Source organism: Amycolatopsis sp. NPDC104775 (assembly GCF_055583325.1).
Map to the genome: position 1 here is coordinate 56,209 of NZ_JBVJOE010000011.1, position 53,934 is coordinate 110,142.

General features: G+C 70.7%; 59 protein-coding genes and 1 pseudogene (1 of these 60 only partly in view). 35 read left to right on the plus strand and 25 right to left on the minus strand.

Going from position 1 to position 53,934, the window contains the following annotated elements; translation table 11 throughout:
* Positions 1-437: 437 nt before the first annotated feature.
* Together ACZ63D_RS36100 and ACZ63D_RS36105 are read right to left on the minus strand one after the other, a co-directional pair.
* Positions 438-1,154: an LON peptidase substrate-binding domain-containing protein gene (locus ACZ63D_RS36100; RefSeq protein ID WP_465358817.1), complete on the minus strand. Its 717-nt coding sequence runs from the start codon at positions 1,152-1,154 to the stop codon at positions 438-440.
* Between the two features lie 42 nt (positions 1,155-1,196).
* Positions 1,197-1,850 (minus strand): NUDIX hydrolase, encoded by a 654-nt coding sequence (locus ACZ63D_RS36105; protein WP_255409883.1) that lies wholly within the window; start codon positions 1,848-1,850, stop codon positions 1,197-1,199.
* A 134-nt stretch (positions 1,851-1,984) separates the two neighbouring features.
* Here ACZ63D_RS36105 and nadA point away from each other — a divergent pair, with 134 nt between their 5' ends.
* The 4 genes from nadA (at position 1,985) to ACZ63D_RS36125 (ending at position 6,763) form a co-directional block, all read left to right on the plus strand.
* On the plus strand, positions 1,985-2,995 hold the full coding sequence (gene nadA / locus ACZ63D_RS36110; RefSeq protein ID WP_465358818.1) for a quinolinate synthase NadA: 1,011 nt from the start codon (positions 1,985-1,987) through the stop codon (positions 2,993-2,995).
* Positions 2,992-4,641, plus strand: coding sequence for an L-aspartate oxidase (locus tag ACZ63D_RS36115; RefSeq protein WP_465358819.1), 1,650 nt, complete (start codon positions 2,992-2,994; stop codon positions 4,639-4,641). The genes nadA and ACZ63D_RS36115 overlap by 4 nt, the downstream gene beginning before the upstream one ends.
* Complete coding sequence (nadC, locus tag ACZ63D_RS36120; protein WP_465358820.1) at positions 4,638-5,531, plus strand: carboxylating nicotinate-nucleotide diphosphorylase; 894 nt, start codon at positions 4,638-4,640, stop codon at positions 5,529-5,531. Before ACZ63D_RS36115 ends, nadC begins: the two co-directional genes overlap by 4 nt.
* Positions 5,532-5,593: 62 nt before the next feature.
* Positions 5,594-6,763, plus strand: a complete 1,170-nt coding sequence (locus tag ACZ63D_RS36125) for a S8 family serine peptidase (protein ID WP_465358821.1) — start codon at positions 5,594-5,596, stop codon at positions 6,761-6,763.
* A 135-nt stretch (positions 6,764-6,898) separates the two neighbouring features.
* On the opposite strand, the gene ACZ63D_RS36130 is transcribed toward ACZ63D_RS36125, so the two are convergent.
* The 6 genes from ACZ63D_RS36130 to ACZ63D_RS36155 form a co-directional block, all read right to left on the minus strand.
* Positions 6,899-7,288, minus strand: coding sequence for a hypothetical protein (locus ACZ63D_RS36130; protein WP_465358822.1), 390 nt, complete (start codon positions 7,286-7,288; stop codon positions 6,899-6,901).
* Positions 7,285-8,562 carry an alpha/beta hydrolase gene (locus ACZ63D_RS36135; RefSeq protein WP_465358823.1) on the minus strand — a complete coding sequence of 426 codons (1,278 nt, stop codon included), beginning with the start codon at positions 8,560-8,562 and terminating at the stop codon, positions 7,285-7,287. Before ACZ63D_RS36135 ends, ACZ63D_RS36130 begins: the two co-directional genes overlap by 4 nt.
* The gene (locus tag ACZ63D_RS36140; protein ID WP_465358824.1) at positions 8,559-9,896 is read right to left on the minus strand and encodes a WXG100 family type VII secretion target; all 1,338 of its coding nucleotides are present in this window, start codon (positions 9,894-9,896) and stop codon (positions 8,559-8,561) included. Before ACZ63D_RS36140 ends, ACZ63D_RS36135 begins: the two co-directional genes overlap by 4 nt.
* An 82-nt stretch (positions 9,897-9,978) precedes the next feature.
* On the minus strand, positions 9,979-10,362 hold the full coding sequence (locus tag ACZ63D_RS36145) for a hypothetical protein (RefSeq protein ID WP_465358825.1): 384 nt from the start codon (positions 10,360-10,362) through the stop codon (positions 9,979-9,981).
* A 97-nt stretch (positions 10,363-10,459) separates the two neighbouring features.
* Positions 10,460-10,759 carry a hypothetical protein gene (locus ACZ63D_RS36150; RefSeq protein ID WP_037809581.1) on the minus strand — a complete coding sequence of 100 codons (300 nt, stop codon included), beginning with the start codon at positions 10,757-10,759 and terminating at the stop codon, positions 10,460-10,462.
* 16 nt (positions 10,760-10,775) lie between these two features.
* Positions 10,776-11,117, minus strand: coding sequence for a WXG100 family type VII secretion target (locus tag ACZ63D_RS36155; RefSeq protein ID WP_009074870.1), 342 nt, complete (start codon positions 11,115-11,117; stop codon positions 10,776-10,778).
* Positions 11,118-11,330: 213 nt separating this feature from the next.
* On the opposite strand from ACZ63D_RS36155, the gene ACZ63D_RS36160 reads away from it, so the two are divergent.
* Positions 11,331-12,305, plus strand: a complete 975-nt coding sequence (locus ACZ63D_RS36160) for a hypothetical protein (protein ID WP_465358826.1) — start codon at positions 11,331-11,333, stop codon at positions 12,303-12,305.
* Between the two features lie 49 nt (positions 12,306-12,354).
* Positions 12,355-13,797, plus strand: a complete 1,443-nt coding sequence (locus ACZ63D_RS36165) for a class I adenylate-forming enzyme family protein (protein WP_465358827.1) — start codon at positions 12,355-12,357, stop codon at positions 13,795-13,797.
* 55 nt (positions 13,798-13,852) lie between these two features.
* Here the strand turns inward: ACZ63D_RS36165 and ACZ63D_RS36170 are convergent, their stop codons facing one another.
* Positions 13,853-14,557 (minus strand): S1 family peptidase, encoded by a 705-nt coding sequence (locus ACZ63D_RS36170; RefSeq protein ID WP_465358828.1) that lies wholly within the window; start codon positions 14,555-14,557, stop codon positions 13,853-13,855.
* Between the two features lie 361 nt (positions 14,558-14,918).
* On the opposite strand from ACZ63D_RS36170, the gene ACZ63D_RS36175 reads away from it, so the two are divergent.
* From ACZ63D_RS36175 to ACZ63D_RS36185, 3 genes are all read left to right on the plus strand, one after another.
* The gene (locus ACZ63D_RS36175; RefSeq protein WP_465358829.1) at positions 14,919-15,356 is read left to right on the plus strand and encodes a WapI family immunity protein; all 438 of its coding nucleotides are present in this window, start codon (positions 14,919-14,921) and stop codon (positions 15,354-15,356) included.
* Positions 15,357-15,371: 15 nt separating this feature from the next.
* The gene (locus ACZ63D_RS36180) at positions 15,372-15,755 is read left to right on the plus strand and encodes a hypothetical protein (protein WP_465358830.1); all 384 of its coding nucleotides are present in this window, start codon (positions 15,372-15,374) and stop codon (positions 15,753-15,755) included.
* A gap of 189 nt (positions 15,756-15,944) precedes the next feature.
* Complete coding sequence (locus ACZ63D_RS36185) at positions 15,945-16,526, plus strand: hypothetical protein (RefSeq protein WP_465358831.1); 582 nt, start codon at positions 15,945-15,947, stop codon at positions 16,524-16,526.
* An 89-nt stretch (positions 16,527-16,615) separates the two neighbouring features.
* On the opposite strand, the gene eccCa is transcribed toward ACZ63D_RS36185, so the two are convergent.
* Positions 16,616-20,560 carry a type VII secretion protein EccCa gene (eccCa, locus tag ACZ63D_RS36190; protein WP_465358832.1) on the minus strand — a complete coding sequence of 1,315 codons (3,945 nt, stop codon included), beginning with the start codon at positions 20,558-20,560 and terminating at the stop codon, positions 16,616-16,618.
* 135 nt (positions 20,561-20,695) lie between these two features.
* On the opposite strand from eccCa, the gene ACZ63D_RS36195 reads away from it, so the two are divergent.
* The 6 genes from ACZ63D_RS36195 to eccD are packed head-to-tail and all read left to right on the plus strand — an operon-like array spanning position 20,696 to position 26,100.
* Positions 20,696-21,475 (plus strand): WXG100 family type VII secretion target, encoded by a 780-nt coding sequence (locus ACZ63D_RS36195; RefSeq protein WP_465358833.1) that lies wholly within the window; start codon positions 20,696-20,698, stop codon positions 21,473-21,475.
* A gap of 27 nt (positions 21,476-21,502) precedes the next feature.
* A complete protein-coding gene (locus ACZ63D_RS36200) occupies positions 21,503-22,564 on the plus strand; it encodes a WXG100 family type VII secretion target (RefSeq protein ID WP_465358834.1) in 1,062 nt (353 codons plus the stop codon).
* A 3-nt stretch (positions 22,565-22,567) separates the two neighbouring features.
* Complete coding sequence (locus tag ACZ63D_RS36205; protein WP_465358835.1) at positions 22,568-23,914, plus strand: WXG100 family type VII secretion target; 1,347 nt, start codon at positions 22,568-22,570, stop codon at positions 23,912-23,914.
* Positions 23,915-23,919: 5 nt separating this feature from the next.
* Positions 23,920-24,411 carry a hypothetical protein gene (locus ACZ63D_RS36210; RefSeq protein WP_465358836.1) on the plus strand — a complete coding sequence of 164 codons (492 nt, stop codon included), beginning with the start codon at positions 23,920-23,922 and terminating at the stop codon, positions 24,409-24,411.
* Entirely contained in the window at positions 24,404-24,727 is a 324-nt protein-coding gene (locus ACZ63D_RS36215; protein WP_465358837.1) for a YbaB/EbfC family nucleoid-associated protein, read from the plus strand. The genes ACZ63D_RS36210 and ACZ63D_RS36215 overlap by 8 nt, the downstream gene beginning before the upstream one ends.
* Entirely contained in the window at positions 24,724-26,100 is a 1,377-nt protein-coding gene (eccD, locus tag ACZ63D_RS36220) for a type VII secretion integral membrane protein EccD (RefSeq protein ID WP_465358838.1), read from the plus strand. Before ACZ63D_RS36215 ends, eccD begins: the two co-directional genes overlap by 4 nt.
* Here eccD and ACZ63D_RS36225 read toward each other — a convergent pair.
* A complete protein-coding gene (locus ACZ63D_RS36225) occupies positions 26,090-27,037 on the minus strand; it encodes an Lrp/AsnC family transcriptional regulator (RefSeq protein ID WP_465358839.1) in 948 nt (315 codons plus the stop codon). The two genes, eccD and ACZ63D_RS36225, sit on opposite strands and share 11 nt — an antisense overlap.
* A 95-nt stretch (positions 27,038-27,132) precedes the next feature.
* Between ACZ63D_RS36225 and ACZ63D_RS36230 the strand changes: the two genes are divergently transcribed.
* Positions 27,133-28,443, plus strand: a complete 1,311-nt coding sequence (locus ACZ63D_RS36230) for an MFS transporter (protein ID WP_465358840.1) — start codon at positions 27,133-27,135, stop codon at positions 28,441-28,443.
* On the opposite strand, the gene ACZ63D_RS36235 is transcribed toward ACZ63D_RS36230, so the two are convergent.
* A complete protein-coding gene (locus ACZ63D_RS36235) occupies positions 28,388-29,341 on the minus strand; it encodes a helix-turn-helix domain-containing protein (protein WP_465358841.1) in 954 nt (317 codons plus the stop codon). The two genes, ACZ63D_RS36230 and ACZ63D_RS36235, sit on opposite strands and share 56 nt — an antisense overlap.
* Before the next feature lie 85 nt (positions 29,342-29,426).
* Here ACZ63D_RS36235 and ACZ63D_RS36240 point away from each other — a divergent pair, with 85 nt between their 5' ends.
* A complete protein-coding gene (locus tag ACZ63D_RS36240) occupies positions 29,427-30,020 on the plus strand; it encodes an NIPSNAP family protein (RefSeq protein WP_465358842.1) in 594 nt (197 codons plus the stop codon).
* Between the two features lie 556 nt (positions 30,021-30,576).
* Here the strand turns inward: ACZ63D_RS36240 and ACZ63D_RS36245 are convergent.
* A pseudogene (locus ACZ63D_RS36245) lies at positions 30,577-30,786 on the minus strand (MerR family transcriptional regulator); the annotation flags it as partial.
* On the opposite strand from ACZ63D_RS36245, the gene ACZ63D_RS36250 reads away from it, so the two are divergent.
* Positions 30,781-31,050, plus strand: coding sequence for a hypothetical protein (locus ACZ63D_RS36250; protein WP_465358843.1), 270 nt, complete (start codon positions 30,781-30,783; stop codon positions 31,048-31,050). The pseudogene ACZ63D_RS36245 and the gene ACZ63D_RS36250 sit on opposite strands and share 6 nt — an antisense overlap.
* 37 nt (positions 31,051-31,087) lie before the next feature.
* Here ACZ63D_RS36250 and ACZ63D_RS36255 read toward each other — a convergent pair whose 3' ends face one another.
* Complete coding sequence (locus tag ACZ63D_RS36255) at positions 31,088-32,170, minus strand: type VII secretion protein EccE (protein WP_465358844.1); 1,083 nt, start codon at positions 32,168-32,170, stop codon at positions 31,088-31,090.
* 151 nt (positions 32,171-32,321) lie between these two features.
* Here ACZ63D_RS36255 and eccB point away from each other — a divergent pair, with 151 nt between their 5' ends.
* From eccB to ACZ63D_RS36270, 3 genes are read left to right on the plus strand one after another with little or no spacing between them, the layout of a single operon-like run.
* Positions 32,322-33,728, plus strand: a complete 1,407-nt coding sequence (gene eccB / locus ACZ63D_RS36260) for a type VII secretion protein EccB (protein WP_465358845.1) — start codon at positions 32,322-32,324, stop codon at positions 33,726-33,728.
* A gap of 8 nt (positions 33,729-33,736) precedes the next feature.
* Entirely contained in the window at positions 33,737-34,432 is a 696-nt protein-coding gene (locus ACZ63D_RS36265) for a response regulator (RefSeq protein ID WP_465358846.1), read from the plus strand.
* Positions 34,429-35,082, plus strand: a complete 654-nt coding sequence (locus ACZ63D_RS36270) for a response regulator (RefSeq protein WP_009074915.1) — start codon at positions 34,429-34,431, stop codon at positions 35,080-35,082. Before ACZ63D_RS36265 ends, ACZ63D_RS36270 begins: the two co-directional genes overlap by 4 nt.
* Positions 35,083-35,276: 194 nt before the next feature.
* Here the strand turns inward: ACZ63D_RS36270 and ACZ63D_RS36275 are convergent, their stop codons facing one another.
* On the minus strand, positions 35,277-36,071 hold the full coding sequence (locus ACZ63D_RS36275; RefSeq protein ID WP_465358847.1) for a carbon-nitrogen hydrolase family protein: 795 nt from the start codon (positions 36,069-36,071) through the stop codon (positions 35,277-35,279).
* 84 nt (positions 36,072-36,155) lie between these two features.
* Here ACZ63D_RS36275 and hisD point away from each other — a divergent pair, with 84 nt between their 5' ends.
* From hisD to hisB, 3 genes are read left to right on the plus strand one after another with little or no spacing between them, the layout of a single operon-like run.
* The gene (gene hisD / locus ACZ63D_RS36280; RefSeq protein ID WP_465358848.1) at positions 36,156-37,481 is read left to right on the plus strand and encodes a histidinol dehydrogenase; all 1,326 of its coding nucleotides are present in this window, start codon (positions 36,156-36,158) and stop codon (positions 37,479-37,481) included.
* Entirely contained in the window at positions 37,478-38,587 is a 1,110-nt protein-coding gene (locus ACZ63D_RS36285) for a histidinol-phosphate transaminase (RefSeq protein ID WP_465358849.1), read from the plus strand. Before hisD ends, ACZ63D_RS36285 begins: the two co-directional genes overlap by 4 nt.
* The gene (hisB, locus tag ACZ63D_RS36290; RefSeq protein WP_037367102.1) at positions 38,584-39,183 is read left to right on the plus strand and encodes an imidazoleglycerol-phosphate dehydratase HisB; all 600 of its coding nucleotides are present in this window, start codon (positions 38,584-38,586) and stop codon (positions 39,181-39,183) included. Before ACZ63D_RS36285 ends, hisB begins: the two co-directional genes overlap by 4 nt.
* 90 nt (positions 39,184-39,273) lie before the next feature.
* Here the strand turns inward: hisB and ACZ63D_RS36295 are convergent, their stop codons facing one another.
* Positions 39,274-40,011 carry an MBL fold metallo-hydrolase gene (locus ACZ63D_RS36295; protein WP_465358850.1) on the minus strand — a complete coding sequence of 246 codons (738 nt, stop codon included), beginning with the start codon at positions 40,009-40,011 and terminating at the stop codon, positions 39,274-39,276.
* Between the two features lie 17 nt (positions 40,012-40,028).
* On the opposite strand from ACZ63D_RS36295, the gene ACZ63D_RS36300 reads away from it, so the two are divergent.
* A complete protein-coding gene (locus tag ACZ63D_RS36300; RefSeq protein ID WP_465358851.1) occupies positions 40,029-40,187 on the plus strand; it encodes a hypothetical protein in 159 nt (52 codons plus the stop codon).
* 592 nt (positions 40,188-40,779) lie between these two features.
* On the opposite strand, the gene ACZ63D_RS36305 is transcribed toward ACZ63D_RS36300, so the two are convergent.
* Positions 40,780-41,424 carry a GNAT family N-acetyltransferase gene (locus ACZ63D_RS36305; RefSeq protein ID WP_465358852.1) on the minus strand — a complete coding sequence of 215 codons (645 nt, stop codon included), beginning with the start codon at positions 41,422-41,424 and terminating at the stop codon, positions 40,780-40,782.
* Between the two features lie 32 nt (positions 41,425-41,456).
* Positions 41,457-43,640 (minus strand): MMPL family transporter, encoded by a 2,184-nt coding sequence (locus ACZ63D_RS36310; RefSeq protein WP_465358853.1) that lies wholly within the window; start codon positions 43,638-43,640, stop codon positions 41,457-41,459.
* Positions 43,641-43,834: 194 nt separating this feature from the next.
* Here ACZ63D_RS36310 and ACZ63D_RS36315 point away from each other — a divergent pair, with 194 nt between their 5' ends.
* Positions 43,835-44,413 (plus strand): TetR/AcrR family transcriptional regulator, encoded by a 579-nt coding sequence (locus tag ACZ63D_RS36315; RefSeq protein ID WP_465358854.1) that lies wholly within the window; start codon positions 43,835-43,837, stop codon positions 44,411-44,413.
* Between the two features lie 59 nt (positions 44,414-44,472).
* A complete protein-coding gene (locus ACZ63D_RS36320) occupies positions 44,473-45,288 on the plus strand; it encodes a class I SAM-dependent methyltransferase (RefSeq protein WP_465358855.1) in 816 nt (271 codons plus the stop codon).
* A 117-nt stretch (positions 45,289-45,405) separates the two neighbouring features.
* Here the strand turns inward: ACZ63D_RS36320 and ACZ63D_RS36325 are convergent, their stop codons facing one another.
* Together ACZ63D_RS36325 and soxR are read right to left on the minus strand one after the other, a co-directional pair.
* Positions 45,406-45,954, minus strand: coding sequence for an RNA 2'-phosphotransferase (locus ACZ63D_RS36325; RefSeq protein ID WP_465358856.1), 549 nt, complete (start codon positions 45,952-45,954; stop codon positions 45,406-45,408).
* Positions 45,955-46,000: 46 nt separating this feature from the next.
* Positions 46,001-46,462 (minus strand): redox-sensitive transcriptional activator SoxR, encoded by a 462-nt coding sequence (gene soxR / locus ACZ63D_RS36330; protein ID WP_037713059.1) that lies wholly within the window; start codon positions 46,460-46,462, stop codon positions 46,001-46,003.
* A gap of 54 nt (positions 46,463-46,516) precedes the next feature.
* Between soxR and ACZ63D_RS36335 the strand changes: the two genes are divergently transcribed.
* The gene (locus ACZ63D_RS36335; RefSeq protein ID WP_465358857.1) at positions 46,517-47,215 is read left to right on the plus strand and encodes a thiamine pyrophosphate-dependent enzyme; all 699 of its coding nucleotides are present in this window, start codon (positions 46,517-46,519) and stop codon (positions 47,213-47,215) included.
* Positions 47,215-48,105 carry a transketolase family protein gene (locus ACZ63D_RS36340; protein WP_465358858.1) on the plus strand — a complete coding sequence of 297 codons (891 nt, stop codon included), beginning with the start codon at positions 47,215-47,217 and terminating at the stop codon, positions 48,103-48,105. The genes ACZ63D_RS36335 and ACZ63D_RS36340 overlap by 1 nt, the downstream gene beginning before the upstream one ends.
* A 33-nt stretch (positions 48,106-48,138) precedes the next feature.
* Here ACZ63D_RS36340 and ACZ63D_RS36345 read toward each other — a convergent pair whose 3' ends face one another.
* Complete coding sequence (locus ACZ63D_RS36345; RefSeq protein WP_465358859.1) at positions 48,139-48,324, minus strand: hypothetical protein; 186 nt, start codon at positions 48,322-48,324, stop codon at positions 48,139-48,141.
* A 129-nt stretch (positions 48,325-48,453) separates the two neighbouring features.
* Between ACZ63D_RS36345 and hisH the strand changes: the two genes are divergently transcribed.
* The 4 genes from hisH (at position 48,454) to ACZ63D_RS36365 (ending at position 50,540) form a co-directional block, all read left to right on the plus strand.
* Positions 48,454-49,077: an imidazole glycerol phosphate synthase subunit HisH gene (gene hisH / locus ACZ63D_RS36350; RefSeq protein ID WP_465359011.1), complete on the plus strand. Its 624-nt coding sequence runs from the start codon at positions 48,454-48,456 to the stop codon at positions 49,075-49,077.
* A gap of 75 nt (positions 49,078-49,152) precedes the next feature.
* Positions 49,153-49,884 (plus strand): bifunctional 1-(5-phosphoribosyl)-5-((5-phosphoribosylamino)methylideneamino)imidazole-4-carboxamide isomerase/phosphoribosylanthranilate isomerase PriA, encoded by a 732-nt coding sequence (gene priA, locus ACZ63D_RS36355; RefSeq protein WP_465358860.1) that lies wholly within the window; start codon positions 49,153-49,155, stop codon positions 49,882-49,884.
* A gap of 36 nt (positions 49,885-49,920) precedes the next feature.
* Positions 49,921-50,091, plus strand: coding sequence for a hypothetical protein (locus ACZ63D_RS36360; RefSeq protein ID WP_465358861.1), 171 nt, complete (start codon positions 49,921-49,923; stop codon positions 50,089-50,091).
* An 86-nt stretch (positions 50,092-50,177) separates the two neighbouring features.
* Complete coding sequence (locus tag ACZ63D_RS36365; RefSeq protein WP_465358862.1) at positions 50,178-50,540, plus strand: DUF1330 domain-containing protein; 363 nt, start codon at positions 50,178-50,180, stop codon at positions 50,538-50,540.
* Here the strand turns inward: ACZ63D_RS36365 and ACZ63D_RS36370 are convergent.
* From ACZ63D_RS36370 to ACZ63D_RS36385, 4 genes are read right to left on the minus strand one after another with little or no spacing between them, the layout of a single operon-like run.
* A complete protein-coding gene (locus ACZ63D_RS36370) occupies positions 50,524-50,907 on the minus strand; it encodes a PPOX class F420-dependent oxidoreductase (protein WP_465358863.1) in 384 nt (127 codons plus the stop codon). The genes ACZ63D_RS36365 and ACZ63D_RS36370 overlap by 17 nt on opposite strands.
* A gap of 19 nt (positions 50,908-50,926) precedes the next feature.
* Positions 50,927-51,358, minus strand: coding sequence for a hypothetical protein (locus ACZ63D_RS36375; RefSeq protein ID WP_465358864.1), 432 nt, complete (start codon positions 51,356-51,358; stop codon positions 50,927-50,929).
* A gap of 16 nt (positions 51,359-51,374) precedes the next feature.
* Positions 51,375-52,349: a hypothetical protein gene (locus ACZ63D_RS36380; RefSeq protein ID WP_465358865.1), complete on the minus strand. Its 975-nt coding sequence runs from the start codon at positions 52,347-52,349 to the stop codon at positions 51,375-51,377.
* The gene (locus ACZ63D_RS36385; RefSeq protein WP_465358866.1) at positions 52,346-52,861 is read right to left on the minus strand and encodes a SigE family RNA polymerase sigma factor; all 516 of its coding nucleotides are present in this window, start codon (positions 52,859-52,861) and stop codon (positions 52,346-52,348) included. The genes ACZ63D_RS36380 and ACZ63D_RS36385 overlap by 4 nt, the downstream gene beginning before the upstream one ends.
* Positions 52,862-52,958: 97 nt before the next feature.
* Here ACZ63D_RS36385 and hisF point away from each other — a divergent pair, with 97 nt between their 5' ends.
* Together hisF and hisI are read left to right on the plus strand one after the other, a co-directional pair.
* A complete protein-coding gene (gene hisF / locus ACZ63D_RS36390) occupies positions 52,959-53,732 on the plus strand; it encodes an imidazole glycerol phosphate synthase subunit HisF (protein ID WP_465358867.1) in 774 nt (257 codons plus the stop codon).
* Positions 53,729-53,934 carry the 5' portion of a phosphoribosyl-AMP cyclohydrolase gene (gene hisI, locus ACZ63D_RS36395; RefSeq protein WP_465358868.1) on the plus strand. 154 nt of this gene lie beyond the right edge of the window, so only the first 206 of its 360 coding nucleotides appear in the window; the start codon lies at positions 53,729-53,731; its stop codon lies off the right edge, out of view. The genes hisF and hisI overlap by 4 nt, the downstream gene beginning before the upstream one ends.

Consider the following 53,934-nt stretch of genomic DNA (forward strand, 5'->3'; position numbering starts at 1 on the left):
CTCCCCACCCCCCCCCCCCCCCCCCCCCCCCCCCCCCCCCCCCCCCCCCCAACCCCCCCCCCCCCCCCCCCCCCCCCCCCCCCCCCCCCCGCGTTTTTGGCTTCGTATCGGGGTGCGGGGGAGTGTGGATGCCTTGGTGAGTTGGGTGCGTGGGCTGCGGTTTGGAGGGTGGGGCTAGCCGCCCCAACGTGGCATTGGGGGTGCGTACTGGCGGGTCGGGCGGGTCGTGAAGGGCTTTTTGAGGGGAGTTAAGTCCGGGGGGAGTTCTTTACGGCGCGTGGAAGTGGCCGCGTGGGGGTCGGCGCGTGGAAGTGCCGCGTGGAGGTGCCGCGCGGAGGTCGGCGCGTGGAGGTGCTGCGTGGGGGTCGTGAGGGGAACCCTGAGGGAATCAGGGGGTGTGAGGGTGGCCCTCACGGAGCGGTGCGGGCGGGAGAGGGCTAGTTCAGGTCCGCGGGTTTGGTGAAGGTGACCAGTTCGGTGGGGGGCAGTGGTACTGCGCCTAGGGTTTCCAGGAAACCGGCTTCTCTGGTGAGCAGGCGGCAGACGATGCGCAGGCGGCGCAGAGGGTGGGTTTCTTCCAGGAGCAGCTGGCGGTCTTCCAGTGGGAGAAGGCAGTCGGCGGCCAGTTGGTAGGCGAGTTCGCCCAGGTCGGCGTCGTCGTGGGGTGGGTGCCAGTCGTCTGCGTGCCAGGCTGCTTCGCAGTATCTCGCGTGGGCCGCTCGGGCTACTTCGGCTAGTTGGCGGGCTGTCGGCTCGGCGGCGGTGGGGACTGGGTCGTCGGGGAGCCAGTCGACTTCGGCCATCAGGTAGGGAGCGGACGATCGGTGCAGTTCGCGCAGGCGGAAGCGGCGGGCGGCGCGTGTGACTACGTCGTAGCGGCCGTCGGGGAGGCGTTTCGCTTCGCGGAGGATCGTGCTGCAGCCGACGCCATACAAATGGTTCAGACCACTGACCTCGCGGACCAGGGGGCTGCGCAGGGCGACCACGCCGAATTCGTGCTCGGGGACGGTGCCGGTGACCAGGTCCGCGGTCAGTTGCCGGTAGCGGGGTTCGAAGATGTGCAGCGGCAGGTGCGTACCGGGGAGCAGGACCGTTTGCAGCGGGAACAACGGCAGGGTCGCCGTTCCGCTGGGGCACTGCTCTGGCTCGGTCACGCGTCCACGGTACGGGCTGCGAGGCGCCGCCGCAGTTCGTGTTCAGCGCCGCGGCGGGGGCTTGAGGACGGCGAAAGGGTCGGTGATGTGCATGTCTTTCGCGGCGAAAGAAAACAGCGCCGCAGGTCGTCCGCCGGTCCGGCCGGGGGGTGCGGTGTGTCCGGTGGGGACCAGCAAGCCGCGTCGTTGGAGCACGCGTTGCAGGTTCGTCGCGGACACCTTGTAACCAAGGGCGGCGGAGTACAGGCCCCGGAGCGCGGAGATGGTGAATTCCTCGGGGGCCAGCGCGAAACCTAAGTTGGTGTAGCTCAACTTCGACCGCAGACGGTCGCGGGCGCGCAGCACGATCGCCTCGTGGTCGAAGGCGGTACGCGGCAGGGCGTTCACGTCGTGCCACTCGGTGTCTTCGGGAACCGCGGGGTCGACGTCGGACGGGACTAGGCCCAGGAAAGCGGTGGCTACGACCCGCGGGCCGGGGACGCGGTCGGGGGCGCTGAACACGGCGAGCTGCTCCACGTGTTTCAGCTGGCGGACGTCCACCTTCTCCGCGAGCTGCCGCCGGATGGAGGTCTCGACGTCCTCGTCGGGGCGCAGCCGGCCGCCGGGGAGCGACCAGCGGCCCAGGTGCGGATCGAGCGCTCGGCGCCACAAAAGCACTCGCAGTGTGTCCGAGCGCACTTGAAGGACTGCCGCCAGAACCTCGTGGGCGAGGGGGGCTCGGGTGTTAAGATGACTTCGCACGGTTTTCGATTGTAAGGCGAAAACCGAACGGAGCGGAACCGGGGTCGAACCGGTTCGCCAGGCTGGCGATTCTCGAGAGGGCCGAGGACATGACCACCACGCTTGACCAGGACCTGACCCCCTACGGCGGGGTCGAGGCGAACGCGGATTGGGCGGCCCGCGTGCGGGAGCTCGCCCGGAAGCGCGACGCGGTGCTGCTCGCGCACAACTACCAGGTCCCGGAGATCCAGGACATCGCGGACTTCACCGGCGACTCCCTTGCCCTCAGCCGCATCGCGGCCAGCAGCGACGCGTCCACGATCGTCTTCTGCGGCGTGCACTTCATGGCCGAGACGGCGAAGATCCTGGCTCCGGAGAAGACGGTGCTGATCCCGGACGCGCGGGCCGGTTGCTCGCTCGCCGATTCCATCACCGGCGCTCAGCTGCGCGAATGGAAGGCCGAGCACCCGGGCGCGGTGGTCGTCTCGTATGTGAACACCACGGCCGAGGTCAAGGCCGAGACGGACATCTGCTGCACGTCGTCGAACGCGGTCGACGTGGTCGCTTCCATCCCGGCTGACCAGGAAGTTCTCTTCCTGCCGGACCAGTTCCTCGGCGCGCACGTCAAGCGCGTGACCGGGCGCGAGAACATGCACGTCTGGGCGGGGGAGTGCCACGTGCACGCCGGAATCAACGGGGCCGAGCTGGCTTCGCGCGCCGAGGAGAACCCGGACGCCGACCTGTTCATCCACCCTGAATGCGGGTGCGCGACGTCGGCGCTTTACCTGGCCGGCGAGGGTGCGGTGGCCCCTGAGCGGGTCAAGATCCTTTCCACCGGCGACATGGTGCACGCGGCGCGCGACACCAAGGCGACCTCGGTGCTCGTGGCCACCGAAATCGGCATGATCCACCAGCTGCGCAAGGCCGCGCCGGAGATCGACTTCCGCGCGGTGAACGACCGGGCGTCGTGCCGGTACATGAAGATGATCACTCCGGCCGCGCTGCTGCGGAGCCTCACCGAGGGCGCGGACGAGGTCCACGTCGACCCGGAAACGGCTTCGCGGGCCCGCGCCTCGGTGCAGCGGATGATCGAAATCGGGCAGCCTGGCGGTGGAGAATGAGCGGCCTAGTTAACGCCGATGAGGCGAAAACCTCACCGGAAGCGCGCTGGGAAGCTCGAGCCGATCTGGTGGTGATCGGCAGTGGCGTGGCGGGGCTGTCGGCGGCGCTGCGGGCCCGCGAACTCGGGCTGCACGTGCTGGTGGTGACGAAGGCGGCGGTCTCCGACGGCAACACCCGGTGGGCCCAGGGCGGCGTGGCCGTGGTGCTCGACGGCGAGCGCGACGAGGGTGACACGGTCGAGAAGCACACCGCTGACACGCTCACCGCCGGAGCCGGGCTCTGCGACGAGGACGCCGTGCGGTCGATTGTCGGCGGCGGTCCGGCGGCGGTCACCGAGTTGCGGCAGAACGGCGCGGTGTTCGACCACGCCTCGGGCGCGCTGGCGCGGGCTCGCGAGGGCGGGCACAGCGCGTTCCGGGTGATCCACGCGGGTGGCGACGCGACCGGCGCGGAGGTCGAGCGCGCACTGGTCGCGCAGGCCGGCGAGCGGCGGATTCCGGTGCTGGAGCACCACATCGCGGTCGACGCGCTGCGCACGTCCGCGGGCGAGGTGGCCGGGGTGACGGTGCTCGACCGCAACGGCGTGCCGGGGATCGTGCGGGCGTCGGCGGTGGTGCTGGCCAGCGGTGGGTTCGGGCAGCTGTACCAAGCGACGTCCAATCCGGAGATCGCGACCGGTGACGGGCTGGCGCTCGCGTTGCGCGCGGGCGCGGCGGTAGCCGACATCGAGTTCGTGCAGTTCCATCCGACGGTGCTGTACACGCCGGGTGCGCGCGGACGGTGCCCGCTCGTCACGGAGGCGGTGCGTGGCGAGGGCGCGACGCTCGTGGACGGCGCTGGCGCGTCAGTGATGGCCGGGGTGCATCCGCTCGGCGATCTGGCTCCGCGTGACGTGGTGGCGGCGGCGATCACCCGGCGGCAGCTGTTGGCTCCCGGTGGCATCGACGATCACGTTTTCCTTGACGCCACTCGCATTCCTGGGTTCGCCAAGCGGTTCCCGACAGTGCACGCGGCGTGCGCGGTGCTCGGAATCGACCCGGCGAAGGACGTAATTCCGGTGACTCCCGCGGCGCATTTCGCGTGCGGTGGCGTGGTGGCCACTGTGGACGGACGCTCGACTGTTCGCGGGTTGTACGCGGCGGGCGAGGTGGCGCGGACCGGGTTGCACGGGGCGAACCGGTTGGCGTCCAACAGTTTGCTCGAAGGATTGGTCGTCGGGCAGCGGACCGCGGAGGCGGTCGCCGCGGATCTGGCTGCTGGGTTGCTGCCGGATCCCTCGCGCGGCCGGATTCCGGAAAGGACAGTCGCTCCGGCGGCGGAACGTGATGTGCTGCAACGGGTCATGAGCCGGTACGCGGCGATCGGCCGGGACGCGGACGGGCTCGCGGCGGCGGTCTCGGCGCTGGATTTATCCACAGTGGATAGTCCGCTGTGGACACACGCCGGAGTGGAGGACGCGGCGCTCACCGTGGTGGCGCAGGCGTTGCTCGCGGCGGCGGAACGGCGGACGGAATCGCGGGGATGTCACGTGCGGACGGACTTCCCGGAGCGCGACGAAGGATTGCGGCGGAGCCAGCTGATCCGGCTGAGCCCGTCGGGACAACCAGTGCTGGTCGAGGCGGCGTCGTTGGAAGGGGTGGCATGAGCGGGGAATTCTCCGAAGCGGTCGTGCGGGCGTTGGTGGTGGACGGGCTGGACGTCGCCGACGTGCGGCGGGTCGTCACCACCGCGCTGGAAGAGGATTTGCGGTACGGGCCGGACGCCACGACGGCGGCCACGGTCGCGGCGGACGCCCGCGCGGTGGCGGAGCTGACGCCGCGCGTCGCCGGTGTGGTGGCCGGGATTCCGGTGGCGCTGGCGGTTTTCGACGAGGTACTCGGCGCGGACTACGAGGTGGTCTCGATCCGCGAGGACGGCTCGCCCGCGGTCCCGGGGGAGCCGGTGCTCGTGCTGCGTGGTCCGGTGCGCGGGTTGCTGACCGCGGAGCGCACGGCGCTGAACCTGTTGTGCCTCCTGTCCGGAGTGGCGACGGCGACCGCGGCGTGGGTGTCCGCGATCGACGGAACCGGTGCGGCGGTACGGGATTCGCGCAAGACGACGCCGGGGCTGCGGCTGCTGCAGAAGTACGCGGTGCGGTGCGGCGGCGGCGTGAATCACCGGATGGGCCTCGGCGACGCGGTGCTGATCAAGGACAACCACGTGGTCGCGGCCGGTTCGGTCACGGCGGCGCTGGCGGCGGCGCGGGAACACGCGCCGCAGCTGCCGTGCGAGGTCGAGGTGGACGATCTGGCGCAGCTGGACGAGGCGCTGGCCGCGGGAGCGGACGAGGTCCTGCTGGACAACTTCACGCCAGAGGAATGCGTGAAGGCGGTCGCCCGGCGGGATGAAGTGTCGCCGAAGACGCGGCTGGAGTCGTCCGGCGGGCTGACGCTCGATCGCGCGCGGCCGTACGCCGAGTCCGGTGTGGACTACCTCTCGGTCGGCGGGCTCACGCATTCCTCGCCCGCTCTCGACCTCGGGATGGACCTGCGTTAACCCTGTCGCCGCGGCCCGCTCTCCACTAGAATCTCCTTGTCCGACAAGGGGAGGGGGCCGCGGTGCGGGGAATTGCCGCCGGAGCGGTGGCCGCGCTCGTGGCGCTCGGCCTGCCCGTCACGGCGACCTCGGCCGGGGCGGCGTCGTGCGCGAATCCGTCCGGCCCGTACACCGGGGCGGTGTCCTGGGGCCAGCGGCTGGTCAACCCGCCGCGGCTGTGGGCGCTGACCAGGGGCGAGGGCCAGACCGTCGCGGTGATCGGCACCGGCGTCGACAAGCAGAACGCGCAATTCGCGCCCGGGCAGGTGCTCGGCGGGGCGGGCACCGCGGATTCCGACTGCGACGGGCGCGGCACGATCGCCGCGGGCATCGTCGGAGCGCAGCCCGCGAACGAGACCACGTTCACCGGCGTCGCGCCCGGCGTGAAGCTGCTTCCCTTGCGCTACACCGAAAGCAACGGTTCGTCCTCGGACGGCGGCGGCGATCCCGGTGCGCTGGCGGGGGCGATCGACACGGCGCTCGACCGGGGCGCGGGAGTGATTCTCGTGGCGGTCCCGGCGGGTTCGGACAGCCCGGCGCTGGGCGCGGCGCTCGACCGCGCGAAGGCGCGCGGGGCCGTGGTGATTTCGGCCGCGGCGGCGACTCAGCAAGGCGCGCATACCTATCCGACCGCTTCGAAGGACGTGCTCGCGGTCGGCTCAACGGACGAATCCGGCGCTCCGGTGCAGACCGAAGCCGGGGATTACCTCGGAATCGCCGCTCCTGGCGCGAATCTGGTGAGCACGTCGGCCGGCGGCGGGGGCGCGATCGCGCACCGGTGGCCGATCACCGACCCGAGCCTGGCCGCGGCGTATGTCGCCGGAGCGGCCGCGCTCGTGCGTTCCGCACATCCGCGGATGAAGGGCGAAGAGGTGGTGAACCGGTTGCTGCTGACCGCTTCCCGCCCGCCGACCGGGGCGCACGATCCGCGCCGGGGTTGGGGAATGCTCGACGCTTACGCCGCGGTGTCGTCGACGTTGCCCGCCACCGCGCCCGGTCCGAGCGCGGCGGCGGTGCGGTCCGAGCTGCCCGCGGTGGTCCCGGCCGCGGCGCAGGTCCGGCCGACGTCCGACGTGGCGGCGGGAATCGTCGCGGTGGGCGGGGTCGCGGTGGCGGCCGCGGCGGGGATCGGAGTGGCGGCGTTCCGGCGGGGACGGCGGCGCGGGTGGCGGCCGTCGCGGTTCCGGGCGTGAGCGCGGGTGGAGGCTGGTGAGTGGCGCCCTGGAGAGGCTGGTCCGGTGGCGACTCCTCGCTTGCGGTCTCGTGAGTGCTCATGCCGGTTCTAACCGGCGCGAACACTCACGAGGTTGGCGGTCCGGGCGTGAGGGTCAGGCCTCGTCCGCGTCGTGGCCCGCGGTCACCATCCGGGTGGAGCCGATGATCGCCACCCCGCGTCCGTCGCGGGCGATGTGCACGCTGAAATCCGCGCCGTCCCGGGAAAATCGGGCGATCACTTCGCGGTAAGTGCTGCGGTCATACGATTCCCAGCCCGCCGCTTCCAGCGTCGGCCGGACCGCTTCGCCCAGCACCCGCAAAGCCGTCTGGCTGTCCTCCAGCCGGACGCCGTATTGCCAGCACATCACCTGCCCCGGCCGCGCGGGATCGCAGTCCAATTCACCGTCCACAGTGGGCAGTGCGCGTGAGCCGAACGCCGCGGCCACGCTGTCGATGACGTTCGTCAGCTCGGCGGCCAGATCCTTGAGTTCACGGGTGATCACGGCAGCACCGCCGGAACCGGCACGGGCGCCTCGGTGACGTGGCCGCCGGTCAGCACGCCGTAGATGTTCTCCCACGAATCCGAACCCGGCTTGAGCACGCCGCTGTGCGAGGACAAGCCCCATTGCACGTTGCCCGCGGCGTCGCGGCCGGTGGTGAGTTCGGTGACGCCGGGGAAGGTGTCCGGGTCGGCGCCGTGACCGATGCCGGTCCATTCCAGCGCCCCGGCGTTGCCCTGGGCGAGGACGATGGGATCGAGCGGTGCGGTCATCGAGTACCGCTGCACGCCGGCCTGGCTCGGCGGCAGGTCCGCTGGGCTCCATACTCCGTGTCCCATGCCCGCCGACTCTACGTGCAGGACCCGGTCCACGGGCAAGCCTTGCTGGTCCGCGAGTCCGACGGTGGCGCCGCCGTAGCTGTGGCCGATCGCGGTGATCGTGGCCGCTCCGCCGGTCTGGGCGTCGACTTGGCCGCGCAGTTCGTCGCCGAACGCCTTGAGATTCGGGGCCATCGTCTGCGCGTAGCTGGCTTCGGACCCTTCGGTGGTGACGTTCTGCGGGAACACGCCGTCGGCCCACACGACCATCGCTGTCCGGCCGCTCGGGTCGGCGGCGACGAGGCTGCGGCCGAGGTCGGCGTAGGACTGGAAAGTGTCCATCCGGGTGTGCACGCCGGGCACGAACAGCCCGACGTTGCGCGTGCCCGGCTGGATCGTGCCGACCAGTTCGGCGATCCGGCCGTTGCCGGACGGGTCGAAGCGCAGGATTTGCCGGTGGTCGTCGAGAATGCTTTGGTACAACGCGATTCGCCGCTTCGAGCGGGCGATGGCGTCCGGATCGGACAGTGCGGCCAGGTGCGTCCGTTCGGCGGCGAGCGCGTCGGAAACCTTCATCCGGTTGGCCGCGATGGTCCCGGCCCAGCCGCCGCTGGCGGCGGATTTCCCGGCGGACGGCACCGGGTCCTCGGGCAGAAGCGAACGGTACATCGCCGCCACCTGCTCGTCGGCGCGCCGGTAGCCCGCCGACGAAGCCGTAAGGCCGTCGCGGAGCACCTGGAGGCGAACCACGCGCTGGTCGACGTCCGCGGCGAGGGCGCTGAGCGTTTTCTCCAGCCCAGCGGCACATCCGGACGACGCGGACACCTGGCCGAAGGCCGTGGTGGGCACTCGTTCGCCCGCCACGGCCTGCTGCACGGTCCGGAGCGCCCCGGCGCGAGTGTCCACTTCGGACGCCGCGGTGGCCAGTTTCGCCGGGGCGACCCGGTAGCCGTCGGTCACGGCTGGTCGGCCGGCTCTTCGCCGACGACCGAGGGCGCGACCGGAGTCTGCTGGCCCCACACGTTCTCGGTTTCGACGAGCCACGCGGGAATCCGGCGGCCGGAACCCAGGTCGCCGCCCGCTCCCATGCCGCCCATGGGCATCATGGGCATCATCGGCATGGCGCTCTTGGCCGCCGCGCCCGCCGCACCGGCGGCACCGCCCGCGAGTCCGCTGAGGACGTTCGACGGCGCGTTCCCGGCGAGCCCGGAGTGCGCGGCCGGAGCTTCCCCGGCGCCGCTGAGCCCGCCGCCGGAGGGAATGCCGCCCCCGTCGATCGACGGGGCTTCCCCGCCGCCGACCGGGATGCCGCCGCCGCCACCGCCCGCCGGACCCGCTCCGCCGCCGAGTTTCGTGCCCAGCGGGGTTTCCGGCTCCTTGCCGTCCTTGTCTTTGTCCTTGCCGTCTTTGCCGCCGCCCGTGGCCCAGGACGGAACCTTCGGCATGATCGACCCGAAACGGCCGAACGCGGCCGCGGACGCGGCGGCGAGGCCGGCGGTGAACATGTCGCCGAACAGCGGGCTGCCCGGAGTCTGCGCCGGGTGCCCACCGGGCTGGGAACCGGGAACCTGCGTGCCGTCGGTGGGCAGCGGGTGCGAATCTACCGGCGCGCCGACCGAAGTGCCGCCGTCCGGGCTGTTGCCGATCGGGGCGGTGGCGCCGCCGCCGGTGGAAGCGCCGCCGCCGGGGACCGGCTTGGGCGGCGGGGCGGCCGCGTTCGGCGAAACCGGGATCGACTCCTCGGCGGTGTCGTAATTCGTCGCGAGGTTGTTCATGACGACGATCGCCTTGGCGTGCGCGGAACCGGCGGCGTTCGCGGCCTGTTGCTGCGCCTCGACATTGGCGATCGCCTGCTGCCGCTGCTGCGTCGCGGCGATGATCGTGGCCGGCGGGGTGTCCGGCGGAAGCAGCGGCGGGTTGACCGCCAGCGCGACGTCCGCGGGCGAGACGTCCGGCACCGCGACCGGCGGTGGCATCTCCGCCTTCGCCTTGACCAGCGCGTCCGCCGCGTCCTCCAGCATGTCGCGCATGCCCTGCGCGGTGACCGCGACCTTGCGGATGCCGCCGACCAGGTCGGTCATCATCGTCCGGTACTGATCAGCCGCGCCGCCGGTCCACGCGCTGGAGAAATCGGTGAGCTGATCCGACAGGTTCTCGGCCTGGTCGTACAGCCCGCGCGAGGCCGAGTTCCACTGTTCGGCCGCGGCGCGCGCGGTGGTCGGGTCGCCCGCCTGCAGCATCGCGTAGAGCTGCTGGTGGGTGTAGCCGGCGAAATTGGTGCGAGGCCCGCTCATGCCGTCGCCTCCTTAAGGAGTTCCACGCTGTCCGACCAAGAGGCGACGGCATGAATAGCGATGATTCGCTTGCAAGCTGCGCTCATGCCTTCTTACCCCCTGAAGAATCAAGGCCCAGCAACGAGAAAAGCGGGTCGAGCAGACCGGTCTGCTGACCCGATTGGTGCAGGTCGCCCGCGACCGACTGGTCGGCCTGGGCGTATCCGTCGGCGACGGTGGTGGTGACGTCCTGCGCGAACGTGATCGCCCCGCGGACCTGCTCCAGCAGGCCCTGCATTTCGGCGACCGCGGCGCGGTGGGCGTCGGCGAGCGAAGCGGCTTCCCCGAACTCCCCGAACAGCAGCGGATGCTCCCCGAGGGTGCGCAGGAAGTCGTTCGGCCGGGACATCGCGTGGATCTGGGTTTCCAGCTCCCGGACGAAGTCCGTCAGCGATTCCAGGTGGACGTAGTACGACTGGTCGGGCATCGGCCGGTGACCTCTCGTGCGGCAGGACGCGGGAAAGCCGGCCGTCCGGAGCGGGCGGGGGGTGGTCCCGCCCCGGACGGCCGGCGTCGGGGCCGGATCAGGCGAACAAACCCTGGTTGCGGTTCTCCAGCTGGTGCTGGAGATCGTGGGCGTCGCCGACCTTGGTGCCGAACTGCGCGATGATCGCGACGATGTCGGCGGTCGCCTGGCGGAGCCGGGTCTCGGACGCGCGCGCCGCTTCACCGGCGGAGCTGCCCGAGGCGTACCAGGTCTGCGTGATCGGCTGCAGGTTCTGGTGCAGCTGCTCCAGCTGGGAGGTCAGCGCCTTCGCCTTGGCGGCGAGCGACGCGGAGCTGTGCTGCAGGGCCCCGAAGCTGATTTCTACGACGTCAGCCATGGTGTCTGGTCCTCTCTCAGGGGTTGAGGCGAGGGATCACGTTGCCCTCGACGGTGTGGCTGACGCTCTGGAAGCTCTGGTGCACGTCGGAGTCGCCCGCGTTGTAGTTCGCGTGGCTGGTGTGCACGAGCTGCGACATGGTGTCGAGCTCCCGGACGGCGGCGCCCATCTTCTCCTGAAGCCTGCGCTGCAGGTCCCAGAAGGCGACCGCCTGGTCGCCCTTGTAGTTCCGCAGCGTCTCGGTCAGCTCGGACTCCAAGCTGGCCATGGTCGTCTTAGCGTTCGAAGCGGTTTCCTCGAAGCCCTGGACGGCGCGCGTCATGGCAGCGGAATCTGCCTGGAATCCCGGACTGGACATCTGACGGGCCACCTCCTTCCCTCTCGTGGAAAATCCCGGTGCGCGGCGGGCCGCGCGGTGTGAATGTCACGCTAGAAAAAGAGCGGGTGTGGTCAAACGGCACAACTGCCGGTCGCTTTGACGGCACTATTACCCACAGGTGGGGTTCGCCCTACCCCGCGGACGGGGGACGACGCCAGTGTCCGGCTTCCCGCGCGCGGCCAGGCTGTCGGTATGACTTCCTGGGGATTACGACTGTTCCGGCTGCACCGGCCGCTGGGGGTGCTGGCCGCGGCGATGGTGCTGCTGTTCGTCGCGTGCGGGTTCGGGCTGCTGCTGGATGATCGCACGCTCGTCAACGCGCCGCTGTGGGCGAAACCGTTCAAATTCGCCGTTTCGGTGGCGTTGTACGCGCCGACGCTGGCCTGGCTGCTGTCGCTGGTGAAACGCGGCCGCCGGGCCGGCTGGTGGCTGGGCACGGCGTTCGCGGCCGGGATGGGCACCGACATGGCACTGCTGGTGTGGCAAGTGCTGCTGCACGACCGTCCGCTGCACTTCAACCACGCGACGCCGGCCGACGTGACGATCGGCAACCTCCTGGCCACCGGCGCGTTCACCGCGTGGGGCGCGACCGCCGCGGTGGTCGTCCTGCTGCTGTTCCAAAAGCTGCCGGATCGCGCGCTGACGTCTGCGTTGCGGTGGGGGACCGCGCTTTCGGCAGGAGGAATGGGTCTGGCGCTCATGATGTTCTCGGCCAGCCCGGCGCAGCAGCGGGTGCTGGACGGCGGCGGGAAACCGTCGATGATCGGCGGGCACACGATCGGTCTCGAGGACGGCGGGCCGGGATTGCCGTTGCTGGGCTGGAGCACGGTCGGCGGGGATCTGCGGATCACGCATTTCGTGGGGATCCACGCGATCCAGGCGTTGCCGCTGCTGGCGCTCGCGCTGGTCGCGCTGTCCCGGCGGTATCCGGTGCTGTCGGACGAACTCGTGCGGCGCCGGCTGGTGTGGACAGGTGCGGCCGGGTACGCGGGGGTCATCGCGATCACCGCGTGGCAGGCGATGCGCGGGCAGTCGATTGTGCGGCCGGACTTCTGGACGCTCGCCGCGACGGCGGGCTTGATCGCGGCGGTGGCGCTCGGCGGGGTGCTCGCGGTCCGGTCCCGGGCGGAGGTTCCCGATGAGCGGCATGCGCTGAGGGGATTCTGAGATCTCTCCGGTACCCCTTGGCGGGTTGGCCCGACGGGAGGACGGTGTGATGGCATTTCCCCAAGACCTGCTGGATGCGCTGCGGCGCGCGCCGGAGGAGATCGCGTTCGAGCACGGGCGGCGGCGGGTGCGCCGGGGCGAACTGCTCGAGCTGATCGGCCGGTTCGCCGCCGGGCTGCGGGCGGCCGGGATCCGGCCGGGGGACGGGGTCGGGCTCGCGACCGGGGTGACGCCGGAGGGGTGGGCCGCCCAGATCGCGGTGCAGACGCTCGGCGCTCGCGCGGTGGGGGTGCGGACCGGGATGCCCCCGGCGCATCTGGCCGCGGTGCTGGGCGGGCTGGCCGCGGTGGTGACTGACGCCGAGTTCCCGGAGCTGGCGGGGGTGCGGACGCTGCCGATCGGGCCGGAACTTCTTGCCGCGCATGAGGAACCGGTGCCGTGCGGAAAACCGGACGATCTCGGCTGGGTCGTTTTCACGAGCGGCAGTACCGGGGTGCCGAAGGGGGTCGCGTACCGGTTCGACGCGCTGGCCGAGTTCGGGCTTGAGCAGCGGGCCGGGGGTTCGGCGGGGGACTATCGGCGGTTTCTGCTCTTCGGGACGTTGAGCAGTGCGGTGATGGTGTTGCATTTGCAGGCTTGTTTGCTCGCGGGCGGCACCGCGGTGATTCCGGAGGGGCTGCCGGACTTTCCCTGGATATTGCCGCGGTTGGGGATCACGGCGGCGCTGGTGACGGTTCCCCGGTTGTATCGGATGCTGGATGTGCTGCGGGAGGAGGAAATCGATCTTTCCGCGCTGCGGATGCTCACCGTTGCCGGGTCTCCGGTGGAACCGGGATTGCTGGCCGAGGGATTCAAGCGCATCGGGCCCGCGCTGTGGCAAGGGTACGGGCAGACCGAGACCGGGAAATTGACCGTGCTGGACGCGGCGGATGTCGCGAAGCATCCGGCGGCGATCGAGTCGGTGGGACTGCCGGTCGAAGGCGTCTCGCTGGAGGTGCGGGACGCGTCCGGCAAAGCAGTTCCCGCCGGGGTGACGGGAGAGGTTTTCGCCCGTACCGCAAGGGCTTTCGCCGGTTACTGGCGCGATCCCGCGTTGAGCGGGACGGTGCTGGCCGACGGCTGGGTCCGCACCCAGGACATCGGGCGGCTCGACGAGAACGGGTTTCTGTATTTGACCGGCCGCGCCCGGGACGTGGTGATCGTGAACGCGGTGATTCATTACACCGGGCCGATCGAACGCGCGATCGCCGCGCATCCTGCCGTGGATCAGGCTTATGTGGTCGCGGTTCCAGACGATCGGACCGGGGAAGCGGCGCACGCGTTCGTGGTCGCCGCGCCGGGGCGTACGCCGGATCCAGAAGAATTGCGGACGGCGGTCGCCGCGGAATTGGGGGAGGCCGCGATTCCGGCTTCGTTCACTGTGCTGGACGAAGTGCCGGTCGCGGAATCGGGAAAACCGGACAAGGCCGCGTTGCGCGCCCTCGCCCGGTAACCCCGTGGGAGTTCCGGCCTGCCGCGCACGGGGGCGGCAGGCCGGAACGCGCGGATCAGACGCCCGCGGTCTGCTTGATCCAGTCGCGGCTGTTCGCGACGCTGGCGTAGTTCTGGGTGCCGTGTTCGTCGCTGCCGGAGTTCTCGCCGGTCGAGCAGACGCCGACCTGGACGCCGTCGGCCAGCTGCGGGCCGCCGGAGTCGCCGTGCCACGACGAGCCGGTGACGCCCTTGCTGGCGATCGCCTTGCCGTTGAAGGCGTCCGTGCTCTCGCCGGTCACCTGGACGTCCGCGGTCTTGAGCGTGTCCGACGGCGGGCTCTGGTCCTTGGTGCGGCCCCAGCCGTAGATCTGGTTGGTGGCACCGTTTTCCGGGTCCTTGTCGGACAGCTTCATGAACGTGGTGTCCACAGCGGACTTGAGGTGCAGCAGCGCGATGTCGCCGTTGGGCGACGCCTTCTGCTCGTCGACCGCGGCCTCGGTGCCCTGGCCCAGCGCGACGTCGCCGACCTTGACGTGCATGCCGCCCTTGTTCAGGCAGTGCTGCGCGGTGAGCACCCACTGGGACGCGATGATCGTGCCGGAGCATTCGAAGCCGCCGTAGTCGGTGACGTCGTCCCAGAACACCTGGGCGCCCCACGGGGCCGACTTCACGGTGTCGCCGCCGATGATGTGCGTGTCGGCACTCGCCGGAACCGCCGCCCCGGCCCCGAACGCCATCGCAGCCCCAGCGATCACGGCCGCCGCTTTCGCGTAACGCATGGAAAATCCCTCCGCCTCGGTGGTGATTTCCCGACCGTAGGCGGCATGTGGAAATCCGGTAACCTACGGAAGTCGGTCTTCGATCCATGTTTCGCGGAGTGTTCCCTCCGGGTCGCGCCGCCGTTGGAGTGCCTCGGCTTGCTCCGGACGGGTGAGCGCGGCGAAGGCGGTGACCGGTGGGGGATTTCCGGTCAAGGTGTTCGGGGGCAGGCTGATCCGGATTTCGGGCACACCGCCGGAGATCGCGCGGGTCGTTTCGAGCCGACTACGCCCGCGAGGCCAGTCCGGGCATCAAGGCTCCCTCGCTCGCGGACTGCATATGCTGGCGGAGCTGGCAGTCGCGGAGATACCGGGGAGCGGGATGCATACGGTGACGTTCGGCGCGCCGCGCGGGGATCGGCTGGTGATCGCCGTGCGCGGGCGGATGCATCCCGGCGCGGACGATTTCTGGGACGGAAACTGGCTGATCAGTCCGATCGAGATCGTGTCGGGCGGGTTCACCGGGCGGTTGGCCGCTGGGTTGCGGGCCAATGAGCTGCGGGAGTTCCGGCAGGAGCTGGCGGCCTGCGACGAGTCTGGGGGCAGTGCGCGGCTGACGTCGCTGGAGGACTGGCTGGATCTGACCGTGACTGTCGCGGCGGATGGCTGGGTCGAGGCGGAGGGCGTCGCGGTCGCTGATCATTCGAGCGGGAACCGGTTGGTGTTCCGGATCGAGGGGATCGAGTACGCGCAGCTGGCGGAGATCGTGACTGCGCTGGAGGCGGTGGAGAAGGACTTTCCCGTGGTGGGGCTGCCGTGAGGGGACTGGGCGCGGATGGCGTATGAGATCCACTTGTATTGCCAGACCAACGGGGTGGACGCCGCCGCGGGGTTCGCTGCGCTGACCGAAACTGCGGCTGCGCCGGTGGAGGACCGAAACAGCGGAGAAGGCTGGGTGTCCGCGGAGGTGGGCGACGGCTGCCAGTTGGAGTTCTCGGCGGGCACTCCGGTGGTGGCCGCGATGATCGCCGAACTGGCGCCGAGTGACGCGTCCGGCCGGGTCGGTGCCTCGGACGCGGTCGCGACGCTCACGCTGAGCGGCGAGGTCGAGTGGTCGGCAGTGGCGGCGGTGTGGCGGGCGGCGAACTCGTTGTGGGACGTGGTTCCTTACGACGACGGCTCCGGTTTCGCGGTGGATCTGGACGCGCTGCCGGTTTGAGTCATCCGCCGCACACCGTAACGACGGTGCGGTGCGCAGCGAAGTCGTTGTGGGACGTGGGTCCTCACTCCGGCGCCGTGGGGCATCGGCGGGTTCTGACTTTGGGGGCTGGATGAGCTATCTCTTCGACGTCGAAGACGCGCCGCCGAGGCTGGCCGCGGCGCGCGACTCGGTGCGGATGACGTCCCGGTGACGGGCTGGACGTGGCCGGTGTTCGAGCCGGTGGCCGGGATGTCGCACCGGGACCGGTTCGCCTGGTGGATCGGCGGCGGGCAGTTGCCCGAGGGGATCAACCGAGACGGCTGGAGCGAGTTCCTGCGGCTGCTGTTCAACGGGTTGTGGGCCGAACTCGGTCCGCACGGGCGTGACGACCCGCCCTGGTCGGAGGCGGAGAAGGAACGCTATCTGCACGCGGCCTGCGACCTGCTTTTGTTCGTGGAGGCGTGCGGGCTGATCGGAGCGGACGAGGTGCTGAACCGGCAGCTGATGCTGTCGATCGGGCTCGCCGAGTCGGGCTTTTCCTTGCCGGGCAACGGTTATGCTCCAGAAGACGCGGTACGGCGGATCATGGCTGTGCTCACCCCGGAGCGGATCGACGAATGCGAGCGGCTGAGTCCGAAGTGGACGAAGCTGTCGACACCGGAGATCGGGCGGCTGCATCGGGCCAAAGTGCTCATCAAGCTTGCCGGGCAGGTGCGGGAACACCTTTCGGATCCGGAGCTGCGGGCCGTCGTGGCCGGGTGGGAATCGCTGTATCCGCGATTGCCCTGAGAGAGGCGGGAATGCTCCGCCAGCCGGAGTGGGACGTTTCCTACCTCAGCCCCCTGACCGATCGAGAGACGTTCCTCTACTGACCCCGCTCATTCCTCCACCGGCTTAGTCCACGCCACCTGCACCAGCTCCGTCCCGTGCCGTCGCGACACCAGCGTCCCTCGACCGGCCGGTTGCGGTGACGGCTTCACGTCGCCCAGCAGCGCGCCTTCTTCCTTCCCGCCCGACATGACCAGGCCCGGCGAGCCCAGTTCCCGCACCCGCTGGATCACCGCCTCGTACAGACCCCGCCCGGCGCCACCGGACGAGCGGGCCAGGATCAGGTGCAGGCCGATGTCCCTGGCCTGCGGCAGGAATTCCAGCAGTGGCAGCAGCGGGTTCCGGCCCGCGGTCGCGACCAGTTCGTAGTCGTCGATGACCACGTACAGGTCCGGACCGCGCCACCAGGAGCGGTTGCGCAGCTGGTCGGGGGTGACGTCCGGGCCGGGCAGCCGGTTGCGCATCGCGGTCGCGCATTGGTTCACCAGGTCGGTCAACGTGTTCTCGGCACCGGCGTAGCCGAGCAGATGCGGCTGGTCCACTACGCCCAGCAGGCCGCGGCGGTAGTCGCCGACCAGGATCAGGGCTTCGTCGGGAGTGTTGGTGGCGCAGATGCCGGTGATAAGGGCGCGCAGCAAAGAACTCTTGCCCGATTCGACGTCGCCGAATGCCAGGAAATGCGGGTCGGTCCGGAAGTCCAGGTGGACCGGGCGCAGGGTCGATTCCGCCAGGCCCAGGGTGATCCGGCCGCGCGGGGCGGCGGGCAGCGAGTCCAGCGGGACTTCGGGCGGGAGAAGGCGGACTTGGGGAGCGCGCGGGCCGGTCCAGGCCGCCGAGACGCGGCGGACCAGGTCCAGGCCGCCGGCGCCGACGGTTTCCGGGCGTTGGTCCGAGTCGATGCGCGGGAGGGCCGCGAGGAAATGCAGTTTGTCCGCGGTGAGGCCGCGGCCGGGGCGGTCGGCGGGGACGTTTTGCGCCACCTTCCGGTCGATCGACGAATCCGCCGGATCACCTAGCCGTAGTTCGAAGCGGGTGCTGATGGCGTCGCGCAGCTGGGCGCGGGCACCGATCCACTGGTTCAGCGAAACCAGGACGTGGATGCCGAAGCCCAAACCCCGTTGCGCCAGCGCGGTGATCTGCTCTTCCAGGCGTTCGTACTCCGACCGGATGGTGGTCCAGTTGTCCACGAACAGGAACACGTCGCCGAACTCGCGGTCGTCGCTGCTTTCGGTGAACTCGCCGCGGCGGCTGCGGAAGGCGGCCATCGACTCGATCCCGTGCGCGGCGAAGAATTCTTCCCGCTGTTCCAGCAAAGTCACCAGTTCCGCGACCACCCGGCGGCAGCGTTGCGGGTCGCGGCGGGTGGCGTAGCCCGAGACGTGCGGGAGGCCGGCGATCGGGGCCAGCGCGCCGCCGCCCATGTCCAGGATGAAGAACTGCACCTCGGCGGGGGTGTGGGTGAGCGCGAGCATCGCCGCGATGTCCTTCATCAATGTCGACTTGCCGCTTTGCGGTGCGCCGACGATGACCGCGTTGCCCGCCGCGCCGGAGAAATCCGCCCACAGCATGTCGCGGCGCTGTTCGAACGGCTTGTCCACCAGCGCGACCGGGATGGTCAGCTTGCCGTTGCCGCCCCAGCCGAGCGGGCACAGACCGCGGCGGGGGTCCTCGCCGATCGGGGGCAGCAGCTGGTCCAAAGTGGGCGGTTCGGCCAGCGGCGGCAGCCAGATCTGGTGCGCGGCCGGGCCGCGTCCCTCCAAACGGGACAGCATCGCGCCGATGATGGTTTCGCCGGTGCCCTTCGCCGGAGCCTCGGCGGCGGGTTGTTCGGCGACTGGTACTTCAACCGGTCCCAGCGTGAATGGCAGAACACCCAGCTGTTGTCCGTCCGAGCGCACGATGCGGCTGCGCGGCGGCAGTTCGCCGGAGACGTACGCGGCCTTCAAGCGGATCAGGGTGTCGTTGTCCGACTTCAGATACGCCGAACCGGGCACCGGCGGCAGCTGATAGGCGTCCGCGACACCCAGCACGGCACGGCTTTCCGCGGCGGAGAACGTCCGCAGGCCGATCCGGTACGACAGGTGCGAGTCGAGCCCGCGCAACCGGCCTTCCTCAAGACGCTGTGACGCCAAGAGCAAGTGGATCCCCAGCGAGCGGCCGAGCCGTCCGATCGCGACGAACAGGTCGATGAACTCCGGCCGCGACGACAACAGCTCCGAGAACTCGTCGATGATCACCAGCAGCGACGGCAACGGCTGCAGCGGTGTGCCGTCCGCGCGCGCCTTCTCGTAGTCGCGCACCGACGCGTAATTCCCGGCCGAGTGCAGAAGTTCCTGACGCCGCAGCAATTCGCCGTTCAGAGCGTCCGCCATGCGGTCGACGAGCGCGAGGTCGTCGGACAGGTTCGTGATCACCGCGCAGGTGTGCGGCAGGTTGGTCATGCCCGCGAACGTCGCGCCGCCCTTGAAGTCGATCAGCGCGAGGTTCAGCTTCTCCGACGAATGCGTGACGGCCAGCGCGGTGACCAGCGTCCGCAGCAGTTCGCTCTTACCCGACCCGGTCGCGCCGATCACCAGCCCGTGCGGGCCCATGCCGCCCTCGGCGGATTCCTTGAGGTCCAGTTCGACCGGGCGGCCTTCGGGGTTCACGCCCAGCGGAATCCGCAGCCGGTCGCGCGCCGGGCGCGGAGCCCAGGTGACGGTGGTGTCGGTGTCGCGCGGATCGCCGATGCCGAGCAACCCGGCCAGCCCGAACGTCGAGGACATCGGCTGTTCGCTGACCACCGCGCCGCCTTGGTGCAGCGGCGTCAGCATCCGGGCCAGCGCTTCGGCCGCGCCGTGGTCGAGCCGGTCCGGCATGCCGAGGAAGCCGAGCCGCGCTTCGGTGCCGTCGAGCACCACCATGCCGAGCTGATCCGGGGCGACGTGCAGGCTCAGCAGCCGATCGGTCGATGTCGCGCGCGGCTGGTCGCCGCCGATCTCCAGCACCGTGATCCCGAGCCGGCCTTCTTCGGCCAGCAACCGGGGTTCGCCATGGGAGTCGCCGCCGTCGACGACGAGCACGAGGTGCGGCAGGTCCGGCGACGCGCCTCTCCGCGAGAACGCCGGCCGGTCGCCGAGGTCCGGGCCGAGCAACCGGGCCAGCTCCGCCGCGCTGTCGGCGAACAACCGCCGCGGGCCGGTCGCGTCGGAGAGGATCGGCGCGGTGGCGTGCGGCAGCCACTTCGCCCAGTCCCAGTCGTGCGAACGGTCCGGGGCGACGCAGAACGCCACGCGCAAGTCGGTCGGGGAATGGAAAGTCACCAGCTGCGCCAGCACCGCGCGGGTCATCCCGAGCACGTCGAACCGGCGGCCGGACAGCGTCGCGGCCGCGTACGAACGCAGCGAGATCGCGACCGGCAGGCCCTCGACGGTCGAGAAGGTCTGGATGAAGTGCTTGAGGTTGGTGGAGGAAACCGGGTCCAGCTCTTCCAGCGGAGCGATCTGCGGCGCGCGCAACGGCGTCGCGAGCGGCTGCGGGCCGGTGGCCGCGCGGACCATCGCGAACGAGCGGTCGCCGCGGCGGCGGTCCCAGTGCTGGTCGGTTTCGACGTACGCCCACAGGTCCGCCGGATCCGGCTGCTGCGCGATCAGCGTGGCGCGCTGGGAGTCGGCGACCGCGCGCACCCGCGTGCGAAGACCGGCGAGATACCGCTGGTAGTCGCGGCGTTCCTCGTTGATCTGCGCCTTCTTCGCCATGCCGCCGCGGCCGAGCGACATCACGATCATGCCGCCCATCGCGGTGACGAACAGCGCGCCGAAGATCCAGGTCATCACCCCGCCGTCGCGTCCGATGTAGACGAACGACATCGCGCCCATGCCGAGCATCATCGGCAGGAACATCATGAGCTGCATCACGCCGCCGGATCCGCTCTTGGGCAGCATCGGCGGGGACTGCAGCATGATCTCCCCGGGCTGCTCGCCGAGCAGGCCCAGACGGTCGCGGGGGGCACTCATGCCCCGTATTTTGGCCGCCGGTCGCCCGCTCGCGGTGGGTACTTTTGCCGTCCGCTCGCCCGGCGGCGCGAACTTACGCTCTGCGCAGACGCCCCGCACCGGTGCGTCGACCGCGGGAGACCGGGAGGGAGAGCCATGGGCACGACCGGCGAGTACCGGGCCGAGCCGGAGGCCATGCGCTCCACCGTCGGCAACGTGGGCGGCATCATCGCCCACGGCATCAACGCCGTCGCAGACTTGGAAAAACTCGTCCTGCAGCCGACGACGTTCGCCAGCTTCGGCAGCGTCGTCGCGGCGGCGAACGAGGCGCTGCACTCGCAGCAGGTGACCGCGGTGCGCTCGCTGCTCCAGCTGCTGCAGGAGATCAACGGCCTGGTCAAGCACAGCGCGGACGCTTACCAAAGCGCCGACGAAGCAGTCTCCGAAGGCTACGGCGGCGGCCACGGTCAGTCTTCTTCGCCGTCGCTGACGTCGATCTGGGGAACCCCGTACGCGGCGCACCTGGCCGAGGCGGCGATCACCGACAGCGCCGGTGCGCACGGCGAACCGTCCTCGGTCGGCAACGTGCTGCGCTACCTCGGCGACGCGGACCTCGGCCGACTCGCCGAACATCCGCTGACCGACGCCCGGTTCCACGGCGTCGCGGACTTCAACGACTGGCTCGCCGGCGACGCCGACAACCAGGCGCGCGTCGGCCTGATCGAGGTCTATTCGGGCACCGCGCGCACCTTCGGCGACGTGCCCGGCGGCGTGCACAGCGGCGACGTCGTCGTGGTGGAACCGCTTCTGCTCGCCGACCGCCATCCGGTGATCGGCGTCGCCGGGGACGGCGGCGCTCTCTACAACCACGGTCCGGTCGATCCGGGCCTCGGCGGACTGGCCAAGGTCAGCGTCTACCGGCCCGCCTCCGTCTGACCCCGACCCCTGACCAAGTGAGGTCCGATGCTCTTCCCGAACTCCAGCGCGATGGACGCCACCGCGTCCGGCGGCGGCCCGATCACCGTGCTGCCGCAGATCGTCACCGGCCAGCCCGAGCAGATCGCGAAGCACGTCCTCGACCTGCTGCACAAGGCCGCCGAGCTGACCTCGCTCTACACCGAGCTGAGCAAGGCGGCCGACCAGCTCGGCAAGGTCTGGTCCGGCGGGGCGTCGGAATCGGCGCTGCAGAAGATCTCCCATTCTCTGGATCAGCTCACCAAGATCATCAATGTGATCGAGAAGGGCGCTGAACTGCTCGGCGTCTCGGGCACGCTGGTGAAGGCGGCGCAGGAGGCGTACCGGTCGGTGGTCGCGGCGGTGAACCCGACCGTCGCGTCACTGATGTCGAACTGGTGGACCTACGGGGCCGCGGTCGCGCTTTCCACTGCCACCAGTGCGACGCTGCGCGGATTCATCACCGCGGTCGGCGGTCTGCTGAAGGCGCTCGGCGCGGGCGACCTCGCGAACCAGATCAGCCAGGTCGCGACGATCATCGGCGATATCGAAAAGCTGTTCCACCACGGTTCTTCCGACGCCAATGGCGCGGCGGGGAACGCGGCCGTCTCGGGCACTCCGGTCAGCGCGCCGCAGCTGCCCGCGCCGGTCGCGAGCGCGGCCGGACAGGCGGCGATCGGCGGCAGCGGCGGGGGAGTCCCGTCGTTCACGAACTACACCCCGCCCGCGTTGTCGAACGGCGGCTGGGCCTCCGGCAGCGGAACCGGCGGTTGGCCCTCCGGCAGCGGTACCGGCGGCTGGCCTTCCGGCGGTGGTGCCGGTAGCGGGGCGAACCCGGGCAACAGCTGGATCCCGGTGGACCCGGCCCCTGCCCCGGCTCCCGCTCCGTCGGCGCCTTCGGTGCCGGGCCAGTCGACCGGTGCGCACGAGGTCGTGATCCACACCGACCTCACCACCGGCCAGTCGACCGTCGAAGCACCGGCCGGGCAGGACGTGGACATCGATGTCGACGTCACCTACCAGGGCAAGCACTTCCAGCAGCACGTCGACATCGACGCGAAGGGCGCGTAGCCGGTGGCCGTGGACGCGTCCGGAGTCGTCAGCTCGGTGCTGTCGAACTACCGGCAGGTGCTGGTCGAATACCAGCGCCGGGTCACCGGAGACCCGGCGGCGCTCGAAGCGGCGGCGAATCGCTGTGGCACCAACGCCTCCACGATTACCGGCAAAGCCACCGAAATCGCGGACGCTGCCACGGCATTGCACGCTGACTGGGACGGTGCCGCGTACACCGCGTACGCGACCGCCGCGTCCGATGTCGCGCACGCGTTGACCGAAGACGGCACGAAGCTGGCTGATCAGAGCAAGCGGTTGTCGATGGCCGGACAGCTGTTGCGGTGGGCGCGCTCTGGGGTCGATTCGGTTGTTTCGCAGTTCGACCAGTATGGCGCGCAGCTCACCAATCAAGCGCGGTCCGCGGATCCGAATGCGGTGGGCGCTTTCATCGCGGCGGCAAGGGATTTGGGCGAGCAGGCGGTCGCGGCGGCGGGACAGGTGGCCGACGAGCTGTCGGATGCGCTGGCGGAGTTGTTCCCCGCGCCGTGGGCCGGGCCGATGAGCAAGCCCGGCAAGCTGGGCAAACGCATCTACGGCCCGCTGTCCTGGGTCAACGGCGACACGCTCGACGGACGGAAGCGGCCGCGGTCGGTGCCGTCGTGGTTCGGCAATTCCGGTTGGAAGAAACTGACCTGGAACGGGCTCGAAGGCACTCGCGCGCCGAAGAAGGCGGACACGCCGTTCGGGCAGCCGAAGCAGAAGACCGCGATCGGCCGGGCCACCGAGATCACCTACTACAAGACCGCGCACGAGCAAGACGGCTTCATTCCGGAGTACGACGGGAAAATCTCCTCGCAGGGCTGGGACGCGAAGGCGTCCGGCCACGCTGAGCTGGGCTTCCGGGAGGACATCGGGACCAGCGGAAGCTACGGCGTCGCGCACGGCAGCGCGCGCGGTTCGGCTTTCGCGGGCGGCGAAGTCAGCGCTTCGGGACAGCTGGGGATACACGGGCTCGGCGTGCACGCCAACGCTTTCGCGGGCGGCAAGCTGGAGGGCCAGGTCGCGGCGGACGTCGCGGGAGTCGGCGTCGGCGCGAGCGGGAGTGTCCAATATGGAATCGGCGCGCAGCTCGACGGGCAGTTCGTCTATGACAACGGCCATCTGAAGATGAACTTCAAGGCTGGTGCCGCGCTGGGGATCGGCGCCGGGCTCGGCGCGAAGATCGACATCGACCTGCCGAAGGTCGGCGCGGCGGTCACCGAATACGGCGGCGCGGCGATCGACGCGGTCGGCGACGCGGCGGGCCAGGCGGCGAACGCGCTCGGCGGGGCTTGGAACGACGCCGTGCAGTATGCGGGTTCGTGGTGAGCGCCATGGCGGACCTGGTGACGCTCCCGCTGGGCTTCGACGTCCCGGAGGGCTGGACGCCCGTGCCGCCGATCGCACCCGGACTGGTTTTCGTTGCCGTGCATCCGAACCCGAAGGCGGACTTCACGCCGAACATCACGCTCGGCCTCCAGCAGCGCCAGGATTCCGCGCCGATGAAGGACATCGCCGACGAGGCCGTCGAACGGCTCGGCCGGACGATGGCGCTGCTGGACGTCCTCGACCGGCAGGAGGTCGGCAGCGCGGCCGCGCCCGGCTGCACCCAGACCGTGCGGATGCGCACTGGCGAAGGCCAGGACCTGCTGCAGATCCAGGTGTTCCTGACGGTGCCCGGTCCGGCCGGGCGGGTCGTGCTGGAACTGGTCTGCACGGCCGATCCGCAGGACGCGCGCACGCTCGCCCCCGATTTCCGGAAGTTCGTCGCCAGCGTGCACGTCCGCCGGGAAACCCCGCAGGAGAAGGAGAACGACGGTGACTGAACCGTATGCCGTGCCGGACATGGACGAGCTGCTCGCGCAGGTCCGCAAGCAGACCGAAGAGGTGCAGCGGATCCAGCGCACGGTCGAGGCGATGGAGGTCAAGGCCGCCTCCCGGCAGAACGAGGTGACCGTGACGCTGCGCGGCGACGGCCGGTTCACCTCCGTCGACATCGACCAGCGCGCGATCCGCGAGTTCGACGCGCGCACGCTGTCGGAGATCGTCCTCGAAGCGGTGAACGCGGGGCTGCAGAAGCTTGCCGAGGCGAGCAGCGCGAAGTTCGCCCCGGTGATCGAGGCGGCCAGGTCCCAGCAGTGAGCGCGCCGGCCGTCGCCGGGTCGACCCGGCGCGTCACCATCGTCACCCCGCGCGCCAGGGTGGACGTCGCGCTGCCGCAGCAGAGCACGTTCGCCGAACTGGTGCCGCAGCTGGTCCGGCTGGCCGGGGCGGCCGGGCAGGCGTCGGCCGAGCATCCGGGCTGGGTGCTGTCGCGGCTCGGCGGCGCGCCGCTCGCGCTCGGGCTCACCGTGGCCGCCGCGCAGGTGCGCGACGGCGAGGTGCTGCACCTGACCCCGCGCGAACGTCCGCGCGGACCGCTGCTGTTCGACGACGTGGTCGACTCGATCGCGAGCGTCGGCGAATCCGCGTCGACCGCGTGGGGGCCGAAGATCGCCCGGCGGGCCGGGATCACGACGGCCGCGCTGCTGCTGTTCGCGGGCGGGCTGCTGATCCAAGCCTCGCTGGCGGGCAGCGTGCTCGCACCGATCGGCACCGGGCTGCTCGCGATCGTGCTGCTGCTCGGCGGCGGTGCGCTGAGCCGGGCGTACGGCGATTCGGGCGCGGGCGCGGCCGGTGCGCTGGCCGGGGTCGGCGTGGCGTTCCTGGCCGGAATGTCTTTGCTGCCACCGCATGCGGTGTTCTCGCTCTCCGCCGGACCGCTTGCCGCGGGACTCGCCGCGGTGACTGTCTACGGCGTGCTGGCCGCGATTTCGGTGGCTGACCGGCTGCCGTTCTTCGTCGCGGCGGTCGGATCGGCCGGGATCGGCGCGATTGCGACCGGCGTGGTGCTGCTGACCGGGGCTAAGCCGGTGGCCGCCGCGGCGGTCGCGGCGGTGCTGGCGACCGCGTTGGCGGCTGTCGCGCCGATGCTCGCGCTGCGGCTCGGGCGGATGCCGCTCCCGCGCGTGCCGGACGACATGGAATCCTTCCGGGCCAACGAACAACCGTCGCTCGGTGCGGAAATGGCCGGGCGGACGACGTACGCGCAGGCCTTGCTCACCAGCCTCCTGGTGGCGCTCGGGCTGGTGGTGATCGGCTCGTCGATCGTGCTCGCCACCGGCGGGCCGTGGGAAGCCGGGCTGGCGGCACTCGTCGGGACGGCGTGGATCCAGCGTTCGCGCGCGTACGCGGGTCGCACGCAACGGCTGGTGCTGGTGGCGTTCGGTCTCGTCGCGCTGCTGATCGCGGGTTTTTGGCTGATCGCGGCCGACCAGCGGATCGCGCTGCTCGCGGCCGGGCTGGCGCTGGTGCTGGCCGCGGTGGTGTCGCTGATCTACGCGACGCGGGTCGCGCGCGGGGTGCGGTCGCCGTACTGGTCGCGGCTGCTGGATATTTCCGAGTTCCTGGTGCTGTTGTCGCTGGTGCCGTTCGTGGCGTTGATCGCCGGGGTGTACGAGGCGGTCAGCGGCTGAGCGGGCTGGCGGCTTTCAGCGTGCGCAGGACGGGCGCGGTTTCGCAGGAACGGATGCCGGGCAGTGCGCCGAGCCGGTCGGTGAGGTAGCGGTGCAGGGCTGGGGGATCGGCGCACAGCGCGTGTGCGAGCAGGTTCGTCGGCCCGGTGGTCGCGGCGACGACGGCTAGCTCGCGATGGGTGGCGAGTTCGGTGGCGACGGCGTCGAGATCGGCTGGGGCGACCGCCATCCACAGCAGGGCTTGCGTGGTCGCGCCGAAGATCCGGGCGTCGATTTCCACGTCGAAGTAAAGGGTTTCCGCCGCGCGCAGGTCGGAGATCCGGCGCGCGACGGTCGCGGCGGACCAGCCGGTGACGGCCGCCAGTTCGGTTTGGCCGATCCGGCCGTCTCGCTGCAGCGCGGTGAGCAGCGGCTCATCGGCGGGGGTCGCCTCGGCTTGGCTGGCGCGGGTTTCCGGTTCCAGCTGGCGGCGTTGGTCGTCGGTCAGGACTTCGGCGCGGCCTTGCCACGCGGTGGGACCGCCGTGATACAGGTGCAACAGCTGGTGCGCGGAGACGGCGGTGATGCCGGTCGTGCGCGGAATGTCGTTCAGCAGCAGGCCGTGCTCGGAACCGTTGGCGCTGTGGACGATCACGCAGATTTCCGTGCCGCCGCCGGCGAGTTTGACCCAGGTCGTGTCGGTGCGCCGGACGAGCGCGTCGGCGACTCGCTGCGCGACCGCCGGGACGACGGTGAGCCGCACGAGCCACTGCGTCTGCCCTGCGCGATGCGGTGCGGCGAGCCCGACGACGCGTAGTCCTGCTTCGGCGCGCAACCGCCGGTAGCGGCGCGCGACGGTTTGCGTCGAGACGCCCAGGACGGTGCCGATCCGCGCGAACGGGGCGCGGCCGTCGATCTGGAGCGCGTGGACGAGAGCGTGGTCGAGGTCGTCGAGCATGGCTCGATTCTGCACCAAACTGTCCTCAGTGGAAGTTTTCTGTTCGTTCGACTCGGTGGCTGGAATCTTGCTTAACCGCTGCCCAGGCTGGCGGCATGAACGATGCACGCCGCTGGGCCGCGCTGACGGTCCTGCTCGTCGCGGAAGCGATGAACCTTCTCGACACCACGATCGTCCAGGTCGCCGCGCCCGCGGTGCACGCCGAACTGGGCGGCGCGATCTCCTTCTACACCGTCGGATACACGCTGCCGTTCGCCCTGCTGCTGATCACTGGCGGACGTCTGGGCGACGTCCTCGGCCGACGCCGCACCTTCCAGCTCGGCATGGCCGGTTTCGTCCTCGCCTCGGCCTTGTGCGCGGCTGCGGATACCCCTGGGTTCCTGCTCGTTGTCCGTGCCCTGCAAGGAGCTTCGGCCGCCTTGGTGATCCCGCAGACGATCGGCTTGATCCGCGTCCTGTTCGACGGCGCGGCCCGCGCGCGGGCGCTCGGCCTGATCGGCCCGGTGATGGGACTGGCCGCGGTGAGCGGTCCCGTCCTCGGCGGACTGCTCACCGACGCCTGGTCGTGGCGGTCGGTGTTCCTGGTGAACGTCCCGCTTGGACTAGCCGTGCTCGCCGCGTCCGGGCTGCTCGTCGAAGACCGGTCCGCGGTCCGGCCCCGGCTCGACCTGCTCGGGACTGGCCTGGTCGTGCTCGGTGCCGGACTCGTGGTCTACCCGCTTCTCACGCACTGGAACGGCTACCTCGTCGCCGCCGGAGTGGCCGTGCTCGTCGTTTTCGTTCTGCAGCAACGGTTTCGCGGTGGCCTGATCGAGCGCAGCCTCTTCCGCGGCCTGGGCTTCCCGGCCGGATTGGTGACGTCAGTGCTGTTCTTCGCCGTGATGACCGGCTTGACCCAAGTTGTTGTGCTGTTCCTGCAACTGACCCAGCACGCCGACGCACGGACTGCCGGATTCTCTTTGCTGCCCTGGTCGTGCGGGCTGGCCATATCGTCCTTTGTGGCCGGACGCTGGCTCGTCCCGCGTTTCGGCACCCGGATTCTCTTTGCTGGCGTGGGATTCCTGGCCGTCGGTATTGCCGGGATCGTGCTGGGCTGGCCGCTGCTGACCGCGCTGGCGGTCGCCGGAACGGGGACCGGGCTGTTCACCGTGCCGTTCTTCACCGCGGCACTGGCTCTCGTCCGGCCTTCCGAGACGGGTTCGGCGGCCGGGCTGCTGAACGCGGTGCAGCAACTCGGCGGAACCGTCGGGGTCGCAGTGCTGACTTCGGTTTTCCTTGCTACTGATGTGGAAACCGCGTGCTGGACGGCGATCGGCCTCACCGTCGCGGCAGGATTGACCGCGATGGGGCTTATCCGCGGAACGCGCGCCGGTACTCCGTCGGAGCTGTCCCCAGCCGGAGCGTGAAATGGCGGCGGAGATTGGTCGCCGAGCCGAGGCCGCTGCGCTCGCCGACCAGGCCGATCGGCAGGTCGGTGGATTCCAGCAGGCTGCGGGCGAGCAGCACGCGCTGGTCGAGCAGCCATTGCAGCGGCGTGGTCCCGGTGGCTTCGTGGAAACGGCGGACGAACGTGCGCGGGCTGACTCCGGCTTGGCGGGCCAGCTGCTCGACGGTCAACGGCTGGTCGAGGCGGCGCGTCGCCCAGTGCAGCACCGGACCGAGCCCGGCGTCGTCGGTCTCCGGCACCGTCGCGGAGACGTACTGCGCTTGCCCGCCGCCGCGATGCGCGGGCAGCACCATCCGGCGGGCGACCTCGTTGGCGACGTGCGCGCCGAGGTCGCTGCGCACCACGTGCAGGCAGAGGTCGATGCCCGCGCTGCGTCCGGCGCTGGTGAGCACCTGCCCGTCGTCCACGTAGAGCACCGAGGCGTCCACTTGGACCTGGGGATGAAGCATGGCGAGCGTGGCGGCGTACATCCAATGCGTCGCCGCGCGCCGGCCGTCCAGCAACCCCGCCGCGGCGAGCGCGAACGCGCCGGTGCACAGCGAGACGATCCGCGCACCCGCTTCCGCGGCCTCTTGGACCGCGGCGATCAGGTTCGCCGGAACCGGCTGTCCAGTTTGGACACACGCGTACGGCAAGGCCGGAACCAGCACGGTGTCGGCGTCCTTGAGCGCGTCGAGCCCGTGACTGGCGTGCTGCGAGAAGCCGAATTCGGTGCGGGTTTCCGGCTTCGCCGCGCAGAACCGCAGCTCGTACCAGGGATCGGCGAGGTCGGGCCGGGGCGAGCCGAACACCTCGGCCGCGATGGCCAGCTCGAACAACGGCATGTCGTCGACCAGCGCGACCGCGACGGTTCGCATGCCTTCGAGGATACGGCAGGAATTGTGCGGAAGTCGTCAGTCCTGCCACTCGATCCGGCTCCGGCGGGATGGCAGATTCACTCGCGTGACCGTTGTGGAACTCCGCCAGTACACCCTCCGGCCCGGGCACCGGGACATCCTGATCGACCTGTTCGACCGCGAGCTGCTGGAACCGCAGGAAGCCGCGGGCTGCACCGTCGTCGGCCAGTTCCGCGACGAGGACGACCCGGACCGGTTCGTCTGGTTCCGTTCCTTCCCGGACCTGGCGGCCCGGCACGCCGCGCTGACGGCGTTCTACCTCGAAGGCGAGGCCTGGCGGAAACACCGCGACGCCGCCAACGCCACCATGCTCGACAGCGACAACGTCCTGCTGCTCCGGCCGGAAACCGACTTCCCGCCGTTGTCCCGGCCGCTCGACGCGGTTCCTCCGTCGTCGCGGATCTTGGTGCTCATCGGCCCGGCTTCTCTTGACTTGCCGGGCCCATTCGCTTCCTTCGTCACCGAGCCCGCGGAGAACACCTTCCGCGCGTTGCCGGTGCGGGAAGGGGAGAACGTCCGGGTGGGGGTCTGGACGTTCCCCGATCTTGCCGCGTTGCGGGCTTTCGACCGCCAGCTGCCCGCGCACGACGAGGTGCGGCGGCTTCGGCTGGCTCCGACGTCGCGGTCCGCGCTGCGCTGATCCGCTGCGCGACGAGCCGGTCGAGACGCTGCCAGGCGGGGGTGTCGAGATGCTTCGCGAGAAGGTCGACGACCTGGCGAGGCACCTTCCGGAAGTCCGGCAGATCGGACGGCAACGTCATCCGCCGGCCGAGCCTGGCGGCCGCGTCGGCGATCGCGTCGAGCCGGGGATCGCCGGGATCCCACTCGATCGCCTCGTCGTACGCCCGGAGAACGGCGACATACTCCGGATCGTCCAGCAACGCGGCGCGGCTGACGAGGATGGCGCGGGCCACGTCCGGAGCCAGCGCGTACGCGAGGATCCAGCCGTCGCGGATCGCGTTCTCGTGGCGTTCGGACAGCCCCATCGGCTTGAGCCGCTCCATGAACGCGATGGCTTCAGGCGGCAGACAGAGCCGGTCGGGCCGATCGAGATCCCGCAACCGGGCCCGGCGTTGTTCGAGCTGCCGGATCCGGTCGCGCAACTCGGCGTCGATCCGGGCGAGCGCGGTCTCGTCGGCGTTCAGTACCTCCGGGATGCGCGCCAACGGGACCCCCGCCTGGGCGAGCGTGACGATGCGGGCCAGATCGATGACCGCCTGCGCGTCGTAGCGGCGATATCCGGAGGCATCGCGTTCGGGCTCGGGGAGGAGCCCTTTGGCGTGGTAGACGCGGACAGCCTTGGCCGTAACCCCGGCTTGGCGAGCGAGCTGGCCGATGGTGAAGCATGGTCCAGTATCGCGCTTGACCTTGTCCCTGGGGCAAGGTTGGAAGCTGGCGGCATGCACGATTACGACACTCTGCGCGCGCTCGCTGACGAGGGGAACGAGACCGCGCTGGACCGGCTCGCCGACCTCGCCGATGGCCGCGGCGATCTGGCTGAACTTTCGGACTTGCTGGACGAGGGCAGCGAACAGGCCGGACGGTTGCTCACCCGGCGGGCAGTGGAGAACCGCGACCTGCGGGAGCTGCAACGGCTTTCGGACGCGGGAAGCAGCGAGGCCGAGACGGAGCTGGAACGGCTGCTTCGCGGCGATTCCTCAAGTCCGTGAGGGAATCAGATTCCCTCAGGGTTCCCCTCACGGACTCTCAGGTCAAAGCGAGCGGCAACGTCCTCCGCACCGCCGCCCCGTGCCCGCCATGCAGCGGAACCACCGAAACCCCCTGCGGCACCGGCGCTTCCTCCGCTCGAGCCCCGACCCGGATGGTCAGCTCCAGCTTCTCCCGCCCGCCCGGCGTCCGCCGCAGCGTCGCGGACGTAGCGGTGAACACTGCTCCCGGCACCGCCACTCCCAACGTCTGCGCCAGACCCCGCGAGGACCTCGGCGAGTAGCACGTCTGCGTGAGTCCGCCCCATTTCCACGCGCGCCAGAAATCCCCGTCGGACTCCGGATTGCCGGTCGAAACGCCCAGCGCCACCCGCAGTTCGTTGGTCAGCTCGCCGGCCTCCAGCACCGTCGACGGATACCCCGCCTCGGCCAAGGCCACCATCAAGCTCAACGCCGCGCTCGCCGTGCTCCGCAGCGCACCCAGTTCGCCGCCGCCGCGGGCGAGCGCGGCGATCGGGGCGTCTTCCGGCCGGTAGCGCACCGCGAGCCAGCGCACCCGGTACACCCGCGAATCCCTTGGCACCGCCCAAGTCAGCAGTTGCACGGCGGCCAGCGGGATGTCCGTGCCCTGGAAGGTCCTGCGGAGGATGGCCAGCAGCTCGTCCGTCGACGGCTCCCCAGCTCCGGGCGTGAGGCGGACGATCGCGCTCCAGTCGCCGTCCACCTCGGCGACGCCGAAGCGGTTGCCCGCGCGGTCGACGTGCTGGCGGACCTTCACCGGACCGGCGATGCGGAGCAGGGCGTCCGGACTGTCGCGGCGGCTGTCGTGGCGGCGCAGGCGATGCGCGAGCCACGTCCACGCCCATCCGGCGAAATGCCGTCCGGCGACCCGCACCGACGTCGTCACCACCAGCAGCCCGGCCAGCGCGGCGACGGTGATCCGCATCGGCTGGGCCAGACCGTGCACGGTGAACGCGAGCAGGATCGCCAGCGCGGCGATCTCCCACCCGGCCGCCTGCAGCGGGCGGATCGGCAGCAGCCACGGCCACGGCGCGGTGCCCGAGAGCCCGGCGGTCCCGGGGGCGCGGACGTGAGCCGGGGCAGGCGGCGCGGACACGGACAACGCATTCCCCTCTTCCCCGGGCAGCGACCCGGCCCCGGGAACGCTAGCGTTCCCGCGCGGGCGCGTGGGCGTAAAAATTACCCTCGTACGCCCCCGGGGAACTGTTTAGCCTGCGCGGGAAGCGACGTGATCTCCAGGGGGCCGGGACAGCGTGTGGACGCAGCGGGACCAGATCCAGGCGTACCAGTTCCTGCGCCGCCGCCTCGTGTCCGCGCTCGTCGCCGCGGACGCCAACCATCCGGTGTCGCCCAGCCGCCGTCTCGTGCTCGGCACGGTGCTCGGCGTCGGCGCGGCCCTGCTCGTGACCGCGGTGTTCGGGGTGATCGGACTGGTCAGCCCGTCCGGCGGGAAGGACTGGCTGGCCGGCGGCAAGGTGATCGTCGAGGAGGGCAGCGGGGCGAGATTCGTGCTCGGCGCGGACGGCGCGGTGCACCCGGTGCTCAACTACGCGTCCGCGCGGCTGCTGGCCGGCGGCAACGGCCAGGAGACCGTCACCGTTCCCGCGGACAAGCTCGGCACGGCCCCGCGCGGCACGCAGATCGGCATCGTCGGCGCCCCGGATTCCTTGCCCAGCACGCTGATCACCACCCCGTGGACCAGCTGCAGTCGCACCTCCCAGGACGCGCCGACGTCGGCGGAACCGCTCGTCGCCGTGCTGCTGGAAGCGGCCGCGACCGGGGTCGAGCTGCCGCGCGATTCGGGCGTGATCGTCCGCGTTCCGCAGGGCGGCCGGTTCCTGCTCGCGGGCGGCCACCGGTACCGGCTGAGCGACGAGGCCGCGGCGGCCCTGCAATTCGACAGCTACCCGACGATCACCGTGTCCGCGCGCTGGATCGACACCGTGCCCGCCGGACGCGACCTCGGCGAGATCCCCGTCGACGGCGCGGGAAGCCGCGGCCCGCGCGTCGGCACGCAGGAGACGCGCGTCGGCCAGGTGCTGTCGGTCGTCGACCCGATGGCCGGGCCCGCCAACGCTTCGACGTACTACCTCGTCCGCCCGGACGGTCTCGAACCCGTCGGCCAGACCGAGGCCGCGCTGCTCGTCACGACCCCGGCGAACGAATCGGCGTATCAGGGCCGCCAGGAACCGGTGCGGGTGCGCGCCGCGGACGTCGCGTCGGCGAAAAAGGTGAGCGAGCCCCGCTCCGGCGGCGCGGACCCGGCGGCGTACCCGGACCGGATCCCCGGCAAAGCCCCGATCACCGGCAGCGCGGTGACCTTGTGCGCGCAGAACGGCCGCGTGACGGTCTCGGCGGACCTGCCGGTCCCGTCCGGAGCCCGCGCGCTGCCGGTGCAGAGCCGGACGGACGCCCGGGTCGCGGACGTCGTCTACGTTCCGCCGTCGCGCGGCGCGGTCGCGACCGACCCCGGCTCCGGCACGATTTATCTCGTCACGGACACGGGACGAAAATATCCGGTGGTGAACGGGACGGCGCTCGCTTCGCTGGGCTACGGTGCAGGGTCCGGGCATCCGGTCGCGGGCGGGCTTCTCGCGCTGATGCCGACCGGTCCCGCGCTCAATCCCGACGTGGCCGGGCAGCCTGCGGGAACGGGGTGAGCGAACCGGTGACCAGGACAGCGCAGCGACCCAGCGACGTAGAGGACCAGCCGGAATCCGCCGGAGCCATCCAGGTCGCCGTCATCGAGGACCATCCGCTGTACCGGCGTTCGGTGGAACGCGTCCTCATCGAGGCCCCGGACGTCGAACTGGGCGCGGTGGTGGACTCGGTCGCGCGGTTCCACGTCGCGCGCCAGCCCGCCGGGAGCGTCGTCCTCCTCGACCTCGGCCTGCCCGGCGTCGCCGGCGCGGCCGCAGTGCTCGAAGTGGCCGAGCTGGGCCATCACGTGCTGGTCGTGTCCGCGCAAGCCGAACCGGAGACGGTGCTCGCCGCGATCGCCGCCGGGGCCAAGGGATTCCTGTCGAAGGACGTCGACGTCGACGAGCTGCTGATCGCCATCCGCGCGGTCGCGGGAGGCGGCGCGTATGTGTCGGCCGTCGTCGCCGGAATGATCATCAAGGACAACACCGACCGCCCGGTCACCCGGCCGGAAATGGAGCTGTCGCCGCGCGAAGTGCAGGTGCTGCGGCTCGTCGCGGCGGGCGAACGGGACGTCGACATCGCGCGGATCCTCGACATCGGCGTCCGCACCGTGCGGGGCTACCTCGACCGGATCCGCGACAAGACCGGCGAACGGCGGCGCCCCGGCCTCGTGAAGGAAGCGATCCGCCGCGGGCTGGTGGGGAAGGAAACACTGAGGTGAAAGCCGACGAGGGGCGGCGCCGGAGCGGACCCATCCAGGTCGGGGTGATCGAAGACCACCCGCTGTACCGGGACGCGGTCGCGCGCGTGCTGAACGAGGCCCCGGACATCGAACTGGGCGCGGTGGCCGACTCCGTGGCGCGGTTCGCGGTGCAGGACCAGCCGAAGGGCAGCGTGGTCGTGCTCGACCTGAAACTGCGCGGCGTCCAGGACGCGGCCGCGGTGCTCGAGGTGGGGCAGATGGGGCACAAGGTGCTCGTGGTGTCCGCGCACGCGGAACAGCCGGAGGTCCTCGGCGCGATGCAGGCCGGGGCGAAGGGATTCCTGTCGAAGGACGTCGACGGCGACGAACTGCTGCGCGCGATCCGCACCATCGCCGAGGACAACGCGTACGTCTCGCCGACGCTGGCCGGGATGATCATCCAGGACAGCGACGAACGGCACGCCGGACCGAAGATCGTGCTGTCGGAGCGGGAAAAACAGGTCCTGCGCCTGGTGGCGGCGGGGGAGCGGGACGTCGACGTGGCGGAGATCCTGGACATCAGCGTCCGGACGGTGCGGTCGTATCTGGACCGGATCCGGGACAAGACCGGCGAGCGGCGGCGGGCGGGGTTCGTCCGGGTGGCGATCCGGGAAGGGTTGCTGCGCTGAGGTTCGTCCGGCTCCGAGGAGGTTTCCCCGCGGCTGATTCGCTGTCCTCGCATGATTCCGCAGCTGTCCGTGAAGGGAACCTTCACAGACTCTGATTCCCTCAAGGTGCCCCTCACGGACCTCTGCACCGTCGACACCGCACCGGCTGCTGAGAAAGCCTCAACGCGGCATGGGGGCGCGAGCCGGGACCGCGTTCACAGCCGCCGGTTCGCCAAGGCCCCGGTCGCCGTCCGAGCCTTCCCGGCCACCTCCGGCTCCACGTCCACCACGAGCATCTCCGCCCCGGCCCCGGCCCGCGCCGCCACCCGGCCGAACCCGTCCGCCACCAGCGAGTACCCGATCCCGGTCGGGGCCTTAGGGTTGACCTCCGTCCCGGTCGCCGCCGGATCGGCCTGCCCGCAAGCCGCCACCCAGCACCCGGAGTCCAGCGCCCGCGCCCGCACGAGCACCTCCCACTGCTCCCGCTTCCCGGCCCCCGCGCCCCACGAAGCCGGAACCGCCACGACGTCCGCCCCGTCGTCGGCCAGCCGCCGGAACAGCTCCGGGAACCGCAGGTCATAGCAGGTGGCGACGCCGAAAACGGTCCCCTCCGCGGAGAACGTCACGACCTCCGAGCCCGGCGCGACGGTGTCCGACTCGGCGAACCCGAAAGCGTCGTACAGATGGATCTTGTCGTACCCGAGATGCTGCCCCAGCCCGGTGACCAGCAGCGTGTTCCGCACCCGCCCGCGGTCCGCCGGCGTGAACATCCCGGCGATCACCAGCACGTCGTGTTCCGCGGCGATCGAAGCCACCGCCGACGCCCACGGTCCGTCGAGCTGCTGCGCCACCGGAGCGAGCGGGCGGCCGAAGCGGGCCATCGTCGCTTCCGGGAACACCACCACCCGCGCGCCGTCAGCGGCCGCGGCCTCCACGCCGGAGCGAACCGCTTTCAGGTTTTCTTCCGGGTCGTCGCCCGAGTTGAGCTGGCACAACGCGATCCGGGGCACACAAGCCTCCCTGGTCCGGGGACAGCGGGTCGTCACCGAGTATCCCTGCCGGGAGCGCGCGGGCCACCTCGTACCCTGGTGTCCATGTTGAACCGCACCGACCTGCGCGGGCAGGTCCCCTCCGCTGCCGAGCTCCGTGCCGCGCTTCCGCGCGCCGAGTACGACGTGGACGCGGCCCTGCATCAGGTCCGGCCGGTGGTCGAGGCGGTCCGCGACCGCGGGGTCGAGGCGGTCCTCGAGTTCACCGAGCGGTTCGACAAGGTGCGCCCGGAGACGGTCCGGGTGCCCGCCGAGGAACTGGCCAAGGCACTGTCCGAGCTGGACCCGCAGGTCCGCGCCGCGCTGGAGGAGTCCATCAAGCGCGCCCGGAAGGTGCACTCGGACCAGCGCCGCCAGGACGTCACGACGCAGGTCGTCCCCGGCGGCACGGTCACCGAGCGCTGGGTGCCGGTCGACCGCGTCGGCCTGTACGCGCCGGGCGGGCTGGCGGTGTACCCGTCGACCGTGGTGATGAACGTCGTCCCGGCGCAGCTGGCCGGCGTGCGCTCGCTGGTCGTGTGCTCGCCGCCGCAGGCCGCGTTCGGCGGGCGGCCGCACCCGACGATCCTGGCGGCGGCCGCGCTGCTCGGCGTGGACGAGGTCTGGGCGGTCGGCGGCGCGCAGGCGGTCGCGCTGGTCGCCTACGGCGGCGTCGACACCGACGGCGCCGAGCTGGCCCCGGTGGACATCGTGACCGGCCCGGGCAACATCTTCCTCACCGCGGCCAAACGCCTGGTCCGCGGCGTGATCGGGATCGACTCCGAAGCCGGCCCCACCGAGATCGCGATCCTCGCCGACGAGACGGCCGACCCGGCGCACGTCGCCGCCGACCTGATCAGCCAGGCCGAGCACGACCCGCTCGCGGCGAGCGTCCTGGTGACCACGTCCGAGGAGCTGGCCGACGCGGTCGAGCGCGAGCTGGCTGCCCGCGTCCCGGCGACGAAGCACTCCGAGCGGGTCGGCGAGGCCTTGGGCGGCAAGCAGTCCGGCGTCATCCTGGTGTCCACTGTGGACGACGGACTGCGCGTGGTGGACGCGTATGCCGCCGAGCACCTGGAAATCCAGACCGCGAACGCCCGCGAGGTGGCCGCGCGGGTGCGCAACGCCGGTGCGGTCTTCGTCGGCGCGTACGCCCCGGTTTCGCTGGGCGACTACTGCGCGGGCTCCAACCACGTGCTGCCCACCGGCGGGTTCGCCCGGCACTCCTCGGGGCTGTCGGTGCAGAGCTTCCTCAAGGGCATCCACGTCGTGGACTACTCCGAGGACGCCCTGCGCGAGATCGCGCCCCGCGTCGTCGCGCTCGCGAACGCCGAAGACCTGCCCGCGCACGGCGAAGCCGTCACCGCGCGTTTCGAAGGAGACGGCCGATGAACGAAGCCACGCCCGGCGGCGAGGTCACCCTCGCCGAACTCCCGCTGCGCGACGACCTGCGGGGCCGCACCCCGTACGGCGCGCCGCAGCTGGACGTCCCGATCCGGCTCAACACCAACGAAAACCCGTACCCGCCGCCGCCCGAGCTGGTCGACGACGTCGCCGAGGCGGTGCGTGCCGAAGCCGCGTCGCTGCACCGCTATCCGGACCGCGACGCGGTGGCGCTGCGCACCGATCTGGCGGACTACCTGACGGTGTCCACGCGGGTCGTGCTGTCCGAAGCGAACGTGTGGGCGGCGAACGGGTCGAACGAGATCCTGCAGCAAATCCTGCAGGCGTTCGGCGGTCCGGGCCGCACCGCGCTGGGCTTCGAACCGTCGTACTCGATGCACCCGATCATCGCGACCGGCACCCGCACCGACTGGCTGCCGGTGCCGCGCCGCGCGGACTTCTCGCTCGACACCGCACGGGCGGCCGCGACGGTCGCCGAGCGCAAGCCCGACATCGTCTTCGTGACCAGCCCGAACAACCCGACCGGCGGGTCGATCCCGCTGGACCAGCTGGGCGGCGTGCTCGACGCGGCCCCCGGGATCGTCGTGGTGGACGAGGCGTACGCCGAGTTTTCCTCGCAGGCCAGCGCGATCGAGCTGATCGCGGAGTATCCGGCGAAGCTGATCGTGTCGCGCACGATGAGCAAGGCGTTCGCCTTCGCCGGCGGACGGCTGGGCTACCTCGCCGCCGCACCGGCCATTGTGGACGCTCTGCAGCTCGTCCGGCTGCCGTACCACCTTTCCAAGATCACCCAGGCGGCCGCCCGCGCCGCCCTCCGGCACGCCGACGCCACCCTCGCGTCGGTGCACCGGCTCTCCGCCGAACGCGACCGCGTCGTGGAAGCCTTGCTGGGCTTGGGATTCACCCCGGTGCCGAGCGACGCCAACTTCGTCCTCTTCGGACAGTTCAGCGACGCGCCGGCCAGCTGGCAGTCCTATTTGGACCATGGCGTGCTGATCCGGGACGTGGGCATCGAGGGGCACCTGCGGGTGACCATCGGCACCCCGGAGGAGAACGACGCCTTCCTCGAGGCGAGTAAGGAAGTGACGCGATGAGCCGCGTCGGCAAGGTGGAGCGCACCACCAAGGAATCGTCCATCCTGGTCCAGCTGGACCTCGACGGGACCGGCCAGGTGGAGATCGCCACCGGCGTGCCGTTCTACGACCACATGCTCACCGCCTTCGGCGTGCACGGTTCGCTGGACTTGAAGGTCGAGGCGACCGGCGACGTGCACATCGACGCGCACCACACCGTCGAGGACACCGCGATCGTGCTCGGCCAGGCACTGCGCCAGGCCCTCGGCGACAAGAGCGGCATCCGCCGCTTCGGCGACGCGTGGATCCCGATGGACGAAACGCTCGCGCACGCCGCGATCGACGTCTCCGGCCGCCCGTACTGCGTGCACGTCGGGGAACCGGAGCAGTTCAACACCTTCACCATCGGCAACAACTACCCGTTCGTCCTGACCCGGCACGTCTTCGACTCGCTGGCCTTCCACGCGCAGATCGCCCTGCACGTCCGGGTCATCCACGGCCGCGACCCGCACCACATCGCGGAAGCGGAGTACAAGGCCGTGGCCCGCGCACTGCGGGCGGCGACGGAACCGGACCCGCGGGCGGGCGGGATTCCTTCCACCAAGGGCGTGCTCTAGCGACGCCGTTCGCACCGGATGTCCGTGAGGGGACCCCTGAGGGAATCAGATTCCCTCAGGGGTCCCCTCACGGACGCGAACCGCGGCGACTCACACCCGGAACACCGTGCGCGGCGCGGCGTAAGCCACCGGCCCGGGAAAGTGTTCGGCAGCAAGGCGAACCGCGTCGCGGGTCGTGACCGTGTGGCCCAGATGCGTGAGCACCAACCTCGCTGCTCCCGCCGCCGCGCGGCCCGCTTCCTCCGGAGTCAGGTGTTCCGCGGAGGGTTCGATGCTGTCCGCCTCGCACAAGAACAGGTCGGTGCCCTTCGCGAGTGAGGAGAGTGCCGAGCACGGCCCGGTGTCGCCGGAGTACGCGAAAGTCCGCTCCCCGTCAGTGATCCGCACCCCGAACGCCGGAAACCCGTGCGACACGGCCACTGTCTCCAGCCGCAGGTCGCCGACCCGGGTGCGATGCCCGTCGTGCAGCTCCCGAACGGCGAACGCTTCCTCGATCGGCGCGCGCCCGGTGTTGCTCAGGAACGCGGAAATCCGCGCCGCGGTGCCCGGCGGACCGTAGAGCGGGATCGGGCGTCGCAGGGTCAGATCCGCGAACAACAGTGCGTACACCGCCGGTAACAGATCGGCGACGTGGTCCGCGTGCAGATGCGAGATCCAGATCGCGTCCAGCTCCGCCGGTGAGGCGTGTTCCTGCAGGGCCGCGAGGGTGCCCGGTCCCGCGTCGAGCCAGATCGCGGTGTTCTCGTGGCGCACCAGGTACCCGGAGCACGGCGCGTCCGGGCGCGGGTACGGTGTCGCGCTGCCCAGTACCGTCACGGTGAAAGCCATGTGGCACGCTAACCCCTGTGAGCAAAGAGCTGATCGCGGTCCTGCTGCTGGCCCTGGGCGGCTTCCTGGCGGGCGGGGTCTACTCGCTGTGGAAGACCGCGAAGTTCTTCGCCGTGGTGCTGGGCATCGCGGCGGTGCTGTCCATCGGCGGGGCCATCGCCTGGCTCGTCAGCTGACCGCTGCGACCTTCCCGGACCTGCTGAGCGCGCCTTTCGGCCGTTTGCGCGCACACTTCCCCACGACGAACGGTCGCTGACGCGGGCTCCGCAATGGACGGCTCCGCGACGAATGCGGGGATCGCCGTGGTTTCCGGCAATGAATGCGGGCGCTTGCCAGCGTGAGGCCCTGGAACGTGCGCCGGTTATGCGGCGAACGGGATCCCGCAGTGAACGCGGGCGCTCGCCTTTTCGTGGGTTTCGTGGCGTGCGGGTTCCGCGGTGAGGGCGGGTGCTTGCCAGCGTGAGCCTCGTTGTGCGGGGGTTCTGCGGCGAGTGGGGTCTCTGCAGTGAAGGTGGGTGCTCGCCTTTCGTGCGCTTCGCGGCGTGTGCGGGTTTCTGCGGTGAGTGCGGGTGCTTGCCAACGCGAGCCCCGTAACGTGCGCCGGTTATGCGGCGAACGAGATCCCGCAGCGAACGCGAGCACTCACTCAACGCAGGCCTCGCAACAAGCGCGGCTCTCACCTACGCGAGCCCTCACCACGAACGCGAGCCACCCGACTGCCAGTCCCCGCGCCAAACCCACCCCCACTACCGCCGCAGCCCCGGGGAACTACACCACCGACGGCCGATAAATACCCTGCGCCAACGTCGCGTGCTTCTTCCACCCCAACGACTCGTACAACGCTCGCCCGGCGTCCGTAGCCCCGAGAACGCCCAGCACTGCGCCATCCGCCACCGCGTGGTCGGCGAGCGTGCGCATCACCAAACCGCCCAGTCCGCGCCGTCGGTGCGACTCCTCGGTCATCACCCGGTCCACGATCACCGCTTCGCCGACTGCTGCCATCTGCCCCTTCGCGGCCTGCTCGCCCGTCGCGTCCAGCACCCGGACGTATGTGACGGCTCCGTTCTTCTCCGTCGTCACGCGGTAGCCCTCTGGCACCACCGGGTTCGTGGCCAGCAGGTCCGTCACCATCAGGTGCCCAGTGTGCTCCCAGGCCATTACCCAGCCGTCCGGCAGCCACGGTTCGATCGTTTCCGGTTCGGCGGGCATCTTCATCCACGTCCGAGGTTCGCTGACCGCGCCGGCAGCGGCGCGGACCAGCGATTCCTCAGTCTCCGGCAGGACGTGCCTGCCCACCTCCGCGGGATTGTCCGGCACCTCGACGAAAAGCCCCCAGGGCTTCTCGACCGGCGGCGGCGTCCGCCGCGACAACGCCCATCCCGCTACCCAGGTCCGCACGGTGTCCTCGATCATGAAAAGACCATACGAACCGGCACCGACAAAAATCAGACTCGCGTCAGTTCGCGTTCGTCGTCACCGGGGGCGCCGAGTTCGCGGACCAGGCCTTCGCCTTCGACGTCCACGTTCGGCAGGATCCGGTCGAGCCACTTCGGCAGCCACCAGGCGCCGCGGCCGAGCAGCGACATCACCGCGGGCACGATGGTCATCCGGATGACGAACGCGTCCACCAGCACGCCGAAGGCCAGCGCGAACCCGATCGACTGGATCAGCGTCGATTCGGCCAGCACGAACCCGGCGAACACCGAGATCATGATCAGCGCGGCCGCCACGACGACCCGCGCCCCGTGCCGGAACCCGGTCACCATCGCCTCCTGCGGTTCGGCCCCGTGCACGTGTTCCTCGCGCATCCGGGTCACCAGGAACACCTGGTAGTCCATGGCGAGTCCGAACAGGACGCCGATCAGCAGGATCGGCAGCATGCTCATGATCGGGCCGGTCGAGGCGACGCCGAGCAGATCGGTCAGCCAGCCCCACTGGAACACCGCGACCACCGCGCCGAACGTCGCGACCACCGAGCCGAGGAACCCGAGCGTCGCCTTCAACGGCACCACGACCGACCGGAACACCAGCATCAGCAACAGGAACGCCAGCCCGACGATCAGCGCGAGGTAGGGCAGCATCGCGTCGGAAAGCTTCTGCGACACGTCGATGTTGGCCGCGGTCTGGCCGGTCACCGCGAGGCTGCCGCCAGTGCTTTCCCGCAGCGGCGCGGATTGCGCGCGGATCGCCGACACGAGGTCCTCGGTCTGCGTGCTGCTCGGGCCGCTCTTCGGGATCACCGTCAGCAGCGCGGTGTCTCCGGCCGGGTTGGCTCGCGGCGGCGTCACCGCGGCGACGTCCGGCAGCTTGCCGATGTCGGCGGCGGCCTGTTTCGCCGCGGCCAGGTTGTGGTTCGGGCCGGTGTCGACGACGACCAGCAGCGGTCCGTTCGCGCCCTCGCCGAAGCCCTTGCTGACCAGGTCGTAGGCCTTGCGCTGGGTGGTGTCCGGCGCGGCGGTGCTGTCGTTGGGCAGGCCGAGCTGCATGCTCAGCGCGGGAATCGCGACTACGGCCAGTCCGACCAGCGCGGTCAGCAGGACCGGAACCCGGTGCCGCGCGACGAAACGCGCCCAGCGTTCGCCGTGGGTCGGGCCTTCGGTGCGGCGGCGCACGCGGATCTTGCTGCTGCCGACGCGGGGGCCGGCGAACCCGAGCACGGCGGGCAGCAGCGTCAGCGCGATCAGCACGGCGATCACGACCGTCGCCGCGGCGGCGATGCCCATCTGGCCGAGGAACGGAATGCCGACCACGGTGAGCCCGGCGAGCGCGATGATCACGGTGAGCCCGGCGAACACCACGGCGGAGCCAGCGGTGCCCACCGCTCGACCGGCGGCTTCTTCGGGTTCGCGGCCCTCGGTGAGTTCGTGGCGGTAACGGGAGACGATGAAGAGCGCGTAGTCGATCCCGACTGCGAGCCCGATCATCAACGCCAGCACCGGAGTGTTGGAGTTCAGCTCCAGGTAACCGGACGCGAGCATGATGCCCGCCATTCCGACGCCGACCCCGACCAGCGCGGTCAGCAACGGAATCCCGGCGGCCAGCAGCGAGCCGAAAGTAATGATGAGCACGACCGCCGCGACCGCGACGCCGAGCCCTTCGGTGGCACCGGTCGCCGGGATGCCCTGCACCGCGTCGCCGCCGTACTCGACCTGATAGCCCAGCTGTTTCGCGTGGTCGCCGGTCGCGAGCAAGGCCTGGCGGTCGGAGTCGCTGAGTTCGAAGCCCTTGACCTGATAGCTCACCTGCGCGAGCGCGAGCTTGCCGTCCGGGGAGATCGATTTCGCCTGGAACGGGTCGACGACCGCGGCCACCTTCGGCGCGGACTTCAGCTTGCCGACCACGCCTTCCACGGCCGCTTGACCCGCCGGGTCGGTGATCTTGTGCCCGTCCGGCGCGGCGATCGCCACGCGTGCGGTGCCGCCGCCCGCCGCGGCCTGCGGGAAGTGCTCGGCCAGCCGGTCGATCGCCTGCTGGGATTCGGTGCCGGGAATGGTCACCGAATCGGACAGCTTGCCCGACAGCGTGAGCGCGCCCGCGCCCAACGCCGCGAGGACAAGCGCCCAGACCGCCGCTACGAGGGCCCGGCGGCGGAACGACAGCCTGCCGAGCCGGTACAGGAAGGGTGCCACGAGTCGTCTCCGTTTCGCGCCCGAAGCGGGCTCTCCGCACTGGAATCGCCCTTTCGAAGCTAGCCGTTCGGCAAGGAGCTGCCAAGCCGATCGGCTAGGTTGTGACTAGCCGCACGGCAAGTGTCGGACTAGTCGTGCGGCTAGTACCATGACGTGCTGCGGAGCAGCGCACTCCGCTTGAGGAGGAGGGCGCGATGACGACCGCCGAACCGGTCGCGGGCACGCGGACCAGGCTGCTCGCCACTGCCCTGCGGCTGTTCTCCGAGCACGGCGTGGAGGGCACGTCGCTGCAGATGATCGCCGACGAGCTGGGCGTCACCAAGGCCGCGGTGTACTACCACTTCAAGACGAAGGCGGAGATCACCGAGGCGGTCGCGGAACCGGGCATCCGGGAGCTGGACGAGCTGGTCGTCGAGGCGGCGAAGCACCGGCGGCACGGCGCGCGCGTGGACCATCTGCTGGACGGTTTCGTCGATCTCGTGGTGCGGCACCGGGTGCTGGTCGCGTTGTTCTCCAGCGATCCGGGCATCGACGCGGCGCTCGCGAAGTCGAGGCACGGCGTCGAAGGATTCAAGCAGGCGCTGATCTCGATCGTGGCCGGTAGCCCGGAGCCGGACGTGACGGCCCGCGTCGCGGCTATCGTGGCGTTCACCGGCATCGCGATGGCGGGCGGAGCGCCCGATCTGGCCGAGGTGGACGACGAAACGCTGCGCCGGGAACTGGTCGACGTGGGCAGGCGGCTGCTCGGCAGGCCGCGTCGCCGGATCTGCTGACTTCTCAACTGTTGAGAACTTTGTTGCAGTATTTGGGAATGCCGTCCTAGCCTCGAAGCATGTCTCCGGAAAGCGCGTACGGACAGGGACACGCGGAAAGCGTTGTGCGGTCTCAACGCTGGCGCATCGTCGACAACTCGGCGGCCTATCTCGCCCCGGAACTCCTTCCCGGGCGCAGCGTGCTGGACGTCGGCTGTGGCCCCGGGACCATCACGGTCGACATCGCCCGCCGGGTGGCCCCGGGCGAGGTCGTTGGCATCGACGTGTCGGACGCGGTTCTGGAGCAGGCGCGTGCGCACGCCGAGCGCGAGGGCGTGAGCAACGTCCGGTTCGAGCGCGCCGACATCACGGAGGCGGCCCCGCTCGGCCGATTCGACGTCGTGCATGCGCACCAAGTGCTGCTGCACCTGACCGAGCCGGTCGAAGCGCTGCGGCACATGCTGGCGCTGGCTAAGCCCGGCGGGGTCGTCGCCGCCCGCGACACCGATTACGCCGCGGCGTTCTGGTGGCCCGCGGACTCACGGCTGGACCGATGGCTGGAGGTCTACCGCGCGGTCGCGCACGGCAACGGCGCCGAGCCGGACGCCGGACGGCGATTGCTGGCTTGGGCGCACGCCGCGGGCGCCCGCGACGTCACGCCGAGCGCCTCCATCTGGTGTCATTCCACGCCTGAGGAACGCGCGTGGTGGGGCGGCATGTGGGCGGAGCGGATCCTGGATTCCAAGATCGCTGAGCAGGCGGTGGCGGGCGGATACGCGACTGCCGAAGATCTTCGCGAGATTTCCAACGCGTGGCGCGCGTGGGCCGCGGATCCGGACGGCTGGTTCTCGATCCCGCACGGGGAAATCCTGTGCCGCGTCGGCGAAAACGGCTGAGGTGACGGAACGCTCCCTGGGTTCTCGCTGATGTCTGTGAGGGAATCCTGAGGGAATCAGATTCCCTCAGGATTCCCTCACAGACCTCTCGGCCGGGGTGAGCTGGCTACGGCTGCGCTATTCGGCCGCCGACAGAAACTCCGTGGGCACCGCCGCGGTAAGCCACACCCCGTTGTCGCTCACCTGAAAAACGTGCCCGCGCGCGGCCATTTCCCCCGCCGCGACCGTCAGCACCACCGGTTTCCCGTGCCGCGACCCGACCTTCCACGCCGTTTCCTGGGTCGCCGACAAATGCACCGCGTGCCGCTTCATCGGCCGCAGCCCTTCGGCCCAGATCGACGGCAGGAACCGCGTCGCCGTGCCGTGGAAGAGGATTTCCGGCGGCGGCGTGTCCGGCAGTTCCAGGTCCACGCGGACGCTGTGGCCCTGGTTGGCGCGGATCAACGTCCCTGTCTCGTCAAAGGCGAATCGCTGTTTGGCGCAGTTCGCGACGACCTCGTCCAGTTCCGCCCGGCTCACCGGGAACCGGTTCCGGGCCAGTGCCGCCACAAGTTCGTCGACGGGGACCCAGCCGCCGGGGGAGAGGGTCAGGCCGAGCCCGCCGGGGTCGTGGCGCAGATGCCGGGACAGCCGTTTGGATACTCGGATTCGATGTTTCTCATTCATTTCCGCCCGTAGTAACCCACACCGAGGCGCTGGCGCGCAACGGAATTCAGATCCCGCCCTCCAGCACGGGACGGAGCTTGCTGGCCCCGGGCCCGAACCGGGCGAGTTCGTCGTCGGCGTTGTACAGGCCGCAGCTGCGCAGCGACAGGCATCCGCAGCCGACGCATCCGGTCAGCCGGTCCCGCAGCCGCTGCAGCGCGTCGATCCGGGCGTCGAGTTCGGTCTGCCATTCGCGCGACAGCCGGGCCCAGTCCGCCTTCGTCGGCGCGTGGTCGGCGGGGAGCGTCTCCAGTGCCGCGCTGATGTCTTCCAGCGACAGCCCGACCCGTTGCGCGGCGCGGATGAACGCGATCCGCCGCAGCACCGAACGCGCGTAGCGGCGCTGGTTGCCCGCCGAGCGTTCGGACGTGATCAGGCCGCGCTCCTCGTAGAACCGCAGTGCCGTGTGGGGAACTCCGCTGCGTTCCGCGACCTGGCCGATGCTCAGCTTGTCCGCCAACCTCGTCATTGGTCCAGGTTAGCGCTTGACCTTCAGTTTGGTCGAGGTTGCATGGTCGAGGCCATGACCACGACAACGCACGAGCCGGGCTACGCGGACCTGCCCCGGCTGATCTCGCTGATGACCGGCGACGACAAGCACCACGCGGCCGCGGAGTCCACAGTGGACGTCCTGTGGGTGCTGTTCGACCGCGTGCTGGACCTGGGCCCGGACGCCGCCAGCGACCCCGGGCGCGACCGGTTCCTGCTGTCCAAGGGGCACGGGCCGATGGCGTACTACGCGGTGCTCGTCGCGAAGGGCTGGCTGGACGAGGACGAACTCGCCGACTGGAGTTCGGCGCGTTCGCGGCTCGGCCACCATCCCGACCGCGTCCGCGTGCCCGGCGTCGAAATCTCCAGCGGTTCGCTCGGGCACGGCCTGCCGATCGCGGTCGGCGCCGCGCTCGGCTTGCGCGCCCGCCGGTTCAGCTCGCGGATCGTCACGCTGGTCGGCGATGCCGAACTCGACGAGGGCTCCAACCACGAGGCGATCGTCGTCGCCGCGCGGCTCGGGCTCGACAAGCTGACCACGGTGGTCGTCGACAACCAGTCCTCGACGCACGGCTGGCCGGGCGGCATCGCGCGCCGTTTCGAAACGGAGGGCTGGGCCGTGCGCACCGTCTCCGGCCGCGATCACGAAGCCCTGTACGACGCGTTCACCACCCCTCATCCCGGACGGCCGCTCGCGGTCGTCGCCGTCGTGGAACCGAAAGGCGCGCACTGATGCCGAACATGCGGGAAACCTTCCTGGCCACCGCCGAGGAAATCGTCAACACCGACCAGGACGTGGCGATCGTCCTCGCCGACATCTCGGCCGCGTCGCTCGCCGAGGCCGCGCGAAAGCATCCGGACCGGGTGCTCAACGTCGGGATCCGCGAGCAGTTGCTCGTAAGCGCCGGCGCCGGGCTCGCCCTCGCCGGACTGCGGCCGATCGTGCACACCTTCAACGCGTTCCTCGTAGAACGCGCTTTTGAGCAAATCAAATTGGACCTCAGCCACCAGGACCTCGGCGCGGTGCTGGTGTCCTACGGCGCTTCCTACGACATGCCGATGGAAGGCCGCACGCATCAGGCCCCCGGGGATGTCGCGCTGATCGATACCTTGCCCGGCTGGTACGTGCACGTTCCCGGCCATCCCGAAGAGGCGCGGCGGCTGCTGCTCGATTCGGTGCCCGGGGACAGCCGGACCTACCTGCGGCTGTCCGCGCAGGAGAATGCGGAGCCGCACCTCGGCGTCGGGCTGCAGACGATCCGCCAGGGCACGCGCGGCGTGGTGATCGCGGTCGGGCCGATGCTGGACCGGGTGCTGGAGGCGACCGAGGGCATGGACGTGACGGTGCTCTACACCTCGACCGTGCGCCCGTTCGACGCCGAAGGCCTGCGCGCGGCGATCACCGACGTGGCGGACGTGGCGCTGGTGGAGCCGTATCTCAAGGGGACGTCCGCGCATTGCGTCGCCGACGCGCTCGCGGACCGGCCGCACCGGCTGCTGAACCTCGGCACCCGCCGGGACACCGAGGTGCGGATCTACGGCACGCTCGCCGATCACGATCTCGTGCACGGGCTCGACGCGGGTTCGATCGCGTTGTCCCTCAAGGAATTTTTCACCGGATAGGGCGGAATTCCGGCAGGGGGCCACCGCCCGGGGTCACCAGCCGCGGTCGGCGCGTCGCACGGGGTCCGCCGTGCGCGCGGCTGGCCGGCGCTGGCGGTCGATCTCCGCGCGGGTCTTCTGCGGCGGGATGGTGAGCTCCCTGAACTGCGGGAACGGCACGCTGTCGATGTCTTCCCGCCACGCTTGGAACATCCGGGAGAGCAGATCGGACTCGGACATTTCGCCCTCTTTCCGGGTCCGGGGGCGCCGGCGGCGCCACACATCGGCTAGTGGTTACCCGTTCGGGCGGGGAATGAAACAGGGTCGGAACGAAATTCTCCGGGAGGCTAGGCTCGGGTTGTGTCTCGTGTGGTGATCCTCGATTACGGCTCCGGAAACCTCCGCTCCGCCGAACGCGCCGTCGAGCGCGCGGGCGCCGAGGTGGAGGTCACCTCCGACCCGCACGCCGCGGTCGAGGCCGACGGTCTCGTGGTGCCCGGCGTCGGCGCGTTCTCGGCCTGCATGAGCGGGCTGCTTGGCGTGCACGGGCACCGGATCATCGGCAAACGGCTGGCCGGCGGACGTCCGGTGCTGGGCATCTGCGTCGGCATGCAGATCCTGTTCTCGCGCGGCGTCGAGCACGGCGAGGAGACCGAGGGCACCGGCGAATGGCCGGGCACGGTCGAGCGGCTGCACGCCGACGTGCTCCCGCACATGGGCTGGAACACCGTCCGCGCGCCCGCCGATTCGCAGCTGTTCGCCGGGATCGACCCGGAGGAACGGTTCTATTTCGTGCACTCCTACGCGGCGCGGAAGTGGGAGCTGGACTCCGGCCTGTCCGGCCAGCAGCCCAAGGTGACCTGGGCGAACCACGGCGAGGACTTCGTCGCCGCGGTCGAGAACGGCCCGCTGTGGGCGACCCAGTTCCACCCGGAGAAGTCCGGCGACGCGGGCGCGCGGCTGCTGCGCAACTGGCTGGGCACGCTGGGGTAGCCCCCGCTCGTGCGGACCGGAGGGGTCAAGCATCCCCCGGGCGGTGCCGCCGGAGCGCGCCTTTACTCTGTGCGCGTGACTTTCACGCTCCTTCCCGCAGTTGATGTTGCCGACGGCCAGGCGGTCCGACTCGTCCAGGGCGAGGCGGGCACCGAGACCTCCTACGGCAGCCCGCTCGAAGCGGCCCTGCAGTGGCAGCGCGACGGCGCCGAGTGGATCCATCTCGTGGACCTCGACGCGGCGTTCGGCAAGGGCAGCAACCGCGAGCTGCTCGCCGACGTCGTCAAGCGGCTCGACGTGCAGGTGGAGCTGTCCGGCGGCATCCGCGACGACGCCTCGCTCGCGGCGGCGCTCGCCACCGGCGCCCGCCGGGTCAACCTCGGCACCGCGGCGCTCGAGGACCCGGACTGGACGGCGAAGGTCGTCTCCGAATACGGCGACCGCGTCGCGATCGGGCTCGACGTGCGGATCACCGAGGCCGGGCACCGGCTGTCCGCCCGCGGCTGGACGTCCGACGGCGGCGACCTGTGGGAGGTCCTGGAGCGGCTCGACCGCGACGGGGCCAGCCGGTACGTCGTCACCGACGTGAGCAAGGACGGCACCCTGCGCGGCCCGAACCTGGAACTGCTGCGCGAGGTCACCGCCCGCACCGACGCTCCGGTGATCGCCTCCGGCGGAGTGTCCAGTGTGGATGATCTGCGCGCGCTGGCCGGGCTGGCGTCCGACGGCGTCGAGGGCTCGATCGTCGGAAAGGCGCTGTACGCCGGTGCTTTCACCCTGCCGGAGGCTCTCGCCGCAGTTCGCTGACGGCGGGAACCGTTGCCGGGCAACGGAATCCTCGGCATGATCAGCGCGGGCTGCCCGGCAGAGGCGGCGTCCGGCGGTCCGCAGCTGGCTTCGCGGCGGCCGGAGAACTTCGGTCTCCGCGAACAGCGGGCGCGGGTGGTGGAGGAGCCGGTCCGCGCCGAACTCGCCCGCATCGGACGGGAGCTGACGGCCCGCTATGGGGGCTGAACGATTACCCGCCAGGTAATCGACGCCATGCACCCAAGGGGAGAGGATTGCCGGGCAGGCAACGAAATCGACCCGAGGAGCCGGACATGCCCGCTTACGCCATCGCCCACCTTCGCCAGCCCGGGACCGTGCACGACGAGGTCTACCAGTACCTGGAGCTGATCCAGGCGACGCTCGACCCCTTCCAGGGCCGGTTTTTGGTCCACGGTGGACAGACTCGCGTACTCGAAGGCACCTGGCCGGGCGCGACCGTGGTGCTCGAATTCCCGGACTTCGCCACTGCCGAGGCGTGGTACGAATCAGCCGAGTACCGCAAGATCCTCCCCCTGCGCACCGACCACCTGGTCGGAGACGTCATCCTGGCCGACGGTTGCGGACCGGACCACGATTCGGCCGCGATGGGCGCCCGGCTGCGCGCGGAGGCGCGGCAGCTCACTCCGCGATCTTGATCGCGATCCCGATCGTCCGCTCCGGACCGCCGCGGAGGCGGCTGAAGAACATCGTCACTCGCCCGACAATGCCGTAATCCCGCGCGATCACCCCACGCACGCGTTCGGTGTCGGCGGCGTCGAGCAGCCGGGCGGTCCCGCGCACCTCGGCGCCGTGCACCCGGCGGCCGCGCACGTCGCACGCCTGCAGCCGGACCTCGCCGTTGTTGCGGATCCGCTTGACCTTGCCCGCGTTGCGTTCCGAGAACAGCACCAGCTGGTCGCCGTCGCGGGAAATCCACACCGGGGTCTGGACCGCGCGGCCGTCGCGGCGGAAAGTGGTCAGCACGACGTACTTCTCGGCGCCGAGACGCTCCAGTTCGGACATAGCCCTACGGTAGACGGCGTCACAGTCCTTGGCAGCGGTCGGCGGGCTGCCCGCCCGGCGTCGTCGGCACGCTGACCGAGGTGCCGTGGTCAGCCACCTTCTGCATCACCGCGTGGGTCGCCGCCACGTAGCCCCAGGTGAACAGGACGACCAAGACCGCGCACACGCCGAGCGCCGCCTTCCGCGCCCCGATCCGCCCGAGAAGGGCCGAGATCCCGGCTCCGGCGAGCAGGAACAGCACGAGAGAACTGGCCTGCCACAGCGCCACGCCTAGGCCCGACCAGGGCACCAGCTCGCGCATCCGGCAGGTCAGCTCCTCGCCCGCGGTGAGCTGCGCGAGGTAGTTGGCGCCAACGCACCAGGCCACGAGAACGGCGATGACCGCGGCGCCCATCCCGACGGCGTACGCCACTCGCGCGAGCGTGCTCCGAGACTCCCCCAGTTCGGACATGGCTTCACGGTAGCGGTCAGCTCGTGCCCAGCCAGCCGTAATCCGGTGCCGAATCGAGCACGATCCCGTCCGCCACCGCGACGAGCTGCTCGCGCGGCAACCGGCCGGACGCGGTCAGCCAGCGCCCGGCCGGCAACCGCACGGTGACCAGCGCGTCGGCAGGGCCGGAGGCGGGCACGTAAGACCCGGGCAGACCGCGCACCCGCACCGGCCCGGACCCGCCGAGAGCCGGGGAACCGCCGCCGACCGTCACGCGCACCTTCCCGGCCGGGCCGCTCGCGTCGAGCACCGTCGTCGCGTTGTCGGAACTGCTGCCGCGAACGGTCGTGGCGTCCTCGCGAAGACCGGCGGGCAGCGGGCCGAACCGGGCCTCGCCGCGGACGAGAACGGGTTCCACGGCAACCGAATCGGCGATGTGCTCGGCGACCGCACGCGCGTCCGGGACGCCCTCCACCTTGGCGGTCAGCACGTGGTGGTCGTCCGGCATCCAGGTCAGCGTCGCGATCGTGTCCACGCCGGTCGGGCCGGTCACCATGGCGACCCGCCCGTGCACTACGACCTGGTCCCGCAACGCCGAGATGCGCAACGCGGTCTGCGCCCACTCCGGATCGGCCGTCGAATGCGCCGCGAGTTCCACCCGGTTCGCGCCGTTCTGCCATTGCCGCACCTGCGCGGTGACCCCGGGCCCGCCCGAGCGGTACTGCTCGGTGAAACCGTCCGGCAGCCAGCCTGGCGTGTACGCCAGAACCGGCCGTCCGGCAGCGGGCGTGAGCTGCGCGGGCGTGTCGGTGACCGCGGTAACCACCAGCGGCACTCCGGCGGCGACCGCGATCACCGCGGCAGCCGCGGCGACGAGCGCGAGGCGCGGACGGCGTTTGCGGTGCCGGGCCCGAGCGAGCGCGTTGAGGACCTCGTTGCCGTCCGGTGCCTGGTCCGCGAGCCGTTCGAGGCTGTCGCGCAGCAGCGTCTCGGTCTCGTTCGACGGGGTCATTCTCCTGCTCCGGTGGTGAGGGCGGTCGGCAACGAGGGCAGGCCGGCGCGCAGTGTCGCCAGCGCGCGCGAGATCTGGCTGCGCACGGTCGAAACGCCGCAGCGGAGGAAATCGGCGATTTCGGCGTCGGTGTAGTTCTCGTAGTAGCGGAGCACGACCGCGGCGCGCTGTTTCCGCGGCAGCGTGGCCAGCAGGGCGAGCATTTCGTCGCGTTCGTCGTAGGCGGTGCTGGGATCGGCCGTCGGCGGCCCGAGCGAATCGAGCACCGAATGGTTCGACGGCACCACGCGGCGCGCGGCGCGGCGGCGCCACGAGAGGTACTCGTTGGTGATCATCCGGCGGACGTAGGTGGGCGGCGAATCGATCTTCGCCCAGCGTTGCTGCGCGCGCAGCAGCACGTCCTGCACGATGTCCTGGGCGAGATGCGGGTCGTCGGCGAGGACGGTCGCGTAGCGCAGCAGCCCGTCGAGGCGTTCCGCCACGAAATCGTCGAAACCGGTGGTCACGATCATCAGACGCGCGAGGGCCCGGTTTTGATGCTTCGTTCCGAAAATTGGTGACGAAGCCGTCGAGGCGACCTTGAGTGAGCGGCCGACTAGGCTGACCGGCATGGCTGTGGCGGTTCGGGTGATTCCCTGTCTCGACGTCGACGCGGGCCGGGTCGTGAAGGGCGTCAACTTCGCCGACCTGCGCGACGCGGGCGACCCGGTGGAGCTCGCGCGGCGGTACGACGCCGAGGGCGCCGACGAGCTGACCTTCCTCGACGTCACCGCGTCGTCCGGCGACCGGGAAACCACCTTCGACGTGGTCCGCCGCACCGCCGAGCAGGTCTTCATCCCGCTCACCGTCGGCGGCGGCGTGCGCTCCACCGACGACGTCAACCGGCTGCTGCGCACCGGCGCGGACAAGGTCAGCATCAACACGGCCGCGATCGCGCGCCCGGAGCTGCTGCGCGAGGCGTCGCGCCGGTTCGGGGCGCAGTGTGTCGTGCTGTCCGTCGACGCGCGGCGAGTGCCCGAAGGCGGCGAACCGACGGCGTCCGGCTTCGAGGTCACCACGCACGGCGGCCGTCGCGGCACCGGCATCGACGCGGTGGAATGGGCCGCGCGCGGCGAGGAACTCGGCGTGGGCGAGGTGCTGCTCAACTCGATGGACGCGGACGGCACCAAAACCGGCTTCGACCTGGAACTGATCGGCCTGGTCCGCAAGGCGGTGCGGGTCCCGGTGATCGCCAGCGGCGGAGCGGGCGCGACCGAGCACTTCCTGCCCGCGGTGGAGGCGGGCGCGGACGCCGTGCTCGCGGCGAGCGTGTTCCACTTCGGACAGTTGACGATCGGCGACGTGAAGGGCGCGCTGCGCGCCGGCGGGGTGGTCGTGCGATGAGCCTTCCGCCGGAGATCGCCGCGCGGCTCAAGCGCAACGCGGACGGGCTGATCGCCGCGGTCGTCGTGGACCACGCGACGTCCGACGTGCTGATGATGGCCTGGATGAACGACGAGGCGCTGGAGTCCACGCTCACCACGCGGCGCGGCACGTACTGGTCGCGCAGCCGGCAGGAACTGTGGGTGAAGGGCGAGACCTCGGG

Bases quoted from the DNA above. Each gene is read 5' to 3' on its own strand.
- ACZ63D_RS36285 (WP_465358849.1), top strand. From the start codon at position 37,478: ATGAACGAAGCCACGCCCGGCGGCGAGGTCACCCTCGCCGAACTCCCG.
- nadC (WP_465358820.1), top strand. From the start codon at position 4,638: ATGAGCGGGGAATTCTCCGAAGCGGTCGTGCGGGCGTTGGTGGTGGAC.
- ACZ63D_RS36175 (WP_465358829.1), top strand. From the start codon at position 14,919: ATGCATACGGTGACGTTCGGCGCGCCGCGCGGGGATCGGCTGGTGATC.
- hisF (WP_465358867.1), top strand. From the start codon at position 52,959: ATGGCTGTGGCGGTTCGGGTGATTCCCTGTCTCGACGTCGACGCGGGC.
- ACZ63D_RS36365 (WP_465358862.1), top strand. From the start codon at position 50,178: ATGCCCGCTTACGCCATCGCCCACCTTCGCCAGCCCGGGACCGTGCAC.
- ACZ63D_RS36230 (WP_465358840.1), top strand. From the start codon at position 27,133: ATGAACGATGCACGCCGCTGGGCCGCGCTGACGGTCCTGCTCGTCGCG.
- ACZ63D_RS36210 (WP_465358836.1), top strand. From the start codon at position 23,920: ATGGCGGACCTGGTGACGCTCCCGCTGGGCTTCGACGTCCCGGAGGGC.
- ACZ63D_RS36140 (WP_465358824.1), bottom strand. From the start codon at position 9,896: ATGAGCGGGCCTCGCACCAATTTCGCCGGCTACACCCACCAGCAGCTC.
- ACZ63D_RS36335 (WP_465358857.1), top strand. From the start codon at position 46,517: ATGACCACGACAACGCACGAGCCGGGCTACGCGGACCTGCCCCGGCTG.
- eccCa (WP_465358832.1), bottom strand. From the start codon at position 20,560: ATGAGTGCCCCCCGCGACCGTCTGGGCCTGCTCGGCGAGCAGCCCGGG.
- ACZ63D_RS36225 (WP_465358839.1), bottom strand. From the start codon at position 27,037: ATGCTCGACGACCTCGACCACGCTCTCGTCCACGCGCTCCAGATCGAC.
- ACZ63D_RS36380 (WP_465358865.1), bottom strand. From the start codon at position 52,349: ATGACCCCGTCGAACGAGACCGAGACGCTGCTGCGCGACAGCCTCGAA.
- ACZ63D_RS36115 (WP_465358819.1), top strand. From the start codon at position 2,992: ATGAGCGGCCTAGTTAACGCCGATGAGGCGAAAACCTCACCGGAAGCG.
- ACZ63D_RS36195 (WP_465358833.1), top strand. From the start codon at position 20,696: ATGGGCACGACCGGCGAGTACCGGGCCGAGCCGGAGGCCATGCGCTCC.
- ACZ63D_RS36305 (WP_465358852.1), bottom strand. From the start codon at position 41,424: ATGATCGAGGACACCGTGCGGACCTGGGTAGCGGGATGGGCGTTGTCG.
- ACZ63D_RS36345 (WP_465358859.1), bottom strand. From the start codon at position 48,324: ATGTCCGAGTCCGATCTGCTCTCCCGGATGTTCCAAGCGTGGCGGGAA.
- ACZ63D_RS36200 (WP_465358834.1), top strand. From the start codon at position 21,503: ATGCTCTTCCCGAACTCCAGCGCGATGGACGCCACCGCGTCCGGCGGC.
- ACZ63D_RS36165 (WP_465358827.1), top strand. From the start codon at position 12,355: ATGGCATTTCCCCAAGACCTGCTGGATGCGCTGCGGCGCGCGCCGGAG.
- ACZ63D_RS36180 (WP_465358830.1), top strand. From the start codon at position 15,372: ATGGCGTATGAGATCCACTTGTATTGCCAGACCAACGGGGTGGACGCC.
- ACZ63D_RS36340 (WP_465358858.1), top strand. From the start codon at position 47,215: ATGCCGAACATGCGGGAAACCTTCCTGGCCACCGCCGAGGAAATCGTC.
- nadA (WP_465358818.1), top strand. From the start codon at position 1,985: ATGACCACCACGCTTGACCAGGACCTGACCCCCTACGGCGGGGTCGAG.
- ACZ63D_RS36155 (WP_009074870.1), bottom strand. From the start codon at position 11,117: ATGTCCAGTCCGGGATTCCAGGCAGATTCCGCTGCCATGACGCGCGCC.
- ACZ63D_RS36370 (WP_465358863.1), bottom strand. From the start codon at position 50,907: ATGTCCGAACTGGAGCGTCTCGGCGCCGAGAAGTACGTCGTGCTGACC.
- ACZ63D_RS36315 (WP_465358854.1), top strand. From the start codon at position 43,835: ATGACGACCGCCGAACCGGTCGCGGGCACGCGGACCAGGCTGCTCGCC.
- ACZ63D_RS36170 (WP_465358828.1), bottom strand. From the start codon at position 14,557: ATGCGTTACGCGAAAGCGGCGGCCGTGATCGCTGGGGCTGCGATGGCG.
- ACZ63D_RS36385 (WP_465358866.1), bottom strand. From the start codon at position 52,861: ATGATCGTGACCACCGGTTTCGACGATTTCGTGGCGGAACGCCTCGAC.
- ACZ63D_RS36360 (WP_465358861.1), top strand. From the start codon at position 49,921: ATGATCAGCGCGGGCTGCCCGGCAGAGGCGGCGTCCGGCGGTCCGCAG.
- ACZ63D_RS36325 (WP_465358856.1), bottom strand. From the start codon at position 45,954: ATGAATGAGAAACATCGAATCCGAGTATCCAAACGGCTGTCCCGGCAT.
- hisD (WP_465358848.1), top strand. From the start codon at position 36,156: ATGTTGAACCGCACCGACCTGCGCGGGCAGGTCCCCTCCGCTGCCGAG.
- ACZ63D_RS36235 (WP_465358841.1), bottom strand. From the start codon at position 29,341: ATGCGAACCGTCGCGGTCGCGCTGGTCGACGACATGCCGTTGTTCGAG.
- ACZ63D_RS36250 (WP_465358843.1), top strand. From the start codon at position 30,781: ATGCACGATTACGACACTCTGCGCGCGCTCGCTGACGAGGGGAACGAG.
- ACZ63D_RS36320 (WP_465358855.1), top strand. From the start codon at position 44,473: ATGTCTCCGGAAAGCGCGTACGGACAGGGACACGCGGAAAGCGTTGTG.
- ACZ63D_RS36375 (WP_465358864.1), bottom strand. From the start codon at position 51,358: ATGTCCGAACTGGGGGAGTCTCGGAGCACGCTCGCGCGAGTGGCGTAC.
- soxR (WP_037713059.1), bottom strand. From the start codon at position 46,462: ATGACGAGGTTGGCGGACAAGCTGAGCATCGGCCAGGTCGCGGAACGC.
- ACZ63D_RS36145 (WP_465358825.1), bottom strand. From the start codon at position 10,362: ATGCCCGACCAGTCGTACTACGTCCACCTGGAATCGCTGACGGACTTC.
- ACZ63D_RS36295 (WP_465358850.1), bottom strand. From the start codon at position 40,011: ATGGCTTTCACCGTGACGGTACTGGGCAGCGCGACACCGTACCCGCGC.
- ACZ63D_RS36150 (WP_037809581.1), bottom strand. From the start codon at position 10,759: ATGGCTGACGTCGTAGAAATCAGCTTCGGGGCCCTGCAGCACAGCTCC.
- hisB (WP_037367102.1), top strand. From the start codon at position 38,584: ATGAGCCGCGTCGGCAAGGTGGAGCGCACCACCAAGGAATCGTCCATC.
- ACZ63D_RS36160 (WP_465358826.1), top strand. From the start codon at position 11,331: ATGACTTCCTGGGGATTACGACTGTTCCGGCTGCACCGGCCGCTGGGG.